Origin of the sequence: Leuconostoc lactis KCTC 3528 = DSM 20202 (assembly GCF_014651235.1) — a bacterium.
GTDB lineage: Bacteria > Bacillota > Bacilli > Lactobacillales > Lactobacillaceae > Leuconostoc > Leuconostoc lactis.
In genome coordinates this window covers 1-42,554 of the sequence record NZ_BMWM01000014.1, presented here as the reverse complement: position 1 = coordinate 42,554, position 42,554 = coordinate 1, and the positions used below count along the sequence as shown (strand labels likewise).

The following is a 42,554-nucleotide window of genomic DNA, read 5'->3' as shown; positions in this document are numbered from 1 at the left end:
AACACCATTAAAGACCTTGATGGGTTTTTCTGTCCACTTAAATGTTCAACTTAAATTTTACAATCTGCCAAACTAATTCCTCAAGTAACATTACACAACGGGCTACGCCGAGTGTTTTAGCTTTACCAATTTATCAACCTGGATCAGATATGCAGATTAACCCAAATATCCATATTTATCCTAAAAATGAACAGACGAACGCCTTTTCAAAAGATTTGACCGCACAAAGTAAGGCCGATTTGACGGTGAACTTACCCGATGGCTCAAAAATCTATAATGCCGCTATTGGCCAAACGTTTAGTTATCAATTACAAGTGGCAGTCCCTTGGAATATCCAAGATAAATGAACGTTCAACGTCGTTGATACCCCAAATTTAGGCATTGATGATGTGGTGAGTACCGTCAAAATCGATGGGTTAGTCCAAGGAACGGACTATCAAGTGACGGCAACAACTGGAACGACAAAAGATGGGAAAGGGTGTAGAATCACATTTAATCCAAAAACGGCTTGTATGACAGCCATGGCAGGGAAACAGTTAGACGTTACCTATGATGCCATGTTAACCAAAGCCGCCGCACCAGAAAAATGCTTGACGAACGCTGCTACTTTCACCGTTGATCAGGAAGTCGTCACGACAGAAGGGGACGGGTTAAAAATCTACACTGGCGTTGCTACCTTTGTTAAAGTGGATAAACAAAGTCAAGCCAGGCTGGCTGGTGCTATTTTCCAATTAGTCAAGGTTGATCGTCAAGAAAACATTATAGCTTATGCGAATCAAGCTGCCGATGGCAGCTACCAGTGGGCAACAAATGCCAATCAGGCCACAGGATATGTGACGGATTCACAAGGTATGCTAAGCTTGCAAAATTTGATTTATTCAGCAAAATTACCGAATAACCAACACTATGCCTTGCTTGAAATACAAGCACCAACGGGTTATGCACGTTTGGCAAAACAAGTACCGTTTAATGTGACCAAAGGCAGCTATGCGACTGCGCAAACCATGACCATTGAAAACACCAAAAAGGGCTTGCTGCCAGCCACTGGTGGTGTTGGCGTTTATATCTTCTTCGGTATGGGCGTGGTATTGATGGCTGGGGCTGTTTGGTGGTATAAAAAACAACACACGGTCTAATGTGTGAACCAGAAAGATGACGTTATGACAATGGCACAAAACCAACGACCAGATTGTTTTCGGTGGGTATTTGCTGGTATTTTTATTCTTGGCTTTTTGATTGCGACTTATCCATTTTATGTCAGCGCAATCAATCATTTTATCGATCAGCAACGGTTAACGCCCTTAGCACGACAACAACAGAAAACTAGTCAGCCGAGTCAACCAAACAATCACAGCGACGAGGTGGCAGATCCGTTTGCAAATGCCGCCCCGCCACAACAAATTGCTTTAAAACAACAAGTGCTTGGTAGTATCACAGTGCCAAGTATTGCGTTGCATACGCCACTATTTAAAACCACCAACGAGGTGACCTTAACCTATGGGGCAACCGTGTTACAAAATATGGATAGTCCAACTGGTGGGGTTGGGACGCATTGTGTCATTGCTGGGCACCGTGGCTTGGCTTCAAGAGTGCTATTTACCAATCTTAATCGGGTTAAGTCAGGGGATATTGTGATTTTAACGCTTGGGGATAAAAAATTAGCTTATCAAATTTTTATGACCCGAGTGGTGCAACCGGCTGATTTTCAGGTGCTACAACGTCAACCTCAGCAGGACTTGCTGACATTAGTGACGTGTACGCCGTATATGATCAATTCACATCGCCTACTGGTGACGGGCAGGCGCGTGCCGTATCAGCCGAGCTTTCAGAAAAAAATCACACAAACGATTCAGTCAGAAAATCTTAAGCAAGCTGGTATATTACTAGTCATTGGAGTGGCACTTGGCGGTCAAATCTGTTGGTTTTGGTGGCGTTGGCGACGATCAGCTTGGTACCCGATGGCTCTTGCTGACTGCCAAAAGTTAATGGGCAACACGGATAGGGGGAAAAGGCAATCGGCTCATGAGCTGGTCGCCTTTTTTTCAAGCAAAATGATACAATAATAACATGATGACACCGGTTGACAATGTGGATATTTTACCAGGCGTTGGCCCAAAACGCCTAACGGCTTTGCATGACCTTGATATTTTTACCATTGAAGATTTATTGGGATATTTTCCGTTTCGCTATGAGGATTTAGGTGAGCGGCGGCCGTCCGAAACTTTGGATGGCGAGAAGGTCACCTTCAAGGGGGTGGTGAGTGCTCCCCCAGTGGTGACACGTTTTGGCAAGAAAACGCAAACGCGCTTTGGCTTACTCATTGAACACGAAAATGTTCGTGTGACGTTTTTTAATCAGCCTTGGTTAGCCCAAAATATCGCTGTTGGTCAGGAAGTGGCCGTATACGGAACGTATAATGCTGCAAAAGCAGCACTAACGGGCATGAAAATGATTAATGCCACGGCAAATGCTTTGGATCCAATTTATCCGGCCTCTAAACAAATCACGGCAAAAACTATTCGGCATTTAGTCGAATTGGCCTGGGCGGATGTCCGTGGAACGATGCCGGACCTCGTGCCACTTAGTTTACGGCAGAAGTATCGGTTATTAGACCGCAATACCCAAATTGAACACATGCATTTTCCCACTGATATGCCAGCTGCAAAAGCAGCACGTCGGAGTGCAGCCTTTGAGGAATTCTTCATTTTTCAAATGCGTTTGCAACTGTTGAAGTTAGCGGATCAAAAATTTGCGGGTGAAGGCATTGCCTATGATGCGCAAGCGCTCAAAAAGTTTGAGGCAGGACTACCATTTACACTAACTGCTGCGCAAAAAAAGGTGATTGCGGAAATTTTGCAAGACCAGCATCGGCCACGGCACATGAATCGTTTACTACAAGGGGATGTTGGTTCCGGAAAAACAGTGGTGGCGGCCATGGCTATGTATGCCGTCGTGACGGCAGGGCTACAAGCTGCCATTATGGCACCAACGGAAATTTTAGCGCAACAACACGCGTTGAATTTAGCACAGTTATTTGATCGTGCGGGTGTGCAGCTACGCATTGAGTTGCTGACTAGTGGTTTGCGTGCTGCGGCGCGACGACAGATTCTAGAAGATCTTGAGAACGGCGAGATCGATATTTTAGTTGGCACACATGCGTTGCTACAACCAGACGTGGCATTTCATCATTTAGGACTGGCAGTCATTGATGAACAGCATCGTTTTGGCGTGAACCAACGAGCTGCGTTACGTGAAAATGGGGTTAATCCAGATATTTTGGCGATGACGGCGACCCCTATTCCACGCACATTGTCGATCACGGCTTACGGTGAGATGGATGTATCCATTATTGACCAATTACCTAGTGGCCGTAAAGCTATTGAAACTAAACGGCTCAGTCATAATCAGTTAGATGCCGCTTTGGCATTTGTGAAACAACAACTGGATGACGGGGCACAAGCCTACATCGTGACACCTTTGATTGAAGAATCGGAGTCACTGGATGTGCAAAATGCGACCGCTATGTATGAAGCGATGCAGTTAGAGCTACCAGAATATACGATTGGCCTATTACACGGCCGCTTATCAAATGATGAAAAAAAGCAGTTAATGGCTGATTTTAAGGCGAATCGGATTCAAGTTTTGGTGGCCACAACTGTAATTGAAGTTGGGGTGGATGTGCCCAATGCCAGCATTATGTTGATTTTAGATGCCGATCGCTTTGGGTTAGCGCAACTGCATCAATTGCGTGGCCGTGTGGGTCGTGGTAGTCGGCAATCGTATACGTTGTTGATAGCGGACCCTAAAACCGATTACGGCACAGCCCGTTTAGATGCGATGGTGGCGACGACTAATGGCTTTGTTTTGGCGCAAAAAGATTTGGAATTACGTGGTTCTGGGGATATTTTAGGCACCAAACAGTCCGGTGTCCCAGAATTTGTTGTGGGTGATCCAATCAAGGATCTGACGATGATGGAAATTGCGCAACAGGAAGCGATTGCGTTAGTGAGTCAGGAAAATTGGGACCAACAGCCAGAAAACCAAGCGTTAGTCGCTTATTTATCACGCACGATGGCGCGCTATCGCCATTTTGATTAAGCAAAGTGAAAGAAAAGATGATTGAGGAGATACCTACTGATGGCTAAACCAGCTGATACCCCCATGATGGTGCAATATCATGAGATTAAAGCGCAATATCCAGATGCGTTCGTTTTTTATCGCTTAGGTGATTTTTACGAATTATTTGAAGAAGATGCCATTCAAGGGGCAAAATTTCTGGAATTGACGTTAACAGCGCGGAATAAAAATTCAGAAAATCCGGTGCCGATGGCCGGTATCCCCCATCATGCGGCGCAAAACTATATCGATATTTTAGTTGATCAGGGACATAAGGTTGCCATTGTGGAGCAAATGGAAGATGCTGCCGTAGCCAAAGGTATGGTGAAACGTGACGTTGTCCAACTGATTACACCAGGGACAAAGTTATCGGGTGGGGCTGGTTCAGATAAACAAAACAATTATTTGGCGGCCGTATTACCGGATGGTCAGGCTTGGGCCATGGCTTATATTGATTTATCAACTGGTGAGTTGAAAGCCACAACCAGCCAACAATTTAATGATATCGTGGATGAATTGCGGTCGTTGGAAGTGAAGGAAGTCGTTTTGCGCCAAAATGATCCCGAAACGATCAAGCAACAAATGGCAACGCAATTGGGCGAGCATGGGTTAGTTATCTCAACGCAAGCGGAAGTCGCACCGTCCGCAACGATTAGTTTTTTGACGCAAAATCTCACGCATTCGCTAGAAGTTGCGGTCACGACGATGTTGTTAGGGTATATTTTTGATACCCAACGTCGTAATCTCGAACATATTGTGCCTGCGGAAAGTTATGAACGGCTAGCTTACCTGAAATTTAATCAAGATACTCGGATTAATTTGGATTTAGTTGAAAATACCCGCACCAAAAAACGGGCAGGCTCATTACTGGGGTTAATTGACGAGACGCACACGGCAATGGGTGGTCGTTTATTGAAGCAATGGGTGTTGAAGCCGTTACGCGTGCAAGCTGATATTGAGGCGCGCCTAGATCTTGTGCAGGCTTTCCAAGCCGACTTTTTTACCCGAGGCACGTTACAAGATCATTTGAAGTCTGTCTATGATTTAGAACGTTTGGCAGCACGTGCAGCGATGGGGACCATGAACGCGCGTGAACTCGTCCAGTTAAAACGTTCATTACGCGCAATTCCGGCGATAAAAGCGACTTTAGCAGAATCGGACAGTTTACTTCAGGCAGTTGGGCAGCAACTCGATGATATGGGCGACTTAGCCACTTTAATTGATGATGCCATTATGGACGAACCGCCAATTAGTGTGCGCGAAGGCAACATCATTAAAAATGGTTTTGACGCCAAAATTGATGACTATCGTCAAGTGCTCACCGATAACCAGCAGTGGCTGGCGCAATTGGAAGCCGACGAACGCGCTGCGACTGGGATTGGGTCGTTGAAAGTCGGGTATAATAAGAGCTTTGGTTACTTTATCGAAGTGACCAAAGCCAATATTGGGAAATTAGCGGAAAATCGGTATGAACGCCTGCAAACTTTGACCAATGCAGAACGTTTTGTCACGCCTGAATTGAAGGCACATGAGCGGTTAATTATTGAAGCCCAAGCCAAGCAAACCGAACGTGAGTATGATTTGTTTGTCACCGTTCGTGACCATGTGAAGGCTGAAATTGGACGTTTGCAGACATTAGCTCAGCAAGTCGCCCGTTTAGACGTGCTGGCGGCGTTAGCTGATGTTGCGGATAATCGCCGTTTTGTCCGGCCAGTCTTTACCACCGGTAATCATATTGCCATTGAACAGGGACGACATCCGGTTGTTGAATCCTTATTGCCGGCTGGTGAATTTGTGGCCAATGATGTCATGTTATCTGATCAAACCAATATGCAGTTGATTACGGGGCCAAATATGGCGGGTAAATCAACCTATATGCGGGAATTAGCGTTGATTGTCATTTTGGCACAAATGGGTAGTTTTGTGCCCGCCTCAGCGGCTGAGTTGCCGATTTTTGATCAAATCTTTACGCGCATTGGGGCCAATGATGATATGGCCATGGGACAGTCAACCTTTATGGTAGAAATGGCGGAAGCCAACCATGCGTTGCAAGAAGCAACGGCGCATTCGTTGATTTTATTTGACGAATTGGGTCGGGGCACGGCAACTTATGATGGGATGGCGTTGGCTCAGGCGATTATTGAGTTCTTAAATACGCATGTGCATGCTAAAACGCTGTTTTCAACCCACTATCATGAACTAACGGTGTTGGCTGATCAACATCCAGGCATTGCCAATGTGCATGTCGGCGCTGTTGAAGATGCGGATGGCCAATTACATTTCTTACATCAAATTCAAACAGGTCCCGCTGACAAATCTTATGGGATTCACGTGGCTGCGTTAGCCGGTTTGCCTGATGAACTCATTGCCAATGCGACCCACATCTTGTCACAACTTGAAAATCAAAAATCAGTTGTTGTGGCAAGTGAATCCGTTGCACCAGTGCCTGTTTCATCAGTACAACAGTTAGCCGAGCAGGTGCCGTTGTTTGATGTGGCCACAACTGATGACAAGATACAACAATTGCTAGCGCAACTAGATCAGTTGGATATTTTAAACATGACACCGATTGATGCGATGAATGCATTGCATACCTTGAAGAAAATGCGACAGTAGGAGGCGTGCCACGTTGCACGGACGTTAAATGGGAAAAATACACGAACTCTCAAACTTATTAGCGAACCAAATCGCAGCGGGTGAAGTAATCGAACGACCGGCTAGTGTCGTCAAAGAATTAGTTGAAAATGCGATTGATGCTGGGGCTACCCAAATTGATGTGGTGGTTGAAAATGCCGGCCAATCACTGATTCGTGTCGTGGACAATGGCACAGGTATTGATCCAGAAGATGTGCCCTTAGCGTTCACGCGGCACGCCACCAGTAAGATTACGGATCGGCATGATTTATTTAATATTGTCTCGCTGGGATTTCGTGGAGAAGCGTTGCCGTCCATTGCCGCTATTGCCGATGTGACGCTGAACACGACAACTGAGACGGCGCCTGCAGGTGTGATGTATCACATCAAGGGTGGGAAGGAAGTGCAGGTGACCCCAGCCAATGGCCGCCGTGGGACTGTGATTTCAGTTCGTGATTTGTTTTATAATACACCGGCTAGATTGAAATACCTCAAACGCCCACAAACAGAATTATCGCGTATCACTGATATTATGAATCGGTTGGCCTTGGCCTATACGAATATTGCATTTACCGTCACAGCTGATAATCGGCCCTTATTAAAAACTACTGGCAATGGTAATCAGCAACAAGTGATTGCGGCGATTTACGGGCGTGATGTGGCCCAAAAAATGTTAGCGATTGCTGGTGAAGATGATACATTTAATATCACTGGCTTTGTGTCCTTACCAGAATTAACGCGCGGGTCACGTGAGTATTTGACGGTACTAATTAACGGTCGCTTTATTAAAAATTTTGCCGTTTCTAATGCAATCATTCGCGGCTATGGTTCTAAGTTGATGGTCGGGCGTTTTCCGATGGGCGTCATCAATATCAATACGGATCCCTTATTGATTGATGTCAATGTCCATCCGCAAAAATCAGAAATCCGTTTAGCTAAGGAAGAAGAACTGGCAACGTTACTCGTTGAGACGATTAAGGCACGTTTAGCCCAAGAAAATTTAATCCCAGATGCCTATGAAAATTTGTATGGTCAGCAGTCGGTCATCGCCGCACATGATCGACCAACACCGCAACAGCAACCTACCCAACAAGCACCGTGGGTAACGGCCAGTGATACCGTCATCCAACCAACTGAACCCGTCAAGGCAAGCGAGACAGCAACTGATCGCTCAGCACAGGTGATTCATATTACGAATCGCACTCAACTCACCAGTGACGCTGTGCAAGCATTTGCGACAAAATACGCCAATGAACCGGCACTAACTGTCTTTGAACAACCGGCAGTGGTCAATCAGGTGACAGAACCAGTAATGCCGTATCAAGCACCGACCGAAAAGGTTGTTCAGGAAACGTTGGACGTCACACCAGCACGGCCGAGTGGCTTTCCAAACTTGGCTTACATTGGGCAAATGCATGGGACTTTTCTCTTTGCACAAAATGAGACCGGCTTATTTTTAATTGATCAACACGCCGCACAGGAACGGGTTAATTATGAATACTATCGTGACATCATTGGTGATGTGTCAGCTGATCAGCAGCGGTTACTCGTCCCAATTACCTTGAATTACGCCACGTCAGATATGCTAAAAATCGCTGATTATGCAGCGGATTTAGCTGCTGTTGGGTTACATCTAGAAACGTTTGGTCCCAATACACTCATTGTCCGAGAACATCCGACGTGGTTTGCCAAAGAACAAGTGGCCGAGACGATTCGTGAAATGATTGATTGGTTACTCCGTGATGGCCATCTGACCGTAGCTGAATTTCGTGAACGGACGGCGATTATGATGAGTTGTAAGCGGGCCATTCGGGCTAATATGCATTTATCAGATAGCCAAGCACGCACCTTGCTGGAAACATTATCACAAGCTGAAAACCCGTATAATTGCCCACATGGTCGTCCCGTGTTGACACAATTTACGTTAACTGAGATGGAAAAAATGTTTAAGCGCATTCAAGATGCGCATGAAAAATGGGAAACCTACGATAACCATCCATACTAAACGCAGCGCAGATTTGCGCGGTACATACTAGGAGAAATATTATGAATAATAACGATATTATCATTCGTTTACGTTACGCACTTAATATTAAAAAGACTGACATGCTTAAAATTTTTGAATTGGGTGGCATCACGCTTGATGAAGCGCAATTGACAGCGTTGCTCACCAAGCAAGCCGAAGGAACACCACGTGATGAAAAGGTTGATATGCATACTTTAGAAGCCTTTATGAATGGCTTGATTATTTCACAGCGTGGCCAGAAAATCGGGGCTGATCTCAAGCCAGTACCACCAACTTTTGATATGACAAAAGAAGATGACATCAATAACGTTGTCATGAAAAAGCTGAAAATTGCGATGTCTTACACCAGTGACGATTATCTTGGCTTTTTAGAAACGGCAGGCATTACCATTTCCAATAACGAGCTAAGTGCCGTCTTGCGCCGGCCAGATCACCGCAATTATAAGCCAGCAGGGGACCGTTACCTGCGCAATATTTTAAAGGGCATGGCCATGACTTACCGACCAGAAGATATTAAAAAAACAGCGCGTTAAACGTATTGTAAGCGGTTTCTATTCCGTGTAAAATGGAGATGAGGCACAAGACTTGGAGGAAGTAAGCATGACAGAACGTACCTTTATGATGATTAAGCCAGATGGTGTACAACGTGCTAAAGTTGGTGAAATCATTCGCCGTATTGAGGCCAAGGGTTATCAGATTGTGGCCATGAAGATGTTAACGCCAACACCAGAATTGTTGGCGCAGCACTACGCAGAACATGTTGATAAGCCTTTTTATCCTGATTTGGTCACTTATATGACGTCTGGTCCAGTCGTTGCCATGATTGGTGAAGGTGATGAAATCATCGCTGGTTGGCGGAATATGATGGGCGCTACTGATCCAACTAAAGCCTTGCCTGGTACAATTCGTGGTGACTTAGCACGTGCTTGGGATGCTGCCGCTATTATGAATCTGGTCCATGGGTCAGATAGTGAAGCCGCAGCCAAGCGTGAAATTGCGCTCTGGTTTGATTAATCCAAAAAAGCTTGACTTAGCCAAGTGGCGATATGTCAAGCTTTTTTTGTGCAATGTGCGTGGTGAGGCGCAAAGTTTGGTAGAATAGAACTATAGATTCGGAGTTGAGATTTAGAAAATGACAATAGATAATATTACAATATTAAAAAATCAACCACTAGCGCCTTATGCCCACACCCAGGTGGGCGGCGTGGTGGATTATTTAGCAATCCCTAAAACACTGGCTGAATTACAGGCTTTGCTGGCTTGGGCGCGGTCAGCCCAATACCTAATTCATGTTTTTGGCCGTTTATCTAATTTAGTGGTACGCAATGGTGGACTACGCGGTTTGGTAATTTTATTGCACGAATTGCGCGATATTCAAGTTAGTGGTGAGACAATCACTGCTGATGCCGGCGCTGATTTAATTCTTGTGACAGAAATTGCTCTGGAACATGGGTTAACGGGGATGGAATGGGGCGCAGGGATTCCTGGCTCAGTTGGTGGTGCCATCTTTATGAATGCTGGGGCTTATGGCGGACAAACCGACATGGTTGCCACGTCGGTGACAGCCATTATGCCAGATGGGTCATTGCAAACTTTTGCAGCAGATGCGCTGAATTTTGGGTATCGTCAATCCGTTTTCCAAGAAAATGGGGGCGTGATTGTCAGCGCGACGTTTACACTTCAGTCAGATGAACCAACGGCTATTCAAGCACGCATGGATGACAATAATTTCCGTCGCGCCAATAAGCAACCGTTGAATTATCCGTCTAATGGGTCGGTGTTTAAGCGACCAACGGGTTATTTTGCGGGGAAGTTAATTATGGATTCCGGTTTACAAGGAACACGCGTCGGCGGCGTTGAAGTGTCAAGAAAACATGCCGGTTTTATGGTCAACGTTGCCAATGGCACAGGTAATGATTATGAAGATTTAATCCATTTGGTGCAAGCGACCGTTAAAGAAAAATACGGGGTAACACTGGAGACAGAAGTACGTATTATAGGAGAAAGATAAACGATGTGGATACTTGAATTGGTCGTTATTCTGATTGTTTCAGTGACTTTCTCTAATATTATTTCGCACTTTGTGCCGGAAGTGCCGATTAGTCTTTTTCAAATCGTGATTGGGTTATTCTTATCATTATTGTTAGGGGTTAATGTCGACATTGACGCGCATTGGTTCATGTTATTGTTTGTGGCGCCGTTGCTTTATAATGATGCCTGGCGCTTTCCAAAACGTGAATTATGGGAGCTACGTGGTCCCATCTTAGGAAATGCTATCCTGTTAGTCCTACTCACCACGTTAATTGGTGGGTACTTTATTCACTTGTTGATGCCACAATTGCCAAACTCTGTAGCGTTAGCGTTGGCAGCCGTGGTATCGCCAACTGATCCGGTGGCGGTACAAGCCATCGCTAAACGTGTTAGATTACCAGAAAGTGTCTTACATATTGTCGCTGGTGAAAGTTTGATTAACGATGCGAGTGGTTTGGTGAGTTTTAACACGGCCATTAAAGCCACGGTAGTCGGGACATTTTTAATCGGGCAAGCGGTGACGAACTTTTTCTGGATGACCTTCATGGGGCTTATTGTTGGTTTAGCCTTAGGGAGTCTGCTCAGTTGGTTGCGCGATACGTTCGATCGCGTCGGCTTAAATGATGTCGTGTTTCATACAGTGATGACGCTGTTAGCACCATTTTTGATTTATTGGACAGCTGAAGCTGTTTTCCATGCATCAGGTGTCATTGCCGTAGTAGCCGGTGGGGTGCTGACTAAAATATTAAGTGATCAGCATATCAACGCGCGGCATCCAGAAATTTCGGTGACAGCGGTTCGTACGTGGGAAATCTTCGTGTATTTGCTCAACGGGATTATTTTCGTGCTGTTGGGGATTGGGTTGCCGCCCATTGTGGTGGCGGTTGTCAAAAACGCACAAATCCATACCGGACAAGCGATTCTCTATGGTGTGATTATTTGGCTCATTATTTTTACCATTCGGACATTATGGACGTATGGCAATCAGGTCGTGTGGTATCTGCGCAACCGTGATCAAAAACCAACGGTTAAAATGGCCATTATTTCTGGTCTAACGGGTGTTCGTGGGGCGGTGACGATGGCGGCGGTTATGACTGTCCCAGCCGTTATTCAAGATGGTTCGGCATTTCCACAGCGAGATTTGTTGATTTTCATTGCGGCGGTTGTCGTGATTGTTAGTTTATTAGTCGCGACGATTATGTTACCAATTGTCACGAAAGTCCGGTCATCACACGACTTTACGCAGCCAGAAATTTCTGATGCTGAGTTACCGGAGACGGGCGAAGGCCGTGAAGCTGAATTATCAGAATCACGCGCACGTATTTTTGCCATCCAAGTAGGTATTGCAACATTGCGTGAGCAACAAAATGATACCAATCGCGCTGTGGTTTATGAATTGATTACGCGGAAGCAAGCCACAATCGCCCAAATTCGCGAACAGCTTATGGGCGAAAAAGCTGAGGATGTTCAGTTTGATAACTCAGAGTTACGGCGAATTGCTTTGGATGCGCAACGCAATCGGTTGCAGCAATTATTGGTTGAAGAGAAAATTTCAATCTTAATTTTCTCCATTCAATCTCGGCGCCTAGAACGCTTAGAAAAATTAATTGGTGCGGATAAAAAGTTTGATAACTCTGCGCATTGGGTCCGTATTTTAACACGGCGAGCTTTGCGTAGTGTCCGGATTTGGTTGTCAGATGAATCAAACAAACAGTTCAAAGCGGAAACCTCATTAGCGATTCGCGAGATGGCTAAGGCTGCGATTAAGGCGTTGTCGCAACACATGGAAAAGTATGATGGTGATACTGTTTTGCACCGTATGGAAAGACAAAATGCTTATGAGCTGATTGTGGTTTACCGCTATCAGATTGAACACGAAAAACATCCCGATACACCAGAACAGCGTGAATTAGATGATAAACAGCGCATGGAACTTGAATTACTCGCTTTAAATGCCCAACGTGAAACGATTCAAGATCTTTACGAACAAGGCCGGATTACACGTCAAGCGGGGATCAATATCCGCCAATTTATCAACTATGCGGAAACAGCAGCGCTAGCAGGTAAAAACGAAGAATAGGGCAACACCGTTCATCGTATTGTTGCCGTCAAGTTATTGCTTAAAATTCAGTAAAGGAAAACCTATGCTATCGTACTTAACCATGTCCAACCTCATGCACGCGGTTGATATTATTATTATTTGGTTCTTACTCTATAAGATTATTCAGTTTGTTGAAGGCACGCGTGCGCTCCAAATTTTATTTGGCGTCGGGGCAATTATTTTGGTCAAAGTGGTGAGTTGGTATTTAGGCCTCACAACTTTGTCGTGGGTCATGGATCAATTGATTACTTGGGCGCCAATTGCCTTGGTGGTGATTTTTCAGCAAGAAATTCGTCGCGGTCTGGAAACGTTAGGGCGTGGCTTGACGCTACGACGATCGCATGTTGACAATGCAGAAGAAAATCAACTGATCAAAAGTTTAGATGATGCGCTACAATATATGTCAAAACGGCGTATCGGGGCCATAATTACAATTGAGCGTGAGACGCAACTGGATGATTACATTAAAACAGGTATTAAGTTGGATGCGGCAATTTCTGGGCAATTACTGATTAATACGTTTATTCCTAATACGCCACTGCATGATGGTGCCGTGATTATTAGTAAAGATCGTATTGCTGCCGCTGCCGCTTATTTGCCACTGTCTGAAAGTGTCCGAATTCCAAAAGAATTAGGCACACGTCATCGTGCCGCGGTTGGTATTTCGGAAGCCAGTGATGCCATTACGGTGGTAGTGTCGGAAGAAACCGGTGAGATATCCATCACGCAAAACGGCGATTTATTGCGCCGTATGGATCAGGAAAGCTACCTTAACTTCTTCAAACATCAGTTCTTGGCATCCGATGAAGATTTGGCGGCTAAAAAACACTGGTGGCAAAAGAAAGGGAGGTCAGCCTCATGAAAAAAGTTGGCCAGTCAAAAATTGTTAACCTTGTGATTTCGTTGGTAATCGCAATTCTCCTCTCAGCGTATGTGTTAAGCACAAAAACGGCGAGTCTCACGTCTAATGGGTCGGATAATTTTTCGACGTTGATACCGGAAAAAAAGGCGACTTTAAAAGTCCCATTGAATTTACAATTTGATAGTGATAATTATGTTGCTGTCGGTGCACCGGCAACGGTCGACGTTGACATTGAAGGGTCAGGGGCTTTAATTTCCGCTACCCAAAGTCGTAATGATATTCAAGCTAGTGCCGATCTACGTGGCCTAAAACCAGGGAAACATACGGTGACGGTTGCGTTACGCGGCGTGAATGCGTCATTGACATCTACGGTAACCCCACAAAAGATTACGGTCACGATTGCCAAGAAGGCCGCGGTGACTTTGCCAATTCACGTCAACTATGATCAAAGTAAAATTGCCCAAGGTTACACGGTCAGTGAAGTGGTCAGTGATCCGAAGCGCGTGACGATCAGTGGGCCAAAGACAAATGTGGATGCGGTTGAGACAGTCGCCGCACAAGTGGCATTACAGTCAGGGATTAAAGATACGGTAATTCAGGTTGTCCGTTTGGTGGCTTATGATAAGGATGGTCATGTGGTTGAAGTGAATTTCGACCAAAGGTCAACGACTGTGACAATGGTGATTACACCAGCAGACAGTAAGAAATTATCACTGATACCAACGCTTAAAAATGCCGGTAGCAACAAATATCAAGTCACATTTGATCCAAAAAATGTGACGGCCTATGGTGCTTCTGATATACTTAATGCTATGAGTGATCTGAGCGTGCCGATTGATGTCTCGCAAGTTCAAGGTAACGGTACATTGAAAGTGACGTTACCGGCGATTGCCGGCATTGTCCGTTATGATGTCAAATCTGTAACGGCACAAGTGACACAAGTCATGGATGGGGATCAGAGTAGTAGTTCATCTTCTGCGACGAGTGCCTCGTCTTCCAGCCATTCAACGAATTAAAAAGAACAGGACAAAACAATGTCAGAAATTAAATTAAAATATTTTGGAACAGACGGTGTGCGTGGTATTGCCAATGACACGTTAACGCCAGAATTGGCTTTCCGTCTCGGACGTGCCGGTGGTGCTATTTTGACACGCCACGCACAAGATGATAAGAAGCCAGTTGTTATTGTTGGCCGTGATACACGTATTTCAGGTGAAATGCTGCAACAAGCCATTATTGCTGGCTTCTTGTCAGTTGGAATTGATGTGTTGCGTTTAGGTGTGATTACAACACCAGCGGTGGCATTTTTGGTGCAAAACCTTGAAGCCGATGCCGGTGTCCAAATCACCGCTTCACATAATCCAGCAGCTGATAATGGGATTAAATTTTTCGGTAATGATGGCTTCAAATTATCCGATGAACTCGAATTTGAGATTGAACAATTGCTAGATAGTCCAGTCGATGATTTGCCACGCCCGAGCGCAGCCGGTTTGGGCGTTGTGAATAATTACCCAGAAGGCGCTTTGAAGTATTTGAGCTTTTTGCAAAAAACAATTCCAACTGATTTGGAAGGGATGCGTATTGCGCTTGACGGCGCTAATGGAGCAACGAGTGGGTTGCTGGCGCATTTGTTTGCTGATTTAAATGCTGACTTTGTGATGATGGGAACGCAACCAAATGGGCTCAACATCAATGACGGTGTCGGCTCAACCCATCCAGAAGCATTGGCAGCCTTTGTGACTGAAAATGACGTTCAGGTTGGCTTGGCTTTTGATGGCGATGGTGATCGGCTGATTGCGGTTGATGAAAATGGTGAGATTGTCGATGGTGACAAGATTATGTACATCACAGGGAAGTTTATGGATGCACAGGGTCGCTTGAAGCACCATACTGTGGTTTCAACTGTGATGAGTAATATTGGTTTTTACAAGGCATTGTCTGAACACGGCATGACGAGTGTGAAAACGGCTGTGGGTGACCGTTATGTCATGGCTGAGATGCTGGCATCTGGTTACAACCTCGGTGGTGAACAATCAGGGCACATTATTTTCAGTGACTGGGCAACAACCGGTGATGGCTTGCTCACAGCACTGCAACTTCTTTATGTCATGAAAGAAACTGGCAAGAAGCTGTCAGAATTGGCCGCTGAAGTCCAAATTTACCCACAAAAGTTAGTCAACATTCCAGTTGCGGATAAAATTGCGATCCAACAAGATCCAGCAGTGATCGCAAAGATTGCCGAAGTGGAAATGAAAATGGCTGGTGATGGTCGTGTGCTTGTCCGTGCATCAGGGACTGAGTCACTCTTACGCGTCATGGCTGAAGCCCCAACAGTTGAACAAGTTGATGAATACGTTGAAGAAATCGCGGCGGTTGTGCGTGCGCGTGCCAACGGTTAAGACAAAGGAAGTCCCAAGTTTGTGATAAACAGAGGGCTTTTTTGTTATAATAAAGTATCAAACTATGACTTCAAAGGATAAAATCGTGTCACAAGACAGTTTTAAACAATACTTACGGACCGAATTCAATATTGTATTTCATGATGAGGACTTATTACTAGAAGCGCTCACTCAGCGTAACTACCTGAACGAACATCCGAACGAACCAGGTCGGGACTACCAGCGATTAGAGTTTTTAGGTGATTCGGTGATGCAAGTCTCAGTTGCCGAATATTTGTTTAAGCGCTATCCCGCTTGGCATGAAGGGCAATTAACCGAAATGCGTATTGCCATGGTACAGACACGATCATTCGCCCATTTCTCACGTTTAGTGCATTTGAACGAAGCTGTGCGCTTGGGTAAAGGTGAGGAAATGTCTGGTGCGCGTGAACGTGACTCGTTGTTGGAAGATATCTGGGAAGCCTTTATCGGCGCATTGTATTTGGATCAAGGGGCAGACGCCGTGCAAGAATTTTTAGAGCGCACGTTATTTGCTGCCATTGATACCGGCTTTTTTGATCGCTTTATTGACTTTAAAAGTCGCTTGCAAGAAAAGTTGCAAGTGAACGGCGCGGTCGTCATTGATTACCAGACAGAACGTGAGCAAGCCATGGCTGATAAAACACAGATATTTGAAGCGAGTGTCTCTGTTGATGGGCATGAGTTGGCCCGCGGGACTGGCAAGTCGATTAAAGATGCAGAAAAGGCTGCGGCCCGTGCAGCCTTAAAACTATTGGAAGAAAAATAAGCTTATGAAACTTAAATCCCTTGAAATCAGTGGCTTTAAGTCTTTTGCTGATAAAACGGTTATTGAATTTATGCCAGGCATGACTGGCATTGTAGGACCAAATGGTTCTGGAAAATCAAATATTATCGAAGCGATTCGCTGGGTAATGGGTGAACAGAGTGCCAAAGATTTACGCGGTACCAAAATGGCAGACATTATTTTTGGTGGGACCAATACCCGACCCGCTTTAAATCGGGCCGAGGTCTCGATGACTTTTGATAATACCGATCACTACATCAAATCAGATTTTAGTGAAATTCGTATCACCCGTAAATTGTATCGCTCCGGTGAGAGTAGCTATCAAATTAATGGCGTGGAAAGTCGCTTGCGAGATATTCATGAACTATTTATGGATACTGGCTTGGGACGTGAAAGTTTTTCAATTATTTCACAGGGTCGGGTGGAAAGCATTTTTAATGCTAAACCAGAAGACCGTCGCAGTATTATTGAAGAAGTTGCGGGTGTTTATCAATATAAACAAAATAAACAACGCGCACAAAAGGAATTACAACAAACAACTGATAATTTAGCGCGCGTGGCCGATATTATTCATGAAATTGAAGGTCGAATTGAACCGTTAGCTGAACAATCTGCGCAGGCAACCGATTATATCGCCCAAAAAGCGCGTTTTGACACGTTAGATCGTCTTCGACTAGCGCTGACACAACAAGCATTAGTTGAACAAAAAGCGCAAGCGACGGCTGAACTCACCCGCCAAGATGCGCAAGTGAACCACACTAAAACAACCGTCGATGCGCTCAATCAAACCTTAGCGCAAAAACGGCAAGCCCGTGTCAATGAACAAAAGACGCGAGACGCCTTGCAAGCCACTATTTTGCAAGAAACGCAAGCCCGTGAGCGACTGATTGGGGCACAAAACCTCAGTTCTCAACAGCTTGAAACCCTACAGGGGAAAATTGCTGACCAGCAAGTTCGCGCACAAGAGATTGCTGAACGTGTGACCGATCTTGACGCACAACTGCAAGCGGTGACGGCACAACAAACGGCCCTAACGCAGAAACGCCAAGCGTTAAAAAGACAACTGACTGCTTTTGACAACCAAGCATCTGCGACCCAACAAGCAACGCTTGAAGCTGACCTTGAGAAAAATCGGCATGCATATATCCAAACAATGCAAACCATTGCCGCCTTACATAATGCGTTACAACATGATGACAAGACGCAACAAGCATTGCAGAGTCGGCAACGAATTCTCCAGCAACGGTTACAACAGGAAGTGGCGAAGCACGAAGAATTGTTGGCAGCTACTGCCGGTGACACACCAACAACAGCCGATGACAGCGATCTGACGGTCTTGTCAATAGAGGTTACCAAGCTCAAGCAACAATTGGCCCAAGCAACGCAAAGTTATCAACAAACTGAAAAGCAATGGTATGCGGCCCTAAATGATTTAAATAAGGCTAAAAGTCAACGCGATGCATTGCATGCGTTAGATGAGTACGCTGGCTTTTATCAAGGTGTCCGGGCGGTCATGCAACCGGCGGTTCGAGCAAAGTTTCCAGGGATCCAAGGGGTGGTTGCTGAATTGTTAGCAGTACCAAGTGACTATACCAAAGCGATTGAAACCGTCCTTGGTGGCGCCTTGCAGCAAATCGTGGTGGATACAACCGATACGGCAAAGCAGGTGATTCGTTATTTGACGCAAAAACGGGCGGGACGGGTCACAATTTTACCCATCGATACCATTAAGCCACGGCGTTTGACTGGTATTGACCGTATTAAAGAGATGCCAGGCTTCGTTGGGATTGCAGAAGATTTGGTTACGATGCCGGCAGGTATGGCGGGTATTAGCGGTAATTTATTGGGCAATACCGTTGTGGCAGCCACACTAGATGACGCGACGCAAATCGCACGAGCGGGTCAATATCGTTTCCGCGTGGTGAGCCTTGATGGCCAAGTCGTTAATGCTGGGGGCTCGCTAACTGGTGGGGCCAACCAACAACGTGGGGCAACAATTTTAAGTCGTCAGACGGAATTGAAGCAACTCACGGCCCGTGTGGATGAATTAGCCACGCAAACCCAAACGCTTGAACAACAACTACAAGCACAGCGCGCCACTGGTGACCAGCTACGCGAAGCTTTGCAGACGGCTGAGACCGCGTTCGCCACGGCTAAAAATGAAACAGCCAAGGTAGATTATGAATTATCACGCCGTCAAGATGCGGTCAAACAGCAAGCCCGTGTTGTCCAAGCTTTGCAGTTTGAGTTAAACGAACTGGCAACACAATTGGCCGAAGGCCAAACGCAAGCCACACAAAATCAAACGGCATTGGCAGAGGCGACAACCGCAAAGACCAAACAAGAGGCGGAGACGGCTCGCTTGAATGCGGAACTACAGGCTATTTCACAGCAATCAGAAGCCTCTAATGCGGAAAAAGTAGCCGTGCAAACGGCCTATGCGACGGTGCAAGCCCAACGCGATAGTGTAACCAGCCAAGTGCAATTACTGCAAACACAACATGAGGACTTACTGCAGCAACAAGCTGCATTAGCCCATACGTTAGCTGACTTACAAGCACAATTACAAGCTGCCAAAGATAATAGCCAAAATGACGCTGTGATTGCAGCAACCACAGCACGTTTAGCAACAGCCCAACAGACGTGTGATGCTACAACACAGCGGATTGCGCTGCTGTCAGATGAGGTGGTGTTGCTGGAAGAGCAGTTAGCCACGCAACAAGAAACCTTACGGGTACAAACTGGGGTCCAGAGTCAATTGACTGCCCAATTAGCACGCCTTGAAACGCAACTCGACAATAGTCAGTCACAATTATTGACGCAATATGAGACAGTCGACATCGTCGATATTATTGGGACGCATGATGTGCAGGAATTGCCAGCCATTACTGAACAACTTGCACTCGTTAAACGTGGTTTAGACGAGATTGGGACGGTTAACCTGGGCGCGATTGAAGAGTATGAAGCGGTTAAAGCACGCTTTGACTTTTTGACGCAACAGCGCGATGATTTACGACAAGCAAAAGAAATTTTGCTCCAAACAATTGACGAAATGGATGACGAAGTGCGGGTCCGGTTTAAAACGACTTTTGACGCCATTGCAGCGCGTTTCTCAGAAACTTTTGCGCAAATGTTTGGTGGTGGCCAGGCTGAGATTCGCTTGACGGATCCTAAGCACTTGCTGACCACAGGCATTGACATTATTGCCCAACCACCAGGCAAAAAGTTCCAACAAATGAGCTTGTTGTCGGGTGGTGAAAAGGCCTTGACTGCTATGACGTTACTTTTCGCCATTTTGCATGTCCGCCCAGTACCTTTTGTGGTATTTGATGAGGCGGAAGCAGCTTTGGATGAAGCGAACGTGAGTCGCTTTGCCAAATATTTGTTAGATTTTGCCGGCGGTACCCAATTTATTGTCATTACCCATCGGAAAGGGACGATGATGAAAGCCAACCTGTTGTATGGCGTGACCATGCAAGAGGCGGGTGTGTCAAAAATGATTGCAGTCGATTTAGATAAAGTAACAGAAAGTGTAGGTTAACGATGGGATTATTTGATATTTTCCGTAAGAAAACTGCGGCCAATCACGAAGCACCAACTGAAGAAACGACGACCAGCACGACGGATGAGACGACGGTCACAACTGATGCCAAGACATCAGAAACTGAAACGGCGACAACACCGGTTGACACATCAAATGAGACTGTGCCACCATTAGCCGAAGCCGAAGCCGAAGCCGAAGCCGAAGCCGAAGCCGAAGCCGAAGCCGAAGCCGAAGCCGAAGCCGAAGCCGAAGCCGAAGCCGAAGCCGAAGCCGAAGCCGAAGCCGAAGCCGAAGCCGAAGCCGAAGCCGAAGCCGAAGTTGTGACCGAACAGGAAATCTATACACAAGGTTTGACCAAGACACGGACTGGTTTTGCCGCCAAGTTCAACCAATTTTTGGCTAATTTCCGTTCGGTAGATGAAAACTTTTTTGAAGAACTTGAAGAAACGTTGGTGGGCGCTGATGTTGGCTTTGACATGGCCATCAAGATTTCGGATGACTTACGTGAAGAAGTCAAGCTTGCCAATGCCAAGCGACCAGAAGATGTGAAACAAGTCATCGTTAAAAAAATGGTTGACATGTATGAAGCTGACGGTGTTAATGAAGATGCGACCATGCATTTTAATGCCAACGGCACTACCGTTATCTTGTTCGTTGGTGTCAACGGTGTGGGTAAAACAACCACGATTGGAAAGTTAGCCACAAAGTATCAACAACAAGGCAAATCAGTGTTATTGGCAGCCGCTGATACTTTCCGTGCTGGCGCCACCAAGCAACTGCAAGAATGGGGTGAACGCGCCCATGTCCCAGTGGTTGCTGGGAAAGAAAAGGCGGATCCCGCATCAGTTGTGTACGAAGCCGTTGCTAAGGCACGTGACGAACATTATGATATTTTGTTTGTGGATACGGCGGGTCGTTTACAAAACAACGTGAACTTGATGCAAGAGTTGGAAAAGATGAAGCGTATTATTCAACGCGAAATTCCAGATGCACCGCATGAAGTCTTGCTTGTTTTGGATGCGACGACGGGTCAAAATGCGTTACAGCAAGCCAAACTCTTTAAGGATTCATCGGATGTTACAGGCATTGTGTTGACTAAGATGGACGGGACGGCCAAAGGTGGGATTGTGTTTGCCATTCGTAATGAGATGCAATTGCCTGTAAAATGGATTGGCTTTGGTGAAAAAGCGCAAGATTTGCGTGAATTCAAACCAGAAGAATTCATTTATGGCCTCTTTAAGGACTTAATCGCATGAATTTCGCAGAGAAAAATCAGATTACGCGGTTATTTGGCTTTTATGGTGGCTTATTGACACTTAAACAGCAGGATTATTTGCGTTATTATTTTGAAGATGATTATTCCATTGTTGAAATTGCGGAAGCAGAGCATGTCAGTCGACAAGCTGTGTCGGACAATATTAAGCGTGGGATTGATCAATTAGTCAAATACGAACAAGTCTTGCATTTACAAGCAGACTTTGAGGCGCGTGCAGCCATTGAGCAGCAAGTGCAAGATTATATTAGCTTGTATTATAATAAAGATGACCAGTTAAAGCAGCTGGTGTCACAATTAATGGCGCATGAAATAGAAGACTAGTGCCAAGACGCTAAAAAGGGGAGATATAGTACCGCTGGCGACAGTCCGGTGTTATACAAAGATTATGGCATTTGAAAATTTAACTGAACGCCTATCCAAGGCAATGAAGAACCTGACCGGCCGTGGTCGTGTCAGTGAAGAAGATTTACGTGCAACGATGCGCGAAATTCGTTTGGCCTTGTTGGAAGCCGACGTTAACTATGACACGGTGAAAAGGTTTGTGACCAATGTCCGTGAAAAGGCCAGCGGCGCCGACATTTTAGAAGGTTTGAACCCAGCCCAACAAGTTGTCAAAATTGTTAATGATGAATTGACGGCAACTATGGGTGAAGAAGCCGTACCGTTGAATAAGTCACCAAAAATCCCAACGATCATTATGATGGCTGGTTTGCAAGGTGCGGGTAAAACGACGACGGTTGCCAAATTAGCTTACAAATTAAAAACTGAAGAAAAGGCACGGCCTTTGCTGATTGCAGCCGATGTTTACCGACCAGCTGCCATTGATCAGTTGGAGATTTTGGGGCGTGATTTGGATATCCCAGTTTTCCAATTGGGTACTGATGTTGACCCACGTGAAATCGTGCGCCAAGGACTTGCCAAGGCTGCGGAAAATAAGAACGACTATGTCTTTATTGATACGGCCGGTCGTTTGCAAATTGATGAAGTCTTGATGCAAGAATTAAAAGATGTCGCTGAAATTGCTCAACCAGATGAAATCTTGTTGACAGTTGATGCCATGACGGGACAAAACGCTGCCGAAACGGCAAAAGGCTTTGCTGAAGCGCTCGACTTAACTGGGGTTGTGCTCACAAAGCTTGATGGCGATACTCGTGGTGGGGCTGCGTTGTCAATTCGTGATGTGACAGGCAAGCCAATTAAGTTTGTCGGCCAAGGAGAAAAGCCAACGGATTTGGATGTCTTTTATCCTGAGCGAATGGCCTCACGCATCTTGGGGATGGGTGACGTCCTCACGTTGATTGAAAAAGCCCAACGTGATTTTGACGAAGAAGAACAAGCCAAGCAACTTGAAAAGATGCGTCAAAACACATTTGACTTCAATGATTTTGTGTCACAATTGAAGCAAGTGCAAAAGATGGGGCCAATGGAAGATTTGTTAAAAATGATTCCAGGTATGGCCAATAACCCGGCCTTGGCTAATATCAATATTGATGCCAAGCAATTTGCGCATTTGGAAGCTATTGTGAACTCAATGACACCAGCCGAACGTGAAAATCCGGATCTCATCAATCCATCACGCCGACGTCGTTTAGCTGCCGGTGCGGGTCGCCCAATTGTTGAAGTGAACCGCATGATTAAGCAATTTGATCAAATGCGTAAGATGATGAATCAAGCGACGAATGGTAATTTTGGTGGTATTGATAAGATGATGGGTGGTGCCGGTATGGACATGTCGTCTCTTATGGGCGGCATGGGCGGTGGCATGCCAACGGGTAACTTCGGTCAAAAGGTGCAAAACTTTGCGATGAAGCAAGCTGCTCGTCGCTTGCAAAAAGCCAAAAAGAAGCGTGGTAGAAAGTAATGGCTAAGTTAGAACGGGTATTACCCACGTTTATCTTTGTCGTCATGTTGGGGTCAAACTTACTCAACATGCAACGTAGCACACTGCCAGCAATCGCTTTGGCGATTATTGGCGCGTTAATACCTGCCATTGTGGTTTTTGCACTAATCCGGTTTTTAACTTGGTGGCTACAACGCTAGGGGATTATTGTTAAAAAGGAATAGACAGTAAAGGGGAAATATGTCAGTCAAATTAATTGCATCAGATCTTGATGCAACGTTTCTAAGAGATGATAAAACGTTTAATGAAGCATTGTTCCGAGAAGTGCTTGATAAGTTACATGCCCAAGATATTCAATTTGTTGTGGCAACAGGTAATCATGTCCAAAAAGTGCATGATTACTTTAAGCACTTTGCAGGACAATATCAATTAATTGCAAACAATGGTGCAGAAGTCATCATCAATGGTGAGTTGGCCCACGTATGGGATGTGCCACATTCAGCATTAGCAACCGTGGCGCAATTGACTGACAAATATACTGATCAATTAGAACTTGGTGTGGCTTTTGTCGCAGCTGATAAGTCCTTTATGATTATCAAGCGACCAAATGAGAAGTATCTCAAGTTAGCACACGCTTATTTTGAAAATTTGCAAATCATTGATGATGTGAGCGACATTAATGAACCAATTTTAAAGATTTCATTGGTTTTGCCACATGCAGCAAATGAATTTATGCAGGATGTGAAGACTGTTTTGGGCAGCAAAGTCCATGTGACGACTTCTGGCTATGGCGCCATTGATATTGTCAATCCAGAAGTGAACAAGGCAACAGCGTTGTCATTTATGGCCGATAAGTTACATATCGCCCCCGCTGATATCATGGCTTTTGGTGACGGTCTCAATGATTTGGAAATGTTAGAATATGTTGGCCATCCAGTGGCCATGACAAATTCTGATCCAGAAATCTTGAATCGTGGCTTTGCGTTAAGTGTCGCGGACAATAATCACGACGGTGTTTTAAAAACAATTCTTGAAAAAATTTAACACGCTATGGCGTGTTTTTTTATTGTCAAAATGGTATGATAAATAAAATTAATTAGTTTTAGATGAGAAAGAGGCCAGGATATTGAAAGAAACAATCAAAAACTTAACAGCTTATCAGGCAGAATTGCCAGCTGATGTCGTGAAAGAAAAGTATCAGCTGGACCATTTGGCGCGCTTATCGGCCAATGAATCGCCTTATGGCCCATCACCAAAAGTTGGTGAGGCTATCCGTGCTATTCCAGATGATGTGCTAGGCTTCTATCCTGACGGGCAGGCAACACTTTTACGTGACAAAGTCGCGGCCTTAGAACAGGTTGATCCTGAAAATTCAGTCTTTGGCGTTGGCGCTGATGAACTGATTCAATTATTAACGCGCACCGTGTTAACCCCTGGCGGGAATATGGTGGTCCCATCCCCAACTTTTGGAGAATATGCGTTTCATGCACAAATCGAGCAAGCAACGACTAAGCAAGTCCCAGTTGATGATGCAACAGGGCATGTTGATTTTGCAGGGATGTTGGCGGCAGTGGACGACCGTACCGAAATGGTTTGGTTGGCTAACCCAAACAATCCAACCGGTGTGTTTGAAACCCGTGCCGATATTTTGGCCTTTTTGGCCCAGTTGCCAGAATCGGTCGTTTTGGTGGTCGATGAAGCGTATTATGATTTTGTCGATGCGCCGGACGCGACGTTGGCTGGTGATGTTGGCAACTACCCAAATTTGGTGGTCCTTAGAACGTTATCAAAGGCTTATGGTGTCGCCAACTTGCGCGTAGGCTATGGCATCATGACCGCACCACTTTATCCCGTCATGCAAGCAGTAAGGCTGCCTTACAATCTTAATACGTATCAAATTGTGGGTGGGGCGGCGGCCCTAGACGACCAAACCTATTTGCAAGAAATCGTTAAAAAGGTTCAACATGAACGTACGATATTCCAAGATTTCTTGCATGAACACGGCTTTAAATTTTACGCGTCACAAACGAATTTTATTTGGCTTCAAGTCGGTGATAGCAAGCGTGTTGGTGAACAGTTGCTATCCCACGGCTATCAAGTCAATGATCGGCTAAGCGATAGTTGGCTGCGAATTGCCTTGGGTACGCCAACGGATAATGCGGGGATGCGTGATATATTAGCAGAACTGCAATAAAAATGTTCGGAATTTGTTGTAAGCGTTATGATTGCCGATAGCGCATATGACGAATTTATTTTGTGAAATTAACACTATCGTTATGAAGGTTTGTATGGTAAAATGGTTTAGTAAAAGGCGTTGTAATACATAATGTTCGTGTTTTACTAAAAAATAAAATGGACATCCGCAGAGGGACACTCACGGATAGGTGCAAACAAACCCTGTCGATTTTGAATCACATGGTTTTCTCCGACAAACCTATCCCGTCTGAAAGCAGCTGTTGGTGTTCTAGGAGAAAAATATATGTCTGGTGTAATTGTTGTCGGTTCGCAATGGGGCGATGAAGGTAAGGGAAAGATTGTTGACTTTTTTGCGGAAGACGCAGATGCTGTTGTCCGCTATCAAGGCGGCAATAACGCAGGTCACACAATCTGGCATGGTGACACAAAGTTTGAATTGTCAGCTTTGCCTTCTGGTATCTTAACTGAGGGGCAACTAGCAGTTATTGGTAACGGTGTGGTGGTTAATCCGGAAGCCTTGTTGGCTGAAATTGCTGAAGTGCAATCAAAGGGTATTTCAGTTGATAATTTGCGTATTTCAAATCGTGCGCATGTCATCATGCCTTATCACATTGCGCTTGATAAAGCAGCAGAATCATCATCAAATAACCGTATCGGCACGACAAAGAAGGGTATCGGACCAGCTTACACGGATAAAATTTCACGTGTCGGCATCCGAATGGCTGACTTGGTTGATCCTGAAGTCTTTGCCAAGCTTTTGCAAGAATATTTGCCATTCAAAAATGCGCAATTGACAAAGTTGTATGGCGAAGAAGCACTTGATTACGATACGATTTATTCAACTTATGTTGAATATGGTCGTCAATTGGCACCGTATGTCACGGATACTTCTTATCTATTGGGGCAACTCATGGATAAGAACAAGCGCGTTGTCTTTGAAGGTGCGCAAGGTATCATGCTTGATGTGGATCATGGCACATATCCTTATGTCACAAGTTCAAACCCAACTGCTGGTGGTGTGATGAACGGGGCCGGTGTTGGCCCTAACCAAATCCAAGATGTTGTCGGCGTGATTAAGGCCTACACATCACGTGTTGGTGAAGGGCCATTCCCAACAGAATTACACGATGATATTGCTGATCATATTCGTGAAGTTGGTCATGAATACGGTGTGGTCACAAAGCGTCCACGTCGTATTGGTTGGCTAGATGCCGTGGCTTTGCGTCACGCTGTTCAAGTGTCTGGTTTGACAAAGTTGGCAATCAATTCACTTGACGTTTTGTCTGGTTTGAAAGAATTGAAGATTGCGACATCTTACACGTATAAGGGTGAAGAAATTCATCATTTCCCAGCATCTGATACATGGTTTGAAGGGCTTGATGTGAATTACGAAGCATTGCCTGGTTGGGACGAAGATATTACAGGTGTACAATCATTTGATGAATTGCCAGAAAATGCCCAACGTTACTTAAAGCGCATTTCTGAATTACTGTCAGTTGAACTGTTGAGCTTTGCAGTTGGACCAAAGCCAGAAGAAACACATTTGATGAGTCCTGTTTGGCAATAACAGCACAAATAGCAGAGGGATAAGCATGGCATTACAAGCTGGGGATTTACTGTTTATCAAAAATCAACATGAACCCATGGATGAAGCTATTGCTGCATCGACGGGAACTTATGTGCATGTTGGCATTGCTGTGGATGACCAGACTGTTATTCATGCGAGTCCGCGCTATGGTGTGGCCATGCAAGATTTGGCGCAATTCCAAGCGGAATTTGGTCAGCCGGATGTTTATCGCCCACAAGTTGATGATGTCGCGACGGTCATTGCGCGTGCGAAAACGTATCTTGGGCAACCGTATAATGCCACCTTCTATCCAAATGGTGCGGGACTGTATTGTTCTGAATTGGTTGAAGTTGCTTTTGGTGATAAATTACCGTTTGAACCACAGCCGTTACGTTTTCATGATGCGACCCATGATATTTCGGCCTATTGGCAAGCTTATTATGACCAATTAGGGGTGGCGGTACCGGTTGGCCTACCGGGTTCCAATCCGGAGGCGATGGCCAAATCGTCACAATTAACCTTTCTTGGCAGCCTATAAAAAAGCACGTTCTCAAACGAGAACGTGCTTTTCTTATGCCTTGACGTAGGCTTCTTCGGAAATAATAATTTGATTTGTTTCAGCATCCCAATCAGCGTACAAATTAGTACTTTCAGGATGTAATAGATAATAGTCAGCCAGTTGATCGGCAATTTGATCTTGAATGACACGACGTAGTGGCCGCGCACCTAAGGCTGGATTGTAACCCAACTTGGCAAGTTGTTGCTTTGCAGCGTCGCTTACCGTGACGTGGAGTTGATTATCTGCCAAATTAGCGTTCATATCGGCTAACAGTAAGTCAACGATTGTTAAGAGATGGTCTTGCGTCAATTGATCGAATTCCACAATATCATCAAAACGATTTAAGAATTCAGGGCGGAAATAATTTTCCAAACGTTGGAGTAACTTACTTTGGGCATCAACTTGGTTGAAGCCCATTGGCGTGTTCCCAGTATCTGTAGAGCCAGCGTTTGACGTCATGATAATCACTGTATCTTTAAAGCTAACGACATGCCCTTGGGCATCGGTCAAACGGCCATCATCCAAAATTTGTAAGAACATATTCATCACATCTGGATGTGCCTTTTCCACTTCGTCAATGAGAACGAGGGAATAAGGCCGACGACGGACTTGTTCGGTTAGTTGACCAGCTTCTTCATATCCCACATAACCAGCAGGGGCACCAATCATTTTCGATACCGCATGCTTTTCCATATACTCTGACATATCAAAACGAATCAAAGCGTCTTTGCTGCCAAACATTTCTTTGGCCAATTGCTTGGCTAATTCAGTTTTACCAACGCCGGTTGGGCCGACAAAGAGGAATGACCCAATTGGGCGACCGGACTTGGTCAAACCAATACGATTACGACGAATAGCTTTCGCCACAGTTTGTACGGCCGCATCTTGACCAATGACATGGGCTGACAAATGCGCATCCAATTCACGGAGCTGGTTGGCTTCGTTATCCTTTAGGTTACCAACCGGAATATCAGTTTTATCCTCGATGATTGTTAAGATATCTTGTTCAGTGACAGCTTGTGGCTTAAACATTTCTGGGTGTGCTTCAACTTGTGCTTTTTGCGATTCGAGTTGGTTGACTTGATCACGCCAATAGCTAGCTTTCTCAAAGTTTTCTTGATCGATTGCTGCTTGTTTGAGCTTGTCGGCCGAGTCGATTTTAGCCTGAATCGCTTTAGGATCAGCAATTTTCATGGACAAATTCTTCCGTGAACCAGCTTCATCAATTAAATCAATCGCTTTGTCTGGCAAGAAGCGTTCTGGTAAGTAGCGGTCCGATAAGGATACCGCGGCAGCAATCGCTTCATCTGTGTAGACAACATGGTGGTAATCTTCGTAACGTTGCTGAATCCCTTCTAAAATCTTAATGGTGGCAGCCATTGAAGGTTCGTTGACCTGTACAGGTTGGAACCGACGGGCAATCGCGCCATCTTTTTCGATTTTACGGTATTCATTTAAAGTCGTGGCGCCAATTAATTGGAATTCACCACGTGCCAAAGCGGGCTTCAGGATGTTACCAGCATCCATACCACCTTCGGCATTACCGGCACCCATGATTTCATGCACTTCGTCAATAAACAAAATGATGTCGTCATTGTCGGCGACTTCTTGCATCAATTGACGCATCCGCGCTTCAAACTGACCACGCATTGCCGTGCCTTGCACGAGGGCAGACATGTCAAGTCGGATAATCTCTTTTGACTGCAATTTTTCAGGGACTTTATTGTGCACAATTGCTTGGGCGAGTCCTTCAACAACAGCTGTTTTACCAACACCTGGTTCCCCGATCAGCACAGGGTTATTTTTGGTACGACGATTTAATATCTCGATGGTGCGGGCGATTTCGCTATCACGACCGATAACTGGATCTAACTTACCGTCACGGGCTTGTTGTGTTAAATTAATTCCAAATTCGTCGAGTAGTGTTGGGCGATTAGTTTGTTTATCTTTTTTATTTTTTTGTTGGGTGCCAAAGTTGGCTTGTTGACCATTTTGTGCGGCCTGCATTTGTTCATTCATGGCGCGCATCATATCATCAAAATTAATATTTCCAAATCCAAATGGGTCTTGTGATGCCATAATTACTAAGTGTACCGCTCAAATGCACGATACTTTCCTTTCTATAGCTTACCTCTAGTATACCAGGTCAAGATTAAATGACAATTAAATTTAGCACTCTTATTTAACGAGTGCTAAAATAAATTTGTTGTATAATGGACTAGAGGTGAAATTATGGATTATGAAACATTATTAAATGATTTACGTGACGGCAAAATTGATGAAATTGAGATTACGCCAGAAACTTTTCCGGCATTTCAACAAGTTTGGCGTGACTTCCCATCCCAAAATCGTATTCGCGGAATTGCGGGTAAAGGTGGGCATATTAAATATGTCCGCGCAAATTAATCGGCAACATCATTGTTTTTTATGCTACAATACTATAAGTTAAGCATAATTTAAGTCATGCGTATTTTCACAATAACAGGTACAAAAGAGGGGCAGCATAGTGGCATTTTCATTTGGACAACGAAACGTTGGTATCGATCTTGGTACAGCCAATACATATGTATATATTGAAGGACGCGGCATTGTTTTGCGTGAGCCGTCGGTGGTCGCACGTAACACACAGACGAATGAAGTCGTTGCAGTCGGATCAGAAGCCAAGGATATGCTTGGTCGGACACCCGCAAGTATTGCTGCTATTCGACCAATGCGTGATGGTGTGATTGCTGATTATGATACAACAGTTGCCATGATTCGTTATTATTTGCAAAAGGCATTGGGTGGTCGTATTGGGAAACCATACGTTACAATTGGGGTGCCTGCAGGTGTGACGGCTGTTGAACGCCGTGCGGTGATTGATGCCGCACGTGTGGCCGGTGCGCGTGATGCGTATGTCATTGAAGAACCATTTGCCGCTGCTGTTGGGGCTGGTTTGCCCGTCATGGATCCAACTGGTTCAATGGTTGTCGATATGGGTGGTGGTACAACGGATGTGGCCACGATTTCACTGGGGGGTATTGTCTCAAGTCGCTCAATTCGAATTGCTGGCGACAAGTTAGACGAAGCCATTGCCAATTTTGTGCGTAATAAGTATAACGTCACTATTGGTGAACCTACTGCGGAACGTTTGAAGATTGAAATTGGGGCAGCGTCACTTGAATTGGCACGCACATTGCCAGATGCATCAGTCCGTGGGCGTGATTTGTTGACAGGTTTGCCTAAGACAATTGATGTGACAGCGGAAGACGTGGCGTTGGCCATTCAAGAACCTGTGCAAGAAATTGTCGTTGCCATTCGTGAAACGTTAGAATCAACCCAACCAGAAATTGCCGCCGATGTCATTGACCACGGGATGGTCTTAACGGGTGGCGGTGCCTTCTTACGTGATTTTGATAAGATTATTCAAGAAGCAACAAAAGTACCAGTCTTAATTGCGAATGAACCACTCGATGCAGTGGCCATTGGTACTGGTGAAGCGTTAAAGTCAATTGATGTGATGCGACAAGGGTAATCAGTTGTTGGCATATTGTACACTAGCGTAGCGCTTGCGCTGCGCTTTTATTTTTTAAACAAGGGGACAACAAAATGCGTAAAATTTTTTCATCTCGCGCAGTTGTAACAATTATTATTGCTTTTATTGTCATTGTTGGCTTAATTGCCGGATCAAACTGGTGGGCGAAACGGACCAATACACCGCCATTTATTCAACGTTTTAGCAATGATTTAGCAGGTGGTGTGAGTCGCGTGATTGCGGTACCGACAACAGCAATTGGTCGGACGGCTAATAGTATTGGCAATCTACTGAGTACATTTGAAGAAAATCGCGCTTTAAAGGCTAAAATTGATGAATTTGCACAAGATAAAGTGCGCTTACAAACTGTCGAGGAAGAAAACCGCGAGCTGAAAAAACAGTTGAAATTGGAAGCGACCTTAACGGATTTCAAAACGGTTACTGCCGTGACCATTAGTCGGTCACCAACCACTTGGCAATCACAATTAGTGATTAACAAGGGTAGCAAATCTGGTTTGAAAAAGGGGATGCCTGTTTTAGCTGGTTCCGGTATTATTGGCCGTATTAGCGAAGTCAATACGACGAATGCCAAAGTGGCACTGATTTCTGATACTGGAGAAGATGCCAACCGCTTTGCCATCACTATTAAAGGTAATAAAGGGGATGTCAATGGGATTGTGACAGACTTTGACCGCGAAACGAACCAATTAATCATGGGACAAGTTACGTCGGATAATGAAATTAAAGCTGGCGATCTTGTAGAAACATCTGGTTTGGGTGGCGTGATTCCATCTGGTTTGTATGTTGGTAAAGTGGCGAAGGTCACCAAGGATGACTACGGTTTGTCAAAGCGAATTTATATTGAACCAGCGGCTGATTTAGGTAATATCACCACGGTAGTGGTGGCCGTATCAGAGATTGGAGCGCAATAATGGCTTTTTGGCAATTAACACGTTTGCGGGTGGTTTTCCCAGTCTTATTGCTTTTTTTCCTGTTTGTAGATGGTGATTTAATGGCTGCCATGGGTGGTATTTTTACCGCTTTCCCATGGCATGTATTACCGGTGTTAACGTTGATTTGGTTGTTTTATGCCATTCAATTTGATGCGGAAAATGAAGTGCCAATTTGGCTATATACCATTATTATTGGGGTGCTCTTTGATATGTATTATACGGGCATCTTTGGAACTTACACGGTAGCCTTTTTAGGGGCCGTGGAGGCTATGAAACAACTACATGCCTATTTGGATGAGCGGTTGTTGAGTGGGATGACGTTACTGTTGATTGGGCTGGTGACTTATTTGCTCATTACCTATATGGCTGGCTTTATTATTGGGATTGCCAATGTGAGTTTGGTGTCATTTTTCCTTTATGAAGTGTTGCCGACATTAGCTTTGAATCTGACGATTGCGGCATTAGGTTATTATCCAGTGTGGTCCTTATTCCAGTTTTTGAGATAAGTACTTGACAAAATAAAAAAATAGATTATACTAAGTTTTATATTAAAAAACGTTGAGCGGAAGAGTAGATTAGCATCACTTTAAGGGAGTTTGCGGGTAGTGTGAGCAAACAGTGGTGTTAGTTGAAACACATCTGTGAGTGTATGATTGAATCGAGTAGGTCATATCGGTTTTGCCCGTTATCGCAAACAGTCTTTTGACTTATTGAGGCAACGACCAGTGATGGTTTTGCGATAAGAGGTGGCACCGCGGAAAACGCCCTCTGAATACAGCTGTATTCAGAGGGCGTTTTTGCAACCATTCAACCAAAAGACTGACAGAGTAATTTTGTGTGAACAAAATTAGAATCTGAGGTGGCACCACGCTGACGCGTCCTCTTGCAAGTTATTTTGCAAGGGGATTTTTTTTAATCGTTTAAAAAGTGAGTTAATATCGCGCAAAGGAGAGCAAGATGAATTATTTGTTAGAAATTTTGCCCAGTTTAATGTCAGGGTTGAAAATGACGTTAGGGGTTTTCTTTATTACCATTATTGGATCAGTGCCATTAGGTATTCTTGTGGCATTGGGCATGAAGTCACCTTATTTTACCATTCGCTGGTTGATTAATGGTTATATCTGGGTGATGCGGGGAACGCCGCTCCTGTTGCAACTGATTTTCGTCTATTATGGTTTGGGGATGATGGGCATTACTTTTCCCCGTTTTGAAGCCGCGGCGATTGCCTTTATCGTGAACTATGCGGCCTATCTCGCTGAAATTTTCCGTGGTGGGTTGCAAGCAATCCCGCGTGGCCAATATGACGCTGCGAAAGTATTAGGCTTTACGCGCGTCCAAACATTTTTCAAGATTATCTTGCCACAAGTGATTAAAATTATTGTGCCATCATTTGGTAATGAAGTGATTAATTTGGTTAAGGACACGTCATTAGTTTATGTTATCGGTTTGGGTGATTTGCTACGAGCAGGTAATATTGCGGCTAGCCGTGATGTGACGTTGGTGCCTTATTTGTTAGTTGGTCTCATTTATTTGCTCATGACGGCCATTGTGACAGTCCTCTTACGACGTAGTGAAACGCGATTGAATAGTTGGAGATAAGCGATGTTAGAAATTAAACAATTAACGAAGACATATAACACAAACACGATTTTTAAGGCGTTAAATTTATCGGTAGCAGATGGCGAAGTACTGAGTATTGTTGGCCCATCAGGTATTGGTAAAACAACTTTGATTAAAATTTTAGCTGGTTTGGAAACGGCCGATGCTGGTGAGGTGCGCCTCAACGGCGAACAGCTAGCCATTGATGGCACGCGTGCGGATGCGAAGGTTGGTTTGATTTTTCAAGACTTTAATCTTTTTCCAAACTACACCGTGATTGAAAATATTATGCTCGCGCCCATCAACGTGAGCCGGCTGTCACGTGACGCGGCTAAGGCCAAGGCGACAGCGTTGTTAGCCACGCTTGGTATGACTGATAAGGCAGATTTGTATCCTTACCAACTATCGGGTGGGCAAAAACAGCGGGTTGCGATTGCGCGGGCGTTGGCAATGGACCCCAAAATTTTGGCCTACGATGAACCAACCAGTGGTTTAGATGAGGCCTCAACTAAGCAGGTTGCGGAAGTCGTGAAAACGCTTAAAGCGCAAGGGGTGACGCAGTTGATTATTACGCACGATCAACCCTTTGCTGAAATGGTATCGGATCGCGTGTTTGATTTTGCAACGGAGGTCAGTCGCTGATGGTAAGTATGAAGAAAAAAATTATTGTTAATACGTTAGTCGGACTACTCTTTGTTGGGGTTGTCATCTGGGCGGCCATGAGTTTAAGCAGTGGTGCGAAGCGAACGGCTCAAAATGAACAATCAACCACCCAAACGGACGACTGGGCACGTATCAAGAAAGCCAAGCAAATTACGATTGGGCTGGATGACACATTTGTGCCAATGGGCTTCCGTGATAAAGATGGGAACATTGTTGGGTTTGATGTTGATTTGGCGACAGCAGTCTTTAAAACGATGGGCATTAAAGTCAAGTGGCAGCCTATTGACTGGTCGATGAAAGAAACAGAGCTTAATACTGGCAATATCGATGCGATCTGGAATGGCTATACGGTGACCAAAGCACGTGAAAAGCAAGTGGCCTTTTCTAAGCCTTACCACAAGGCGACCCAAGTACTGGTGACGCTTAAGAAAAATAATATTAATCGTTTCTCAGATATGAAGGATAAAGTCTTGGGGGACCAAACGGCTTCTAGTGGTGATGAAGGCTTTAACAAGTATCCAAAGGTACTTAAGCAATACGTCAAAAACCAGCAGGTCATTGGGTATGATACCTTTGACAAAGCGTTCAATGATTTGAATGCTGGGCGTATTGAGGGGCTGTTAATTGATGAAGATTATGCCCGTTACTACGTTGCTCACCAACCAAATCCGAAGGATTACACCGTGACTGTTGGTGAGTTCCCGATTGATCAAACGGCAGTTGGGTTCCGAAAGTCTGATAAACAATTACGAGAAGCAGTCGATCAAACGTTAGCAACCTTTAAAAAAGATGGTCGCTTAACGCAAATTGAAAATAAATGGTTCTCAAAATAAGTAAAAAGCCAAAGTGGTATATCACTTTGGCTTTTTTACCGCCATTAGCAGCATCAATTTTGTCATATTACCGTAAAAAATGTTAAACTAGTACTATTATTATAGAGAGATAATGAGGTGTGAGATGCTAGGAGATTCATTGTGGATAATCCTTTTACTTCTTTTAGTTGCCAACACATTTGGGGCGATTATTACTGTCTTTAGTCAACAACGCGATATTGCATCAATCTGGGCATGGTTATTGGTCCTGATTATGTTGCCTGTGTTAGGGTTTATCATTTTCTTTTTTGTTGGTAGTCGTATTTCCGATAAGCGGATATTTCGTTTACGGACACAAGAACAACTTGGTTTGGAACAAATTGCGGATAACCAACGGCGACAGCTCGAAGCGATTGAACAATTATTACCAATTCCAAATTCAGCCACCGAGTTGGCGAACTTGTTTTTACGCACAGATGAGTCTGTTTTGACGCGTGGTAACAAGATTAAAATTTTTACCAATGGACCGGATAAGTTTAAGGCTTTATTTGAAGACATTCGGCAGGCCACGCATCATGTCCATCTGGAGTACTTTACGATTGATGATGATCAAATTGGGAATCAATTAGTTGATTTGTTGACGGAAAAAGCACGCGAAGGTGTGGACGTGCATGTGATTTTTGATCAATTTGGCTCGCATGGTCAACACCGTGATATGTATAAGCGTTTGCGCGAAGCAGGTGGGGTGGTAGCGCCATTTTTAATGCGTCGCTTCCAGCTTTTGACCCTGCGATTTAATTTCCGAAACCACCGTAAGATTGCCATTATTGATGGTAAAATCGGTTACATCGGTGGGTTAAACGTTGGAGACCAGTACGTTGATCGTTCTAAAAAGTTTGGGCACTGGCGTGATACGCATCTGCGGATTCATGGTGATGCGGTCTTATCACTGCAAAGTCGTTTTTTGATGGATTGGAATGCCACGGCTGAAGAAAACGAGTTACTCGTCGATACTGCCGGCTACTTTCCTGAAATTGAGGAATTATCTGGACGGGCGATGGTTCAAATTGTATCGAGTGGGCCAGATAATGATTTAAAGCAAATTAAACAAGGCTTTATGCGGATGTTTGCTTCGGCTCGTTCAGAAATTACGATTCAGACACCGTATTTCATTCCGGACTCAGCCGTACTAGAAACCTTAGAAATCGCGATTATGTCAGGTGTTCGGGTGCGTTTGATGATTCCTAATATGCCAGATCATCCATTTGTGTATCGGGCAACGCAGTATTATGCACAAGAATTAATTGCCATGGGCGCGGAAGTGTATCGTTATGATGCTGGTTTCTTGCACAGTAAGGCGGTTACAATCGATCATGAAATTGGTACCGTTGGGTCAGCCAATATGGATATTCGGTCATTCTCATTGAATTTTGAAGCCAATGCGTTTGTCTACGATCCAGAGTTTGCAACACAGTTAGAAGAACAGTTTGAACAAGACATTTTAGTGTCGAAAAAATTGACAATTGAGGATTTTGAGAATCAGTCATATTGGATGAAATTCATTCAAAAGTTCAGCCGACTCTTCTCACCAATACTATGAAAAAAATACAACTTAAGCCTGGTGTGACACTCGTTGTTCACCCAACAACACAATTTAAAACCCTACACATTGCGGTCGATTTTGCGGCGCCGTTACTGACGTATACCATTTCGGCACGGGCATTGTTGTCTTATTTGACCGCTGTCAGTTCGCAAAAATATCCCGACCAGCAAGCCGTTGCGCAAAAAACAATTGATTTGTATGGGGCGCAGTTCCAAACAGATGTGGTACGTTTTGGCCAAACACACCATGTGCGTTACCATTTGCAATTGCCAGCGCCCACTTATATTGACCATGCAGAACATCTCCTTGGGGATGCTTTTGCTTTTTTACGGGATATGATTTTTGAACCATTGGTGACGGGGGATCAGTTTGATCAAGCAACGTTTGATAAAGAACGTCAAAGTTTGATCAACGAATTAGCAAGTCTACCTGATGATAAGCGTCGCTATGCTATGTTGAAACTGCGGGAACTCACCTATAGTGCACCGGCCATGCGGTTACCATCTTCTGGCCAAGTACGTGATGTTGAACAGTTAACGGCGACGGACGTTTTGGCGACGTATCGACAGATGATTGCTAATGATCCAGTTAATATTGTTGTGTATGGGGATATTGACGCTGAGCGTGTGGTGACTGAATTAGCCAAATGGCCACTACAAGCGCGCCGTGCCATGATGTTACAGCCGTTTTATCGTCAAGGGCTACGGCCAGCTACCGTTGAATTATCGGAAGCACAATTAGATATTAATCAGGCCATCCTGACATTATCATATCAGTTGAGTTTGCCACCAGATGATCCAAAGCGCTTTACCGCCTTAGTGCTAAACGCTTTATTTGGTGGTTCAGCCTTATCTAAATTGTTTACCAATATTCGGGAAAAAGCCTCGTTGGCTTATAGTATCTACTCGCGTTGGCAGCATGATACAGGGTTTATGACGGTGGCGGCTGGTTTAGATGCGTATAAAGTCGCACAGACAGATCGCATGATTCAAGCCGAACTCAAGGCGATTCAAGCGGGTGAATTTAGTGACGAAATCTTTGATGCGATTAAAACGAGCTTAATTAACGATTATTTAAGTCAACAAGATTCACCTAACAGTGAAATTGAACTTGTCTTTTCTAGATTGTTAACACAACGTGAGACCAGCACTGCGGAGTGGGTAGCGGCGATTCAAGCGGTAACTCCAGCGCAGGTGAGTGCTTTGGCCGACCAAGTGATTTTACAAGGAAGATTTACATTGATGCCAGAGGCGGATGCATGATAGAAAAGACATATCCAAAATTAAAAGAAACTGTTTTAACGACCGAGTTACCTAACGGGCTAACTGTGGTCATGGTACCAAAGCCAAATTATCATAAAACGTTTGCTGTATTAACGACTCCATTTGGGTCATTGGCGCGCCAATTCCAAATCAATGATGAAGCACCGATTACCATTCCAGCTGGGACAGCCCACTTTCTGGAACACAAACTGTTTGAGAAGGCTGATGGGGATGCCTTTACGCGATTTGGTGAATTAGGTGCGGACGCCAACGCGTTTACGAACCCGTATCAAACGAGTTATCTGTTTTCAACGACGCAAAACGTTTTGCCAGCCCTTGCGCATTTGCTTGATTTTGTGCAAACACCTTACTTTAGTGCACAAACGGTAGCCAAAGAACAGGGCATTATCGGTCAAGAAATTCAGATGTATGATGATGATGCCAACTGGGCCATTTATATGGGCTTGCTAGACCTCTTGTATCCCGGTGCGCCAATTGCCGAAGATATTGCGGGGACAAAGGCTTCCATTGCACAAATTACACCGGAGCTGCTATATCAAATTCATCGCGCTTTTTACCAACCTAATCAAATGACCTTGCAGGTGGTCGGTCATTTTGATCCAGATGAGGTGCTGGCACTGGTGATGGCTAATCAGGCGACAAAGACGATTGAAGCAGTAAATGTTCGTCGATTTGAGCCGGTCATTCCTGAACCAACTAAAAAGGAAACAATCCAAAAGTTTGATGTATCGCGGCCAAAAATTGCGTTAGGTATTCGGTTGCCAAAACTTGATGTAACAGGCGAAGCGGCAACCAAATTAACGCTAGCAGCTGATATCTTGGCGGATATTTTGTTTGGAGAGCAGACAGACTGGTATCAAAACCTGTATAATAAAGGTATTATCGATACGGAGTTTGAGACATCATTTGATTTGATGCATGCGTATCAATTTGTGAGTTTCTTTGCGGAAACAACTGAATATGACGCACTAACGGCTGCGATTCAGTCACAAATTGCGCAATATAAAACCATTTTGGCACATGCCGAATCGGCGTTTGAATCGTTACGCCGGGCGACACTTGGAGAGGGCATCCAACGTTTAAATGCATTAGAAAGTATCGCTTTACGGGGGGATGATGTGTTATTTGGGACAAACTTATTTGATAAGGTGATGCTTTTACAAGATTTAACATATAGTGATATACTAGATAGTGCTGAAAAAATATATCAGAACGCGACTTTACGACGTTTTGTTCTGAAAAAATAACATTGGACAAATTATGAGTGAAACTTTGACGAATCAAATAGGCGAACAGCTAAAAGCTGCGCGCCTGGCGAAAAATTTATCTTTAGAAGACGTGCAAGCAGCAACTAAAATTCAAGCACGTTATCTGGAGGCCATTGAAAATAACAACCTAAGCATTTTGCCTGGGGATTTTTATGTGCGCGCCTTTATTCGCCAATATGCGATTGCAGTGGGCTTAAATCCAGAAACGTTGCTAGGGGAAACAACACCGCCCTCAATCTCAAGAAGTCGTGACTTGAGTCGGGCTCATCGTGATAATGATGGGGTGGTGCGTGCGGGGACAAACCCTAATCCGTCACCGCGTTCAAAATTTTCTGACATGTTACCAAAAGTTTGGTTGGCTATTTTTATTCTAGTTGGCCTGGTTGCGGTTTGGTTTGCTATGACACATCTTGGCAACAATGACCAACAAAATAGTGATAGTGGTAATGTGTCAGTATCGACTTCAACGATACCAAGCAGCAGTAGCAGTGATGCTTCTAGCGCTGCATCGTCATCGGAAAAACCAGCAGAAAAGAAACCAGAGCCTAAAGTAACGTTGGGTACGCCAGAACAAAATACAGCGTTGCAAACAACAATTTATAACCTCTCAGGACAAGCCGATAAGCAACACACAATTAAAGTCACGGCGCAGGGTGCTGGGACTAATGTGAAAGTGACGGTTGGGACAACTGTGTTGTTAAATGAATTAGTCAAGGCTGATAAAACGATTGATGTGCCTGCTGGTACTAATGCGGTGAATGTTCAATTCACCAATGTTGCCAATGCAACGATGACCTTTGATGATCAAAAAGTGGCAGTTATTGGAACGGCAACGCCATTTTGGAACGTTCTGTTCAATCTCAATAAGTAAGGGGCAATTATGAATCTTCCAAATCAACTCACTGTTTTTCGTATTATTCTTATTCCGGTTTTTATCATATTATTATCGGTGCCTTATGCTTGGCAATCACTTGATGTGACAGGCGTGATGTTGCCATTGAATTGGTTGCTTGCTGCCATTGTGTTTGCGGTAGCATCAATAACGGATTTTTTGGATGGTCAAATTGCCCGTCGTCAACATTTGGTGACGAATTTTGGTAAGTTTGCCGATCCGTTGGCCGATAAGTTGTTGGTCATGACAGCCTTGATCTTTTTGACTGGGTTCAACGTGGTACCAGCTTGGATGACTGCCGTGATTGTGATTCGTGAACTAGCGGTTACTGGCTTACGTACCTTAATTGTAGAAAATAATGGGAAGGTCTTAGCAGCGCAGATGCCAGGTAAAATCAAGACTTTCTCGCAAATGTTTGCAATTTTCTTCTTATATCTTAAAGATGTGCCATTTACCGCGATTGGGTTGCCGATTGGGGAAATCTTATTGTGGATTGCGGTGATCTTTACAATTTATTCAGGGATTGACTATTTCTGGCAGAACCGAGTGGTCTTTTCTGACGGTCTATAAAAGCGCGATAAGCGCTTTTTTCGTATCATCAAATAAGGTACGAACGCTGTCGAACAATTGTTCGTTAAATGCTTGCTTTTACGTTTAGAAACAGGTACACTATTGAGGTAAGATAAAAGGAGTTAGCTAAAAATGGTCACAAAAAAGACGACTAAAAAAGACGATAAAGGTAGTCAAGCAAGCGGCCGTAAGGCGGCACTTGATGAAGCTTTAAAGCGTATCGAAAAGAATTTCGGTAAGGGATCAATCATGGTGTTGGGTGATAATGCACTGACACAAGTTGAGACTTATCCTTCAGGATCAGTTAAGCTAGATGTTGCTTTAGGCGTCGGTGGCTATCCTAAAGGACGTATTATTGAAATTTATGGGCCAGAATCTTCTGGTAAAACAACGTTGGCGTTACACGCCGTTGCTGAAGTGCAAAAAGCCGGTGGGACAGCCGCCTATATTGATGCCGAAAATGCCTTGGATGTGAAATACGCTGAAGCTTTGGGTGTTAAAAAGGACGAATTACTTTTGTCACAACCTGATACTGGTGAACAAGGGTTAGAAATTGCGGATGCGTTGGTACAATCTGGGGCAGTGGATATCATTGTTGTGGATTCTGTGGCAGCGTTGGTACCACGTGCAGAAATCGAGGGGGAAATGGGCGACTCACACGTCGGCTTGCAAGCCCGTTTGATGAGCCAAGCCTTACGTAAATTAGCTGGTACGTTGAACCGTACTGGGACGATTGCGATTTTCATCAACCAAATTCGTGAAAAGATTGGGGTGATGTTTGGTAACCCCGAAACGACCCCTGGTGGCCGTGCGTTGAAATTCTATTCAACGATTCGTTTGGAAGTGCGTCGGTCAACCCAAATTAAAGATGGCACAGATGTGACTGGAAACTTAACGAAAGTCAAAGTGGTTAAGAATAAGGTGGCGCCACCATTTAAGGTTGCTGAAGTTGATATCATGTACGGGAAGGGTATTTCACAAACTGGTGAAATTTTAGACCTCGGTGCGGAACAAGAAATTATCCGTAAGGCCGGTGCCTTCTACTATTACGGTGATATCAAGGTTGGCCAAGGCCGTGAAAAAGCGAAAGAATTCTTGGATGCACCCGAAAATGCTGCGATGCGTCAAGAAATCTATGCTAAAGTTCGTAACGCCTTTGGGATTGGTGATGGTGAATTGCCAGTAGAAGAGGCTGATGATGAGACAATTGAAGCCCCAGAAACACTGGCATTAGTCACTGATGACGATGATGATTTAACGGACGAACCAATTGTATAAATCCTGTAAAGAATAAATGGAAACGCTAGGGCGTGTCCATTTTTTTTGTTACAATGCAATTAAGCAAACAATTAGAGAGGCAGACATCATAATGGCAGATTGTAAAATTTAAGTTGAACATTTAAGTGGACAGAAAAACCCATCAAGGTCTTTAATGGTGTTA

At 44.6% G+C, this 42,554-nt stretch carries 36 protein-coding genes, 1 pseudogene and 1 other annotated feature; of the genes and pseudogenes, 36 read left to right on the top strand and 1 reads right to left on the bottom strand.

Features of this window, described 5'->3' with window-relative positions; translation table 11 throughout:
• The first annotated feature begins 41 nt into the window (after positions 1-41).
• The 23 genes and pseudogenes from IE039_RS05270 to IE039_RS05160 all read left to right on the top strand — a co-directional run bounded on the left by IE039_RS05270 (position 42) and on the right by IE039_RS05160 (position 27,935).
• Positions 42-347, top strand: a complete 306-nt coding sequence (locus IE039_RS05270) for a pilin N-terminal domain-containing protein (protein ID WP_189428857.1) — start codon at positions 42-44, stop codon at positions 345-347.
• A gap of 12 nt (positions 348-359) precedes the next feature.
• A pseudogene (locus tag IE039_RS05265) lies at positions 360-1,136 on the top strand (SpaH/EbpB family LPXTG-anchored major pilin); the annotation flags it as partial.
• Between the two features lie 24 nt (positions 1,137-1,160).
• On the top strand, positions 1,161-2,063 hold the full coding sequence (locus IE039_RS05260) for a class C sortase (protein WP_189428856.1): 903 nt from the start codon (positions 1,161-1,163) through the stop codon (positions 2,061-2,063).
• 4 nt (positions 2,064-2,067) lie between these two features.
• A complete protein-coding gene (gene recG / locus IE039_RS05255; RefSeq protein ID WP_189428855.1) occupies positions 2,068-4,098 on the top strand; it encodes an ATP-dependent DNA helicase RecG in 2,031 nt (676 codons plus the stop codon).
• 39 nt (positions 4,099-4,137) lie between these two features.
• Positions 4,138-6,732: a DNA mismatch repair protein MutS gene (mutS, locus tag IE039_RS05250; RefSeq protein WP_189428854.1), complete on the top strand. Its 2,595-nt coding sequence runs from the start codon at positions 4,138-4,140 to the stop codon at positions 6,730-6,732.
• Positions 6,733-6,760: 28 nt separating this feature from the next.
• A complete protein-coding gene (mutL, locus tag IE039_RS05245; protein ID WP_146975482.1) occupies positions 6,761-8,755 on the top strand; it encodes a DNA mismatch repair endonuclease MutL in 1,995 nt (664 codons plus the stop codon).
• A 41-nt stretch (positions 8,756-8,796) separates the two neighbouring features.
• Positions 8,797-9,309 (top strand): YehS family protein, encoded by a 513-nt coding sequence (locus IE039_RS05240; protein WP_077281838.1) that lies wholly within the window; start codon positions 8,797-8,799, stop codon positions 9,307-9,309.
• Positions 9,310-9,376: 67 nt separating this feature from the next.
• The gene (ndk, locus tag IE039_RS05235) at positions 9,377-9,790 is read left to right on the top strand and encodes a nucleoside-diphosphate kinase (protein WP_010003529.1); all 414 of its coding nucleotides are present in this window, start codon (positions 9,377-9,379) and stop codon (positions 9,788-9,790) included.
• Between the two features lie 118 nt (positions 9,791-9,908).
• A complete protein-coding gene (gene murB, locus IE039_RS05230) occupies positions 9,909-10,787 on the top strand; it encodes a UDP-N-acetylmuramate dehydrogenase (protein WP_189428853.1) in 879 nt (292 codons plus the stop codon).
• Positions 10,788-10,790: 3 nt separating this feature from the next.
• Positions 10,791-12,887 carry a Na+/H+ antiporter gene (locus IE039_RS05225; protein WP_189428852.1) on the top strand — a complete coding sequence of 699 codons (2,097 nt, stop codon included), beginning with the start codon at positions 10,791-10,793 and terminating at the stop codon, positions 12,885-12,887.
• Positions 12,888-12,951: 64 nt separating this feature from the next.
• A complete protein-coding gene (gene cdaA / locus IE039_RS05220) occupies positions 12,952-13,770 on the top strand; it encodes a diadenylate cyclase CdaA (RefSeq protein WP_189428851.1) in 819 nt (272 codons plus the stop codon).
• The gene (locus tag IE039_RS05215) at positions 13,767-14,786 is read left to right on the top strand and encodes a CdaR family protein (RefSeq protein ID WP_189428850.1); all 1,020 of its coding nucleotides are present in this window, start codon (positions 13,767-13,769) and stop codon (positions 14,784-14,786) included. Before cdaA ends, IE039_RS05215 begins: the two co-directional genes overlap by 4 nt.
• 18 nt (positions 14,787-14,804) lie before the next feature.
• Positions 14,805-16,169 carry a phosphoglucosamine mutase gene (gene glmM / locus IE039_RS05210; protein ID WP_010004104.1) on the top strand — a complete coding sequence of 455 codons (1,365 nt, stop codon included), beginning with the start codon at positions 14,805-14,807 and terminating at the stop codon, positions 16,167-16,169.
• Positions 16,170-16,254: 85 nt separating this feature from the next.
• Positions 16,255-16,956, top strand: coding sequence for a ribonuclease III (gene rnc, locus IE039_RS05205; protein WP_189428849.1), 702 nt, complete (start codon positions 16,255-16,257; stop codon positions 16,954-16,956).
• A gap of 4 nt (positions 16,957-16,960) precedes the next feature.
• Entirely contained in the window at positions 16,961-20,515 is a 3,555-nt protein-coding gene (smc, locus tag IE039_RS05200; RefSeq protein ID WP_189428848.1) for a chromosome segregation protein SMC, read from the top strand.
• A 2-nt stretch (positions 20,516-20,517) separates the two neighbouring features.
• Positions 20,518-21,774, top strand: coding sequence for a signal recognition particle-docking protein FtsY (ftsY, locus tag IE039_RS05195; RefSeq protein WP_189428847.1), 1,257 nt, complete (start codon positions 20,518-20,520; stop codon positions 21,772-21,774).
• Entirely contained in the window at positions 21,771-22,115 is a 345-nt protein-coding gene (gene ylxM / locus IE039_RS05190) for a YlxM family DNA-binding protein (protein ID WP_010000174.1), read from the top strand. Before ftsY ends, ylxM begins: the two co-directional genes overlap by 4 nt.
• 64 nt (positions 22,116-22,179) lie before the next feature.
• The gene (gene ffh / locus IE039_RS05185; protein ID WP_048701436.1) at positions 22,180-23,655 is read left to right on the top strand and encodes a signal recognition particle protein; all 1,476 of its coding nucleotides are present in this window, start codon (positions 22,180-22,182) and stop codon (positions 23,653-23,655) included.
• Positions 23,655-23,834, top strand: a complete 180-nt coding sequence (locus IE039_RS05180) for a hypothetical protein (protein WP_010004267.1) — start codon at positions 23,655-23,657, stop codon at positions 23,832-23,834. Before ffh ends, IE039_RS05180 begins: the two co-directional genes overlap by 1 nt.
• 40 nt (positions 23,835-23,874) lie before the next feature.
• Positions 23,875-24,678 carry a Cof-type HAD-IIB family hydrolase gene (locus tag IE039_RS05175; RefSeq protein ID WP_077281833.1) on the top strand — a complete coding sequence of 268 codons (804 nt, stop codon included), beginning with the start codon at positions 23,875-23,877 and terminating at the stop codon, positions 24,676-24,678.
• A gap of 82 nt (positions 24,679-24,760) precedes the next feature.
• Complete coding sequence (hisC, locus tag IE039_RS05170; protein WP_010004252.1) at positions 24,761-25,828, top strand: histidinol-phosphate transaminase; 1,068 nt, start codon at positions 24,761-24,763, stop codon at positions 25,826-25,828.
• A gap of 285 nt (positions 25,829-26,113) precedes the next feature.
• On the top strand, positions 26,114-27,397 hold the full coding sequence (locus IE039_RS05165; protein ID WP_189428846.1) for an adenylosuccinate synthase: 1,284 nt from the start codon (positions 26,114-26,116) through the stop codon (positions 27,395-27,397).
• A 25-nt stretch (positions 27,398-27,422) separates the two neighbouring features.
• Entirely contained in the window at positions 27,423-27,935 is a 513-nt protein-coding gene (locus tag IE039_RS05160; RefSeq protein WP_189428845.1) for a YiiX/YebB-like N1pC/P60 family cysteine hydrolase, read from the top strand.
• A 33-nt stretch (positions 27,936-27,968) separates the two neighbouring features.
• Here IE039_RS05160 and IE039_RS05155 read toward each other — a convergent pair whose 3' ends face one another.
• Positions 27,969-30,035, bottom strand: coding sequence for an ATP-dependent Clp protease ATP-binding subunit (locus tag IE039_RS05155; protein ID WP_048701446.1), 2,067 nt, complete (start codon positions 30,033-30,035; stop codon positions 27,969-27,971).
• A 153-nt stretch (positions 30,036-30,188) separates the two neighbouring features.
• Here IE039_RS05155 and ykzS point away from each other — a divergent pair, with 153 nt between their 5' ends.
• The 13 genes from ykzS (at position 30,189) to recA (ending at position 42,391) form a co-directional block, all read left to right on the top strand.
• Positions 30,189-30,362, top strand: coding sequence for a protein YkzS (gene ykzS / locus IE039_RS05150; RefSeq protein WP_167604548.1), 174 nt, complete (start codon positions 30,189-30,191; stop codon positions 30,360-30,362).
• Between the two features lie 100 nt (positions 30,363-30,462).
• A complete protein-coding gene (locus IE039_RS05145; protein WP_010002870.1) occupies positions 30,463-31,470 on the top strand; it encodes a rod shape-determining protein in 1,008 nt (335 codons plus the stop codon).
• Between the two features lie 74 nt (positions 31,471-31,544).
• The gene (gene mreC, locus IE039_RS05140) at positions 31,545-32,402 is read left to right on the top strand and encodes a rod shape-determining protein MreC (RefSeq protein ID WP_029510162.1); all 858 of its coding nucleotides are present in this window, start codon (positions 31,545-31,547) and stop codon (positions 32,400-32,402) included.
• A complete protein-coding gene (gene mreD / locus IE039_RS05135) occupies positions 32,402-32,929 on the top strand; it encodes a rod shape-determining protein MreD (protein ID WP_010005782.1) in 528 nt (175 codons plus the stop codon). Before mreC ends, mreD begins: the two co-directional genes overlap by 1 nt.
• 43 nt (positions 32,930-32,972) lie before the next feature.
• Positions 32,973-33,309: a binding site (T-box leader), on the top strand.
• 71 nt (positions 33,310-33,380) lie between these two features.
• Positions 33,381-34,022, top strand: a complete 642-nt coding sequence (locus IE039_RS05130; protein WP_010002958.1) for an amino acid ABC transporter permease — start codon at positions 33,381-33,383, stop codon at positions 34,020-34,022.
• A 3-nt stretch (positions 34,023-34,025) separates the two neighbouring features.
• Positions 34,026-34,664: an amino acid ABC transporter ATP-binding protein gene (locus IE039_RS05125; RefSeq protein WP_019041746.1), complete on the top strand. Its 639-nt coding sequence runs from the start codon at positions 34,026-34,028 to the stop codon at positions 34,662-34,664.
• Positions 34,664-35,518, top strand: a complete 855-nt coding sequence (locus tag IE039_RS05120) for an amino acid ABC transporter substrate-binding protein (protein ID WP_189428844.1) — start codon at positions 34,664-34,666, stop codon at positions 35,516-35,518. The genes IE039_RS05125 and IE039_RS05120 overlap by 1 nt, the downstream gene beginning before the upstream one ends.
• A gap of 124 nt (positions 35,519-35,642) precedes the next feature.
• Complete coding sequence (gene cls, locus IE039_RS05115; RefSeq protein ID WP_189428843.1) at positions 35,643-37,097, top strand: cardiolipin synthase; 1,455 nt, start codon at positions 35,643-35,645, stop codon at positions 37,095-37,097.
• Positions 37,094-38,362, top strand: a complete 1,269-nt coding sequence (yfmF, locus tag IE039_RS05110) for an EF-P 5-aminopentanol modification-associated protein YfmF (RefSeq protein ID WP_010004743.1) — start codon at positions 37,094-37,096, stop codon at positions 38,360-38,362. Before cls ends, yfmF begins: the two co-directional genes overlap by 4 nt.
• Positions 38,359-39,630: an EF-P 5-aminopentanol modification-associated protein YfmH gene (gene yfmH / locus IE039_RS05105; protein ID WP_048701457.1), complete on the top strand. Its 1,272-nt coding sequence runs from the start codon at positions 38,359-38,361 to the stop codon at positions 39,628-39,630. Before yfmF ends, yfmH begins: the two co-directional genes overlap by 4 nt.
• Positions 39,631-39,643: 13 nt before the next feature.
• Entirely contained in the window at positions 39,644-40,522 is an 879-nt protein-coding gene (locus tag IE039_RS05100) for a helix-turn-helix domain-containing protein (RefSeq protein ID WP_048701458.1), read from the top strand.
• Between the two features lie 9 nt (positions 40,523-40,531).
• Positions 40,532-41,113 carry a CDP-diacylglycerol--glycerol-3-phosphate 3-phosphatidyltransferase gene (gene pgsA / locus IE039_RS05095; protein WP_048701460.1) on the top strand — a complete coding sequence of 194 codons (582 nt, stop codon included), beginning with the start codon at positions 40,532-40,534 and terminating at the stop codon, positions 41,111-41,113.
• A gap of 132 nt (positions 41,114-41,245) precedes the next feature.
• A complete protein-coding gene (gene recA, locus IE039_RS05090) occupies positions 41,246-42,391 on the top strand; it encodes a recombinase RecA (protein WP_189428842.1) in 1,146 nt (381 codons plus the stop codon).
• Positions 42,392-42,554: the final 163 nt, after the last annotated feature.

Coding starts and splice junctions, on each gene's coding strand:
- IE039_RS05215 (WP_189428850.1), top strand. CDS start 13,767: ATGAAAAAAGTTGGCCAGTCAAAAATTGTTAACCTTGTGATTTCGTTG.
- ylxM (WP_010000174.1), top strand. CDS start 21,771: ATGAATTTCGCAGAGAAAAATCAGATTACGCGGTTATTTGGCTTTTAT.
- ftsY (WP_189428847.1), top strand. CDS start 20,518: ATGGGATTATTTGATATTTTCCGTAAGAAAACTGCGGCCAATCACGAA.
- ndk (WP_010003529.1), top strand. CDS start 9,377: ATGACAGAACGTACCTTTATGATGATTAAGCCAGATGGTGTACAACGT.
- cdaA (WP_189428851.1), top strand. CDS start 12,952: ATGCTATCGTACTTAACCATGTCCAACCTCATGCACGCGGTTGATATT.
- IE039_RS05175 (WP_077281833.1), top strand. CDS start 23,875: ATGTCAGTCAAATTAATTGCATCAGATCTTGATGCAACGTTTCTAAGA.
- IE039_RS05125 (WP_019041746.1), top strand. CDS start 34,026: ATGTTAGAAATTAAACAATTAACGAAGACATATAACACAAACACGATT.
- murB (WP_189428853.1), top strand. CDS start 9,909: ATGACAATAGATAATATTACAATATTAAAAAATCAACCACTAGCGCCT.
- mreD (WP_010005782.1), top strand. CDS start 32,402: ATGGCTTTTTGGCAATTAACACGTTTGCGGGTGGTTTTCCCAGTCTTA.
- IE039_RS05180 (WP_010004267.1), top strand. CDS start 23,655: ATGGCTAAGTTAGAACGGGTATTACCCACGTTTATCTTTGTCGTCATG.
- ykzS (WP_167604548.1), top strand. CDS start 30,189: ATGGATTATGAAACATTATTAAATGATTTACGTGACGGCAAAATTGAT.
- IE039_RS05240 (WP_077281838.1), top strand. CDS start 8,797: ATGAATAATAACGATATTATCATTCGTTTACGTTACGCACTTAATATT.
- IE039_RS05130 (WP_010002958.1), top strand. CDS start 33,381: ATGAATTATTTGTTAGAAATTTTGCCCAGTTTAATGTCAGGGTTGAAA.
- glmM (WP_010004104.1), top strand. CDS start 14,805: ATGTCAGAAATTAAATTAAAATATTTTGGAACAGACGGTGTGCGTGGT.
- IE039_RS05225 (WP_189428852.1), top strand. CDS start 10,791: ATGTGGATACTTGAATTGGTCGTTATTCTGATTGTTTCAGTGACTTTC.
- mutL (WP_146975482.1), top strand. CDS start 6,761: ATGGGAAAAATACACGAACTCTCAAACTTATTAGCGAACCAAATCGCA.
- smc (WP_189428848.1), top strand. CDS start 16,961: ATGAAACTTAAATCCCTTGAAATCAGTGGCTTTAAGTCTTTTGCTGAT.
- IE039_RS05165 (WP_189428846.1), top strand. CDS start 26,114: ATGTCTGGTGTAATTGTTGTCGGTTCGCAATGGGGCGATGAAGGTAAG.
- mreC (WP_029510162.1), top strand. CDS start 31,545: ATGCGTAAAATTTTTTCATCTCGCGCAGTTGTAACAATTATTATTGCT.
- IE039_RS05260 (WP_189428856.1), top strand. CDS start 1,161: ATGACAATGGCACAAAACCAACGACCAGATTGTTTTCGGTGGGTATTT.
- mutS (WP_189428854.1), top strand. CDS start 4,138: ATGGCTAAACCAGCTGATACCCCCATGATGGTGCAATATCATGAGATT.
- IE039_RS05160 (WP_189428845.1), top strand. CDS start 27,423: ATGGCATTACAAGCTGGGGATTTACTGTTTATCAAAAATCAACATGAA.
- recA (WP_189428842.1), top strand. CDS start 41,246: ATGGTCACAAAAAAGACGACTAAAAAAGACGATAAAGGTAGTCAAGCA.
- IE039_RS05100 (WP_048701458.1), top strand. CDS start 39,644: ATGAGTGAAACTTTGACGAATCAAATAGGCGAACAGCTAAAAGCTGCG.
- recG (WP_189428855.1), top strand. CDS start 2,068: ATGATGACACCGGTTGACAATGTGGATATTTTACCAGGCGTTGGCCCA.
- IE039_RS05155 (WP_048701446.1), bottom strand. CDS start 30,035: ATGGCATCACAAGACCCATTTGGATTTGGAAATATTAATTTTGATGAT.
- pgsA (WP_048701460.1), top strand. CDS start 40,532: ATGAATCTTCCAAATCAACTCACTGTTTTTCGTATTATTCTTATTCCG.
- cls (WP_189428843.1), top strand. CDS start 35,643: ATGCTAGGAGATTCATTGTGGATAATCCTTTTACTTCTTTTAGTTGCC.
- IE039_RS05270 (WP_189428857.1), top strand. CDS start 42: ATGTTCAACTTAAATTTTACAATCTGCCAAACTAATTCCTCAAGTAAC.
- yfmF (WP_010004743.1), top strand. CDS start 37,094: ATGAAAAAAATACAACTTAAGCCTGGTGTGACACTCGTTGTTCACCCA.
- ffh (WP_048701436.1), top strand. CDS start 22,180: ATGGCATTTGAAAATTTAACTGAACGCCTATCCAAGGCAATGAAGAAC.
- yfmH (WP_048701457.1), top strand. CDS start 38,359: ATGATAGAAAAGACATATCCAAAATTAAAAGAAACTGTTTTAACGACC.
- IE039_RS05120 (WP_189428844.1), top strand. CDS start 34,664: ATGGTAAGTATGAAGAAAAAAATTATTGTTAATACGTTAGTCGGACTA.